At 44.4% G+C, this 49193-nt stretch carries 43 protein-coding genes; 16 read left to right on the top strand and 27 right to left on the bottom strand.

The features are described from left to right. Positions 1 to 169: 169 nt before the first annotated feature. Together GVO62_RS03775 and GVO62_RS03780 are read left to right on the top strand one after the other, a co-directional pair. Positions 170 to 724 carry a PH domain-containing protein gene (locus GVO62_RS03775; protein ID WP_159117832.1) on the top strand — a complete coding sequence of 185 codons (555 nt, stop codon included), beginning with the start codon at positions 170 to 172 and terminating at the stop codon, positions 722 to 724. After that, a complete protein-coding gene (locus GVO62_RS03780; protein WP_159117801.1) occupies positions 724 to 2427 on the top strand; it encodes a PH domain-containing protein in 1704 nt (567 codons plus the stop codon). The genes GVO62_RS03775 and GVO62_RS03780 overlap by 1 nt, the downstream gene beginning before the upstream one ends. 104 nt (positions 2428 to 2531) lie before the next feature. Here the strand turns inward: GVO62_RS03780 and GVO62_RS03785 are convergent, their stop codons facing one another. Continuing rightward, positions 2532 to 3740 carry an AGE family epimerase/isomerase gene (locus GVO62_RS03785; RefSeq protein ID WP_159117802.1) on the bottom strand — a complete coding sequence of 403 codons (1209 nt, stop codon included), beginning with the start codon at positions 3738 to 3740 and terminating at the stop codon, positions 2532 to 2534. Between the two features lie 12 nt (positions 3741 to 3752). Continuing rightward, complete coding sequence (locus GVO62_RS03790; protein ID WP_159117803.1) at positions 3753 to 5054, bottom strand: MGH1-like glycoside hydrolase domain-containing protein; 1302 nt, start codon at positions 5052 to 5054, stop codon at positions 3753 to 3755. 194 nt (positions 5055 to 5248) lie between these two features. Here GVO62_RS03790 and GVO62_RS03795 point away from each other — a divergent pair, with 194 nt between their 5' ends. The 4 genes from GVO62_RS03795 to GVO62_RS03810 all read left to right on the top strand — a co-directional run bounded on the left by GVO62_RS03795 (position 5249) and on the right by GVO62_RS03810 (position 11830). Continuing rightward, on the top strand, positions 5249 to 7699 hold the full coding sequence (locus GVO62_RS03795; RefSeq protein WP_159117804.1) for a TonB-dependent receptor: 2451 nt from the start codon (positions 5249 to 5251) through the stop codon (positions 7697 to 7699). Positions 7700 to 7783: 84 nt separating this feature from the next. After that, positions 7784 to 9355, top strand: a complete 1572-nt coding sequence (locus GVO62_RS03800) for a sodium:solute symporter (RefSeq protein WP_159117805.1) — start codon at positions 7784 to 7786, stop codon at positions 9353 to 9355. A gap of 30 nt (positions 9356 to 9385) precedes the next feature. Next, positions 9386 to 10618, top strand: coding sequence for a glycerate kinase type-2 family protein (locus GVO62_RS03805; protein WP_159117806.1), 1233 nt, complete (start codon positions 9386 to 9388; stop codon positions 10616 to 10618). A gap of 69 nt (positions 10619 to 10687) precedes the next feature. Continuing rightward, positions 10688 to 11830 carry an ROK family transcriptional regulator gene (locus GVO62_RS03810; RefSeq protein ID WP_159117833.1) on the top strand — a complete coding sequence of 381 codons (1143 nt, stop codon included), beginning with the start codon at positions 10688 to 10690 and terminating at the stop codon, positions 11828 to 11830. A 6-nt stretch (positions 11831 to 11836) separates the two neighbouring features. Here the strand turns inward: GVO62_RS03810 and GVO62_RS03815 are convergent, their stop codons facing one another. The 6 genes from GVO62_RS03815 to GVO62_RS03840 all read right to left on the bottom strand — a co-directional run bounded on the left by GVO62_RS03815 (position 11837) and on the right by GVO62_RS03840 (position 20165). Continuing rightward, positions 11837 to 13096, bottom strand: a complete 1260-nt coding sequence (locus GVO62_RS03815) for a diguanylate cyclase (protein WP_159117807.1) — start codon at positions 13094 to 13096, stop codon at positions 11837 to 11839. A 119-nt stretch (positions 13097 to 13215) separates the two neighbouring features. Further along, on the bottom strand, positions 13216 to 14397 hold the full coding sequence (gene prpF / locus GVO62_RS03820) for a 2-methylaconitate cis-trans isomerase PrpF (RefSeq protein ID WP_159117808.1): 1182 nt from the start codon (positions 14395 to 14397) through the stop codon (positions 13216 to 13218). 165 nt (positions 14398 to 14562) lie between these two features. Then, the gene (gene acnD / locus GVO62_RS03825; RefSeq protein WP_159117809.1) at positions 14563 to 17154 is read right to left on the bottom strand and encodes a Fe/S-dependent 2-methylisocitrate dehydratase AcnD; all 2592 of its coding nucleotides are present in this window, start codon (positions 17152 to 17154) and stop codon (positions 14563 to 14565) included. 12 nt (positions 17155 to 17166) lie between these two features. Next, entirely contained in the window at positions 17167 to 18291 is a 1125-nt protein-coding gene (gene prpC, locus GVO62_RS03830; protein ID WP_159117810.1) for a bifunctional 2-methylcitrate synthase/citrate synthase, read from the bottom strand. A 270-nt stretch (positions 18292 to 18561) separates the two neighbouring features. Then, positions 18562 to 19437, bottom strand: coding sequence for a methylisocitrate lyase (gene prpB / locus GVO62_RS03835; RefSeq protein ID WP_159117811.1), 876 nt, complete (start codon positions 19435 to 19437; stop codon positions 18562 to 18564). A 65-nt stretch (positions 19438 to 19502) separates the two neighbouring features. Further along, on the bottom strand, positions 19503 to 20165 hold the full coding sequence (locus GVO62_RS03840; protein WP_105929505.1) for a GntR family transcriptional regulator: 663 nt from the start codon (positions 20163 to 20165) through the stop codon (positions 19503 to 19505). 749 nt (positions 20166 to 20914) lie between these two features. Here GVO62_RS03840 and GVO62_RS03845 point away from each other — a divergent pair. The 3 genes from GVO62_RS03845 (at position 20915) to GVO62_RS03855 (ending at position 23957) form a co-directional block, all read left to right on the top strand. Further along, positions 20915 to 23179 (top strand): TonB-dependent receptor, encoded by a 2265-nt coding sequence (locus GVO62_RS03845; protein WP_159117812.1) that lies wholly within the window; start codon positions 20915 to 20917, stop codon positions 23177 to 23179. A 126-nt stretch (positions 23180 to 23305) separates the two neighbouring features. Next, on the top strand, positions 23306 to 23581 hold the full coding sequence (locus tag GVO62_RS03850; RefSeq protein ID WP_159117813.1) for a hypothetical protein: 276 nt from the start codon (positions 23306 to 23308) through the stop codon (positions 23579 to 23581). Between the two features lie 43 nt (positions 23582 to 23624). After that, on the top strand, positions 23625 to 23957 hold the full coding sequence (locus GVO62_RS03855; RefSeq protein WP_120961884.1) for a hypothetical protein: 333 nt from the start codon (positions 23625 to 23627) through the stop codon (positions 23955 to 23957). A gap of 21 nt (positions 23958 to 23978) precedes the next feature. Here GVO62_RS03855 and GVO62_RS03860 read toward each other — a convergent pair whose 3' ends face one another. The 9 genes from GVO62_RS03860 to GVO62_RS03900 form a co-directional block, all read right to left on the bottom strand. After that, positions 23979 to 24596 (bottom strand): response regulator transcription factor, encoded by a 618-nt coding sequence (locus GVO62_RS03860; RefSeq protein ID WP_159117814.1) that lies wholly within the window; start codon positions 24594 to 24596, stop codon positions 23979 to 23981. Next, positions 24593 to 25831 carry a sensor histidine kinase gene (locus tag GVO62_RS03865; protein ID WP_159117815.1) on the bottom strand — a complete coding sequence of 413 codons (1239 nt, stop codon included), beginning with the start codon at positions 25829 to 25831 and terminating at the stop codon, positions 24593 to 24595. The genes GVO62_RS03860 and GVO62_RS03865 overlap by 4 nt, the downstream gene beginning before the upstream one ends. Before the next feature lie 16 nt (positions 25832 to 25847). Continuing rightward, on the bottom strand, positions 25848 to 26177 hold the full coding sequence (locus GVO62_RS03870; protein ID WP_105929510.1) for a DMT family transporter: 330 nt from the start codon (positions 26175 to 26177) through the stop codon (positions 25848 to 25850). A 57-nt stretch (positions 26178 to 26234) separates the two neighbouring features. Next, positions 26235 to 26858 carry a DUF7010 family protein gene (locus GVO62_RS03875; RefSeq protein WP_159117816.1) on the bottom strand — a complete coding sequence of 208 codons (624 nt, stop codon included), beginning with the start codon at positions 26856 to 26858 and terminating at the stop codon, positions 26235 to 26237. Between the two features lie 189 nt (positions 26859 to 27047). Beyond that, a complete protein-coding gene (locus tag GVO62_RS03880) occupies positions 27048 to 28412 on the bottom strand; it encodes an MFS transporter (RefSeq protein ID WP_159117817.1) in 1365 nt (454 codons plus the stop codon). Between the two features lie 40 nt (positions 28413 to 28452). Then, the gene (locus GVO62_RS03885) at positions 28453 to 29088 is read right to left on the bottom strand and encodes a BON domain-containing protein (RefSeq protein ID WP_236547057.1); all 636 of its coding nucleotides are present in this window, start codon (positions 29086 to 29088) and stop codon (positions 28453 to 28455) included. Further along, complete coding sequence (locus tag GVO62_RS03890) at positions 29051 to 29647, bottom strand: phosphoheptose isomerase (protein WP_105929513.1); 597 nt, start codon at positions 29645 to 29647, stop codon at positions 29051 to 29053. The genes GVO62_RS03885 and GVO62_RS03890 overlap by 38 nt, the downstream gene beginning before the upstream one ends. 133 nt (positions 29648 to 29780) lie before the next feature. Then, positions 29781 to 30122, bottom strand: coding sequence for a YraN family protein (locus GVO62_RS03895; protein ID WP_159117818.1), 342 nt, complete (start codon positions 30120 to 30122; stop codon positions 29781 to 29783). A gap of 5 nt (positions 30123 to 30127) precedes the next feature. Further along, positions 30128 to 32128 (bottom strand): penicillin-binding protein activator, encoded by a 2001-nt coding sequence (locus tag GVO62_RS03900; RefSeq protein ID WP_159117819.1) that lies wholly within the window; start codon positions 32126 to 32128, stop codon positions 30128 to 30130. A gap of 141 nt (positions 32129 to 32269) precedes the next feature. On the opposite strand from GVO62_RS03900, the gene rsmI reads away from it, so the two are divergent. Both rsmI and GVO62_RS03910 read left to right on the top strand, forming a co-directional pair. Continuing rightward, on the top strand, positions 32270 to 33106 hold the full coding sequence (rsmI, locus tag GVO62_RS03905) for a 16S rRNA (cytidine(1402)-2'-O)-methyltransferase (RefSeq protein WP_159117820.1): 837 nt from the start codon (positions 32270 to 32272) through the stop codon (positions 33104 to 33106). Between the two features lie 124 nt (positions 33107 to 33230). Next, a complete protein-coding gene (locus tag GVO62_RS03910) occupies positions 33231 to 33494 on the top strand; it encodes a hypothetical protein (protein WP_159117821.1) in 264 nt (87 codons plus the stop codon). Positions 33495 to 33571: 77 nt separating this feature from the next. Here the strand turns inward: GVO62_RS03910 and GVO62_RS19325 are convergent, their stop codons facing one another. The 5 genes from GVO62_RS19325 to GVO62_RS03935 form a co-directional block, all read right to left on the bottom strand. Beyond that, positions 33572 to 34927, bottom strand: a complete 1356-nt coding sequence (locus GVO62_RS19325; RefSeq protein WP_201282642.1) for a CsgG/HfaB family protein — start codon at positions 34925 to 34927, stop codon at positions 33572 to 33574. 253 nt (positions 34928 to 35180) lie between these two features. Then, positions 35181 to 36311 (bottom strand): carboxynorspermidine decarboxylase, encoded by a 1131-nt coding sequence (nspC, locus tag GVO62_RS03920; RefSeq protein WP_159117822.1) that lies wholly within the window; start codon positions 36309 to 36311, stop codon positions 35181 to 35183. Between the two features lie 153 nt (positions 36312 to 36464). Beyond that, positions 36465 to 37667: a saccharopine dehydrogenase family protein gene (locus GVO62_RS03925; RefSeq protein WP_159117823.1), complete on the bottom strand. Its 1203-nt coding sequence runs from the start codon at positions 37665 to 37667 to the stop codon at positions 36465 to 36467. 283 nt (positions 37668 to 37950) lie between these two features. Further along, a complete protein-coding gene (locus tag GVO62_RS03930; protein ID WP_159117824.1) occupies positions 37951 to 38361 on the bottom strand; it encodes a hypothetical protein in 411 nt (136 codons plus the stop codon). Between the two features lie 169 nt (positions 38362 to 38530). Beyond that, entirely contained in the window at positions 38531 to 39547 is a 1017-nt protein-coding gene (locus tag GVO62_RS03935) for an AraC family transcriptional regulator (protein ID WP_236547058.1), read from the bottom strand. A 100-nt stretch (positions 39548 to 39647) separates the two neighbouring features. On the opposite strand from GVO62_RS03935, the gene GVO62_RS03940 reads away from it, so the two are divergent. The 3 genes from GVO62_RS03940 (at position 39648) to add (ending at position 42189) form a co-directional block, all read left to right on the top strand. Further along, a complete protein-coding gene (locus tag GVO62_RS03940) occupies positions 39648 to 40076 on the top strand; it encodes an SRPBCC family protein (RefSeq protein WP_159117825.1) in 429 nt (142 codons plus the stop codon). Further along, on the top strand, positions 40063 to 40884 hold the full coding sequence (locus tag GVO62_RS03945) for a sterol desaturase family protein (protein WP_159117826.1): 822 nt from the start codon (positions 40063 to 40065) through the stop codon (positions 40882 to 40884). The genes GVO62_RS03940 and GVO62_RS03945 overlap by 14 nt, the downstream gene beginning before the upstream one ends. A gap of 291 nt (positions 40885 to 41175) precedes the next feature. Continuing rightward, positions 41176 to 42189, top strand: coding sequence for an adenosine deaminase (gene add / locus GVO62_RS03950; RefSeq protein WP_159117827.1), 1014 nt, complete (start codon positions 41176 to 41178; stop codon positions 42187 to 42189). Between the two features lie 69 nt (positions 42190 to 42258). On the opposite strand, the gene GVO62_RS03955 is transcribed toward add, so the two are convergent. Together GVO62_RS03955 and GVO62_RS03960 are read right to left on the bottom strand one after the other, a co-directional pair. After that, positions 42259 to 42504 (bottom strand): DUF4282 domain-containing protein, encoded by a 246-nt coding sequence (locus GVO62_RS03955; RefSeq protein ID WP_159117828.1) that lies wholly within the window; start codon positions 42502 to 42504, stop codon positions 42259 to 42261. A 172-nt stretch (positions 42505 to 42676) separates the two neighbouring features. Beyond that, complete coding sequence (locus GVO62_RS03960; protein ID WP_159117829.1) at positions 42677 to 43675, bottom strand: 1-aminocyclopropane-1-carboxylate deaminase/D-cysteine desulfhydrase; 999 nt, start codon at positions 43673 to 43675, stop codon at positions 42677 to 42679. Positions 43676 to 43840: 165 nt separating this feature from the next. On the opposite strand from GVO62_RS03960, the gene GVO62_RS03965 reads away from it, so the two are divergent. Continuing rightward, positions 43841 to 44344, top strand: coding sequence for a chalcone isomerase family protein (locus GVO62_RS03965; protein ID WP_159117830.1), 504 nt, complete (start codon positions 43841 to 43843; stop codon positions 44342 to 44344). 60 nt (positions 44345 to 44404) lie between these two features. Then, on the top strand, positions 44405 to 44962 hold the full coding sequence (locus GVO62_RS03970; protein ID WP_105929524.1) for a DUF3833 domain-containing protein: 558 nt from the start codon (positions 44405 to 44407) through the stop codon (positions 44960 to 44962). Between the two features lie 60 nt (positions 44963 to 45022). Here the strand turns inward: GVO62_RS03970 and GVO62_RS03975 are convergent, their stop codons facing one another. From GVO62_RS03975 to aceK, 3 genes are all read right to left on the bottom strand, one after another. Beyond that, positions 45023 to 46426 (bottom strand): HAMP domain-containing sensor histidine kinase, encoded by a 1404-nt coding sequence (locus GVO62_RS03975; protein WP_159117831.1) that lies wholly within the window; start codon positions 46424 to 46426, stop codon positions 45023 to 45025. Then, a complete protein-coding gene (locus GVO62_RS03980; protein ID WP_105929526.1) occupies positions 46423 to 47103 on the bottom strand; it encodes a response regulator transcription factor in 681 nt (226 codons plus the stop codon). Before GVO62_RS03980 ends, GVO62_RS03975 begins: the two co-directional genes overlap by 4 nt. A 221-nt stretch (positions 47104 to 47324) precedes the next feature. After that, positions 47325 to 49058 (bottom strand): bifunctional isocitrate dehydrogenase kinase/phosphatase, encoded by a 1734-nt coding sequence (aceK, locus tag GVO62_RS03985; protein ID WP_105929527.1) that lies wholly within the window; start codon positions 49056 to 49058, stop codon positions 47325 to 47327. Between the last annotated feature and the right edge of the window lie 135 nt (positions 49059 to 49193).

Consider the following 49193-nt stretch of genomic DNA (forward strand, 5'->3'; position numbering starts at 1 on the left):
ATTAATGGTATTACACATTATCAATGTAAAAAGAGGGCTTGCCCTCTTTTTTATTGCTTAGCTAAGAGATAAACGTTGCTCCAAGGCTTAAGGTTTTCTAGATGTTTAGTAGCGTTGAGTAAACCCGTAAACCGAACGGGCTAATTTAGAGGTAAAAGGAATTTTCGTGATGACGACTGACACGCCACAAGAAACCGTGTTTTCCAACAATCAGCTTAGCGTTGATGAAATACCGTCTTTTAAAACTCTTGCTTTAGTACCTATATCCAGAAAGTATCGCGCGCTAAATATCTTCTCAATTGGGTTAATAGCCTTTGCGTTGACGGGGACTATCACAGGGTTGAGGTTCCAGCGTTTTTGGTCGCTACCAGACAATCTACTTCTAGCTTACCCGTACGTTGTTGCAGTAATAGTTGCAATTGGTGGCGTGTGGGCGTTGTACCACTTTTTTGCCGACGTTCGCATATTTTACGCAATACGAGAACAAGACATAAGCAAGCAGTCAGGGCTCATTTTTAGAAAACTTTCTTGCCAACCTATATTGCGTGTTCAACACGTGGAGGTAAATCGTGGGCCGCTAGACAGATGGGCCGGCCTTGCTTCACTTCAAGTTTTTTCTGCTGGTGGCGAAATGTACACGTTTGAAATTCCAGGGCTAAGCCTGTCGCGCGCAGAGCAGTTGCGTGAATTTATTCTGGCGCATAAAGATATAGGTGCTCGCTAATGGCAGCGTCTGGGTCTTCTGAAAACCAAACTATAAACATTATGCGGTCACAAGAGCCAAACGATGATGTTTCTCTATCCCTACAAAACGACGGTGAAGGGAACGGTGAAGATAAGCCTGAAGTCGAGACTGGCGGCGACTGGCAACGGCTTGCTGTTATTTCAATTTTGTATTTTACCATTCGCAATTTTACCAATATGGCGCAAGGGCTTATTTACGCCGTTCCCGCATTAGCCATTTCGTTCAACATTTGGGATAACCTTTTTTCTCCTCAAGTGCTTATTGGCGCCGGAGTCTTATTTTTGTCCACGAGTGGCAGTGGTGTAATCAGCTACTTGATGTACAAATTTCGCGTGCACAACCAGCACGTTGAAATTCATCATGGTGTATTCCAACGCCGTTATACCAACCTGCCATTGTGGCGCATTCAAAATGTTAAGATAGAAAGGCCGTTTTACTATCGTCCTTTCGGCTACGCACTCGTGGTGCTTGATACAGCCGGGAGCGGTAAGGAAGAAGCCAAAATAGTGGCGGTACCTGAAAGTTACGCGGAAGCCCTAAAAAAACAGGTGCTGTATGAAAAAGTGCAGCACATCGGGGATGACGTTACTGGCAAATCTGATGAGGAAATGGGAGATAAGGATTCTAGTACACAACACTCCGCAAAAATCGATACTGCAGCTGCCAGCGCCCTTACAAATGAAGAAGTGCTTAACCGCCGTTCGGTTAAAGATATTATTATTCATGGTATTACTAACAATCGCGTTTGGATCATACTGGGTGCCGCAGCGCCTTTTTATGACGACGTATTTGGCGTGGTTTCAGAATGGTTAGCAAACAAGGGGTTACAGCTTAACCAAATCGTAGGCGAACAGACGGTGGCATGGTGGCAGTTTGGACTGTATGCCTTTGTCGTGTTAATGATGATTATGGCGTTGGTGGCGCTGCTTAGTGTTGGGGGCGCGCTTTTCACCTTCTACGGCTATACGCTTTCAAGAACAGGAGACCGGTATATACGTCGCAGTGGTTTGCTTAACAAGCTTGAAGTTAGTATGCGAGCATCGCGTATACAGATGATCACGGCAAAGCAAGACTGGTTAGATAAAGTGTTGAAGCGGGTAAATTTGTATTTCGAGCAAAACTCAACCGCTGGGCAGCAAATGCAAGAGCTTATGTCGCCGAATAAGCTCATTGTGCCATCAGTAACTGAAGATGAAGCTTTTGCACTTAGCCAGGAAGTAATGCCTGGCTGTGATTTGCGTGGACAGCATTATCAAACGATAAGTCGGCGCTTCATTCGATTTTGGCTGCTAGCAGCTTGGACTACTCCACTTCTCGGCATTTTCGTCGTTGGTGCAGTAACATCTCACTTAGACATTATGATTGGCGCAGTCTCTACTTTTATCATAGTGGCCCTTTTACTGACACTTAGATGGTGGCGGTGGGGAATAGCCTACGATAACAAGTACGTTTACATAAGACGGGGGCGAGTAGGCGTAGACTATCAATGCTTCGAGCCCTACAAAGCGCAGCAAGTGATCGTAAAGCAGAGCATATTTATGAAAAAAAGAAAGCTTGCCACTATTAAGTTTGTGCTGGCCTCAGGAGCGGTGACGGTGCCCTTCCTACCTGAAAAGTACGTGAACAAGCTTGCTGACAGCGTGTTGTTTGAGGTGGAGGCGACAAGAAAGTCTTGGATGTAATTGAGCTGGAATTAGTCAAACTCACTTTAATTACTGAGTAAAAAGCGCCGCCTTTTTAAAAGCTAGCACCTTTTACTCATTACGTATGATTTTTGTTTAAAGCTTTATTTTTGGTAAAACTTTAGTGCATCTAGCACGTCATAGCAGGCGCCCATTGTATGATAATCCGTTTTTCCAACTGGGCTTTTAGTCTCTTCTAGCTTTTCATTGTTAGCCGATAAAATCCTGAACCAAGCGCCATACTTGTGGTCGACCATGTGCCTCCAAGAGTAATCCCAAACCCGGTTGTACCACTGCCAATATTTTTCGTTACCCGTTTCCAGCGCCAATCGGGCGGCACATGCAAAAGATTCAGCTTGTACCCAAAAGTATTTTTCATCATCACAAATACTATTGTCGGGAGCAAAACCGTAGTATAAACCACCATTTGTTTCGTCCCAGCTCAACTCAATTACGGAATCGAATAGCGAGCAGGCGCGTTCAACTAACCAATCTTGTGGTTCATATTGGTGAATTTGTAACAATAGCTTTGCCCACTCAGTATGATGACCGGGCTGAAAACCCCAAGGACGAAAAAGGTTTTTAGGATCATCTTTGTTGTAATCCCAATCTACTTCCCATGTCTTCGTATAGTGTTCCCAAATTCGACCATCAGCTTTGTTTGCTTGACGAATGGTGATATTTCTAGCTAACTCTATAGCGCGCTGGAGAAAAGGAGCGTAGCGTGTTGCTTCGTAAGCCGCAATCAGCGCCTCGCAGCTATGCATGTTTGCATTCTGCCCACGATAATCACTGCATTGTGAAAAGTCAGCATTAAATTCGTCGTTGTATAATCCGAATTCGCTATCCCAAAAGTGCGTTTCCATAAGAGAAAACGTATCGTGAATATACTGCTCTGCCTCTTTTACCCCAGCGCGAAGTGCCCAGCTATAGGCTAAAATTACGAAGGCTAAACCGTAGCAGTGGTTAGTTGCATCAGTAACCGTGCTTTCGGTTCCATCCACAGACAGTGTCCAAGCGTAGCCCTTAGTATCTTTCTGCAAATGATATTCACGTAAAAATTCAATGCCAGACTCGACACGCTCCTTATAACGTGTATCACCATAAGCTATATGAGCTCTCGCATAGTTAAAAACAAAACGTGTAGAGCTCACTAAGTGACGAGTTTGTTTGTCATACACACTGCCGTCATCCATAAAGTTCTGATAGAAGCCGCCTGATAGAGCATCTACATTAGGCTCGTAGAAAGCCAGTATACTTTTTATATGTGTATCTAAGAATTTATTGGATGAAAAATCTGGTTGAGAAAGCATTCGAAGATCCCCTTAACCTTTTTCTGTGGTGTTTGGCAAAAGCCAGTAAAGCGCCATGGCTGCAGTCCAAGAGAAATCGGCTCCGCCACTTCGCGCGCCAGTTTCTGCATGGAATGATTCGTTAAACCCACTTGTATAAATACAAGCACGACTACCTTCTGTGATTCGCTGCGCTTGTTGCGTGAAACCATACTCTTCCAAGCCTAACACTATCATCCAATTTATATGAATCCAGATAGGCCCACGCCAATAGCGCTGAGGCTCGTAGTTAGGGTCTTCGGGGTGGGTCGATGAAATGGCGTATTCGCTATGATTAAGCCACTTATCTAACTCATCAATTAGCAAGTCAGTTTGATGCTCGCCAACGAGACCTGCGAAAAACGGTAATAGTCCGGCAGATGTACGAGCTTTACACATTGAATTGCTTCGGGTGTCAAAACTATGAAACATATTAGTTTCGGCGCACCAAAGCTTGTTAATTACGCCTTCAGTCAGGTTGAGTCTTTTCTCAAGGTAAGCTGTTTGTTCGTTACTTACACCAACTTTTTCGCATATTGCCAGCAAATCTTTCGTGGCGCGGTGCAGAATTGAAATAATGCTCACATCGTTTACACGATACGGACAATCTTGATAAATCAATGTATCGTCGAAATTCATCTTGCGGAAAAAGTCGACAAGATACAAAAAGCGATCATACTCCTTTTTGTGTGGACGTTCGGAGGCATCGATGTGATTTATGTCACGACGCGTATATTCCCAATCTACACATGGAACAGCTTCTAGTGCTGCATCCCAAGCAGGGCTATTATCCATGCCTGATTCCCACGGATGATAACTTACTACTAAACCTGTATTTTCAGGATCTCTCTGCTTATACCACCATAAGTGGTAATCGATGAGCTGGGGAACGATAGTCTCTATCTGAGACTCAGCAAGAGCACGATCTTTCGTCTCCTCAAACAAAATCTTGATAACGGAAGCTAGCACGGGAGGCTGAGTAATAGACGTACTATCCGGTGAATTCTGTACGCCCCAAATATCAGGACCAGGGAAGTAAGTATCTGAATGCTTGTGGAAAACAACATGGGGCACCATTCCTGACTTCCATTGCGCGCTGAGCAATGACGTAGTTTCTTCCCAAGCTCTAGGCTCATCAAAAGGAAGCCAACCTAAAGCCACGATGGCTGAATCCCAGTTCCACTGAAATGGATACAGTCCGTGCGTAGGCACCGTATAGCCACCAAGATCGTTTTTAATTAGCGTTGCTTTCGCTTCTTCAATGAGATGCGCATCACGGTTTTCTATATTCATCATTAATGTTTACCCAATATGAGTTTTAGATTTAGCAATTATTACACAAAAATTTAAAAATAAAACCCATTTTGGGTTGAAAGTGATAAATTTGTGTTTTATTGTAAATGGGAAGTTAATCGCGAGGTGTTGTGTTCGGCAGTGTGTGAAGCCCTACTAAGACACTCAACATAATTAAAAACGGTTGGAGATACACAGTGAATAAACTACTTCTTGCGACGACTATTTCGTCGCTATTAGCTGGCAATGCAATCGCCCAAGACGCTGAAAAAAATGATGGTGCTCAAGGCGACAAAGCTAAAAAAGAGTATGAACAAATCGTTGTTACGGGCACCAGTCGTGCTCGTTTGGTAGCGGAAACGCCGCAGTCGACTACATCCATGGGCGCGCAGGAAGTAGCGAAACTCTCAATGAGTAGCCAAGCCGATGTTCTTCGTTATGTACCGGGTATAAAGGTAGAAGGCGGTGGTGGTGAAGTCGCTACTAACTTGCAAGTTAGAGGCTTACCGTCATCAGGTCAGTTCCAATTTACTCCATTACTGTATGATGGTTCACCCACTTTGAGTGCGTTTGGTCTTAACTCATCTGCATACGATGTGTACTTTAGGAACGATTTAGGTATTGAGCGTGTAGAATTTGTTCGCGGTGGTGTATCTAACCTATTTGGTCAAGGCTCTGTCGCTGGGGTTATTAACTACCTTTCTAAGAAGGGAACTGAACTTTCAGAAAGCACAGTGCAGCTGGAGTTATCTGATAACAATCGCAAGCGTTTAGATTTTGCGACAAGCGGGCCTTTGAACGAAAAAGGTATGTATTACGCTATGTCTGGTTTTTATCGTTATGATGAAGGCCCAATTGACACTGGACTGCCTACTGAAGGCTACCAAGTTCGCGGTAACATTCACAAAGAATTTGATGACGGGAGCGGTTACTTCACTATCTATGGCCAAGCCATTAACGATGAAGTGCAATTCTTTCTCCCTCTGCCACTCGACGCTCAAAGCCGAGAGCGTGTTGCTGGCAATGACGGGCGAGAAGTAGAATCAACCCAGACTTTCTACGCATCAGGTTTATCTTATGACACTGCAGATGGACGCTATCGCACTCCGATTGAAGAGGGCGTCGCAACAAGAGGTGGCTCGGTGTCTATGGAATTCTCGAAAGATTTGGGTAATGACTATAGCGTACTTGCGCGTGCGAAATATGCAAGTTACGACCACCAGTTCAATTTATTCCTTGATGGAGACGGCATCATTAATGTGCCGGAAACGCAAAGTGAATATTTAGCAAACCGTGGGCTTGATGAGCTAGGTAGTGCAGCATTTACTTATGCGGGAACAGACATTGCGCTACCCGAAGGTGACCTATTATTTGCAAACCGTATTCTAGATAGAGATAGACCCGCTACAGACTTCTCATCTGAGCTGAATATTGTTAAATATCTCGATATTGGTGACTTCTCCCATAGCATTACGGTAGGTACCTTTTTCTCAAGTGCTGAGGCAGAAGACAACAATGTAATTACTCGATATCTTGGTGAGTTTAACAACCAAGCTCGTTTGGTCGATTTATCGATTACCGATCCAGACAATAATAGCGTAATAGTCAGTCAAAATGGCGTCACCGGCCCTGGTATTAGTTTCTCCGATACGACTATTTCTGCACGCAGAAATGCCTTCTATATTGCTGACCAAATGCAAAGTGATGATTGGATCATTGATATTGGTCTGCGCTGGGAAGAAATAGACGGCACGATTACACGAGAAGGTAATCAAACGGTTGTCGTTAATGACGATCCTATGCTCTATCAAGACTTACAGGTGAATGTAACGGGTAACGGTGCTTTAACTCACGGTAACGTAGATAACTCGGAACTTGCTTATTCAATAGCTGCGCTCTACAAACTGGCCGATAATTTCAACGTTTATGCTAACTATTCACGAGGGTTTTTCTTCCCTGAACTTCGCGGCGTTGCGTTTAATCCTAACGGTCAACCAGGACGTTACGAAAGTGAAATAGTGAAGCAAGCTGAGGTAGGTGCCAAATTCTTCTTAGATGATTTTGTGGGAACGGTAGCGTTGTTCAAAACCGATCTCGAAGACAGACGTTCTGTTGACTTCGTGAACGACGAAAACGGCGTAGCAATTGAAGTCCCTGTTTTTCAGTCTACAGAAGCTTATGGTGTTGAAATCGTTGGTAGTTACAACATTACCGATGACTTAATCTTCGATGCTAACTTTACCTTTACTGATCATGAATTTACCGAATACGATTCAGATCCTTCTGTGATTGGTAACGAGTTAAGAAGAAAACCGAACGTAATGTTTAACTCTGCCTTGCGTTATACGCTAGATGACTGGGATATCTCTTTCTACCACAATTACCACGGTAAAAACTTTACTAACGACGCTAATTCTGTTGAGTTAGATGACTTCCACGTATTCCGTTTAGATACGGGCTATACATGGGAACTCGGACAGAATGAGCGACTTCGTGCAAGTATCGCTGTCTGGAATCTATTCGATTCAGATGGTATTACTGAAGGGTCTCCTCGTCTAGGTAATAGCCAAACGGCAGGTGAATCTTACTTCGTAGGTCGCCCTATATTACCGCGCCGTGTGTCTTTGCGTTTGCGTTATGATTTCTAGTCGACGTTGACACTCCCCCTCGCTGATGGCTCTTAGCGGAGCTATCAGCTTTTTATTTCGCGACTTGAATAATAAGAACAGCATATGAATTTTTTAGATTATATTGTAGTGATAGGTTACCTTGCCGCTTTGCTGTATATGGGGTTCGCCTTAAGACAGCAAGAAGACAAGGGTGATTATTTTCTTGGTGGCAGAACGTTAGGCTGGAAGCCGCTAACACTTTCCGTAATGGCCACACAGCTCTCTGCAATTAGCTTTATTTCTGCTCCGGCTTTTGTTGGACTGCGGGATGGCGGCGGTATGATTTGGCTGTCTTATGAACTGGGTATTCCTATTGCTATGATCCTGCTACTAGGTACTATCCTTCCGTCTCTATACAAGTCGGGCGTAGTCAGCATATATGACTACCTAGAGCAAAGATTTGGACGTTTAACTCGCGTTCTAATAAGCATTGTTTTCCAATTTAGCCGTGCGTTTGCAACGGGTATCATGATTTATGCAGTGTCGATTATTCTGCAAGGCACTATGGGCATTGAAGCTTGGCAGGCCGTGGTGCTTACCGGCATTATTACTGTGCTTTATTCGCTTCAAGGCGGTATGAAAGCGGTAGTTTATGCCGACGCCATACAAATGGTAATAATTGTGCTGGGCACCATAGCGTGTATAGCCATCGGTCTTCATGCACTTGGCGGTTTTGACGCACTGGTAGAGCAGGCTCCTAAAGAGCGGCTAACCGCAATAGATTTTTCTTCTTTGGGTTTTAGTGGCGATGGATTTGGTTTCTTGCCAATGCTGTTTGGTGGGATTGTTCTTTACGCGTCCTATTATGGCTGTGATCAAACACAAGCTCAGCGTGCGTTATCGGCAAGAGACGAGAATGACCTTCGGAAAATGATTGTCGCCAACGGAATTATTCGTTTTCCTATAACATTGCTGTATTGTTTTTCTGGGTTAATTGTTGGCACACTTGCGCTTACCAACACTGACTTTTTCAGTAAAATCCCTGCTGATAACCCAGACTGGTTGATGCCGACCTTTATCCTAAATTACCTTCCGCATGGGTTAATAGGGCTTTTGATTGTGGCTATCTTATCTGCCGCTATGTCTTCGTTAAGCTCAGCTATCAATTCACTATCGGCGGTGACCGTTGAAGACTATTGCCGCATAACCGATACAGAACTTGAGCAAAAAAGTTATCTTCGCGTGGCTAAAATCACTGGTTTAATATGGGGTGGCGTTACGCTTGTTCTTTCTCTTTTTGCAGGAAATATTGCACCAACAATAATTGAAGCTATCAACAAAGTTGGCTCTGTATTTTACGGGCCTATACTCGCGCTCTTTTTACTTGCCGTAGCAAGTAAAACGCTGAGCGGACGACACGTTAATTTGGGGCTCATTGCAGGCGTTGGAACAAACATCATTATTTGGCTATTCGTTCCAGACATTTTTTGGTTCTGGTGGAATGTCATCGGCTTTGTTGTCACCTGCGTGGTTTCAATAGTAGCGCGCAGTGTATGGCCTTCATCAGTATCTTCAAATGATACTAAAAAGCTTGTTTTTCACTCGATTCTAACCAAGAGCGACATTTTCATATTGCTAGGCTTTTTTATCGTCATGCTAAGCGTATGTTTACTTCTCCCTTCACTATTTTCATAAGGGTCCTGCGGACCCTTTTAGAGGTTTCAAATGATTAAAACATTCCTTTTATCTTTGTATGAAGAAGCGGTGAGAGTTAGCAAACCTAAACACTGTTTGCCAAAGTACTTCGCTTCGTTTGATAAGAATCAGCGAGTATGTATTCTGGGGGCGGGTAAAGCGGCAGCAGATATGGCCGTTGAGGCCTATAACTACTTCGGCGATAACGCTTACGGTTTGGTGGTGACACGTTACGGCTACGAAAATACAGAGCCTACAGGCAATATCGAGGTTCGCCTTGCTGCACATCCAGTCCCTGATGAAAATAGTGTAGAAGGGGCTAAAGCGTTATTGTCTTTGGCATCTAAGGTAGCCCCTTCAGAAAATGCTATTTTCCTTATATCCGGCGGCGGGTCGTCACTCGCTTGTGCTCTGCCAGAGGGTATTTCACTGGATGAGAAACTTGCACTGCACAAATTCTTATTGCGAAGTGGTGCAAGCATTGAGGAAATGAATACAGTTAGAAAACACGTTTCTGTTATCAAGGGGGGAAGACTTGCCGCTGCGTCGAGAGGGATAAATACAAGCTTAGTTATTTCAGATGTTGTGGGTGACGACCCAGCTTTTATTGCCTCAGGACTAACGGTTCAAGATACTACAAAGCCTGAAGATGCAATCGCTATTCTCGATAGGTATGGATTTAGTGAAGCGTCTTCTATTCGTGACCACTTAAATCAAGCTTTGCCGCTTCCGAAGGTCTCAGGTGACTACACATTGGTGGCTAATGCGCAAAGTGCAATTGATGCCGCTGTTAAAAAAGCGAAGGCGGCTGGTTGGGATACCGAGATTATTAGTTATACAGAAAGAGGAGAGGCGCAAACAGTCGCTAAACGGCATGCAGAAATCGCGCTTGAATATAAGAAAAAAGGTAAGCCAATTCTACTTTTTTCAGGCGGAGAACTTACGGTGACCCTAGGTGATTCTGAAGGTGAAGGCGGGCCGAACCAAGAGTATCTCATGGCTCTTGCACACGCACTCGACGGAGAGCCAGGAATTAGTGCCCTAGCAGCCGATACAGATGGAGTTGATGGCAGCAAAGATGTGGCAGGCGCCTTTATTGACGAAGGTACACTTGCGAAGGCATTTAATAAGGGGCTTGATGTAAACGTATTATTAAATGAGCACAATAGCTTTGGCTTTTTTGATGCTCTTGACGCGCATATAGAGATTGGGCCAACACGAACAAACGTGAATGATTTCAGAGTGATTTCTATTTCAACGTAGTGGGAACTCAGCGTAAGTTACGTATAATAGGTACAGCTTAATTCGAATATGTTGAAAGTGAAATCTATGCTGACATCGGCGAGAAACAATCAATTGCTGCGTGGTAATTTCGAGCTTGGCAAAGGCGAAAAGTTGCTTCAAGACAATCCCAAAGCTATCGTCAAAGAGGTGTTTTGGACTCACGGCATAACACAAAGAGCAATATCTGCCGCCACAAAAATACCCCAGCAGACCGTTTCTCGTTTGGTGATTACACTTATTGAAGATGGTCTTATCAGAGGCGTCGGTGAATCGGGGAAAGCCTCCACAGGACTAGAGCCAAACCCCGAGTATGCTTATAGCTATGGCTTGTCGATATTGCTTGATGCTATATCCATTGCTTTGATGAACTTTAAAGGTGAAGTGGTTGCAACCCGGCACGTAGAATTAGACGATATGGGAATTGCTTCGGTACTATCAAAAGCCGTGTCTGAAGTTGAAGCAATGTCAGCAGAACATAGTATCGATAATGACCGTATACTCGGTATTGGCGTAGGCATTTCAGGCTTCTTCAGCTCAAATGATGGCAAAATGAATACGCACCATGCAATTGAAGAATGGGCTGATATCAATATTGCAGATACTGTGGCAGATGCATTTAATTTACCCACTTGGGTAGTAAATGATGGGACGGGAGCCGCCGCTGGTGAGGGGATCGCAGGGGTAGGGCGGAAGTATAAAAACTTTGTGTACTTCTTCGTATCAAGTGCATTTGGCGGGGGGTTGATCAATAACGGTGACATGATTCGGGGAACCCATGGCAATGCCGGGGAGCTGGGCGATATGCTACCTGCTAAACTGTATAGCCACCCAAACCTGAAGTTGCTTGAGCGTATATTGTTAAAGCACGGTGTTGAGGTACCATCAATGTATCGCTTAAATGAAGTGTTTGATCCTGAGTGGCCTGGGGTTGATGAATGGATCTATAAGGTGCAAGACTCATTCGATTTAGTCGCAACGGCAAGTTCAGCATTGCTTGATAGCCAAGCCATTATCATCGGCGGTCACATACCGACTAAATTGGCGCAAAAAGTCATTCCAAGGATTGACGTATATGCACAGTTTAGACGTGGTGCTAAGCGTCCGATGCCCGAAATCGTTTGCGCTGGAGTAACCGATTGCCCGGTTGCAGTGGGAGCAGCAACACTGCCTATAAGAGACTGGTATTTGTAATTTAATCTATGCTTGTAAAGACACTTTTTGCTTTCTATCTCTAAGAATTATCTGATCTTTACCTGCATGCTTCGCTTCGTATAATCGAGCGTCAGCAACTTCTAATTGAGACTCCAAGGAGTCGTGCTCTTCGGCACACACACCGATACTGCACGTCACGTTGAATTTATGGTGAGTAAATCTGGTGGTGCGCACAGTGTCCATAAATGTAGCGAGCGCTGAAAGATAAACTTTTGGTGGTCTTACTGAAACTACAGTGAATTCTTCACCACCGTAGCGGACTATCAGGTCGTCTGGAAAATAGTCTTTTAGAAGTGCGGCGAATTCCTGTAATAATACGTCGCCGGTTTTATGACCGTAAGTATCGTTCACGCCTTTAAAGTTATCGGCATCTATCATCGACACTATGACATTTGATCTGGTTCCTTTATTTTCGAACAACTCTTCGGCTTTTTCATAAAGAAAACGGCGGTTATAGACCTTAGTAAGTGGATCTAAATTAGCTGAGTCACGAATAGTTTGAATCATTTCCTGCGATTCAAGGTTCTGCATTATGCGGCAATAGAATTCTTCGTGATAAAAGGGCTTTGAGAGAAAGTCATTCGCGCCGCTTTTAATAAATTTAGAAGTAAGCACGCTATCGCCAGTGGCAGAAAGCCCGATAAAAACGAGATCTTGCATTCTCTTTTCGTGGCGTATCGCCTTAACCAATTCATAGCCGTCCATGTTAGGCATACGATGATCAGCAATCACCATTTTAATGTCGCGATGATTATCAAGCTCATCGAGCGCTTCCACACCATCGCTTGCTTCGTGAACTTGAAACCTGAATTTGCGAAGCAAGGAGCAGATATGGTTCCGGCTCGTCATAGAGTCCTCAACAACAAGTACCTTTGTGTTTAGGTTTTTTCTTAAGCGATCAACCAGCTTAGATACCTGTAGGTAAGAATAGCGAGACTCTTTCGTAATATAGTCTAGCACGCCCTGATCGAGCAGTTGCGAACGAGTAAATTCATCGAAGTTACCGGTCAGTACGATTGTTGGAACGTTATGAGAAAGTGCTAATTCGACGCTTTCGCCACGGGGGGCGTCGGGAAGATTTAAATCAACAATAGCGGCCAAGTATTCGGTGCCGCTCTCAAGAGCCCCTTTGGCCTCAGCTAAATCTTCACAGAGATCACATGTAAAATGAGGATTTTCTTCAATAAGTTTATTGACGATCTTACGGACAGTCACGCTGTCTTCTACTACAAGCACTTTATACATGTGAACTTCTCTTGATAACTACTCGTTTATAGTAATCAACAATTACTAAAAAAGCCCTCTTGAAGAGGGCCTTTCATACGAATGTCTATATTGAGACTTTTCGATGCCGGCTAATGCTCTTAGCTCTGTTCGACAGGAACGCGCACGTTTCCTTCCATAAGCACCCTTGCACTTCGGCTCATTACTGCTTGGTTGATATGCCACTTGTCGTCTTCAAATGACGCTTTCGCACCAACGCGTAGCGTGCCAGAGGGGTGCCCAAAGGTCACTGAATCTCTGTCTTCTCCGCCAGCTGCTAGGTTCACCAGAGTACCTGGAATTGCCGCAGCCGCAGCGATAGCTACGGCTGCCGTACCCATCATTGCGTGGTGAAGTTTACCCATTGATAACGCGCGAACTAGCACATCAATATCAGAGCCTAAAATGTCTTTTCCGCTTGATGCCTTATATCTTCTAGGAGGTGCAACAAACGCAACTTTAGGCGTGTGTTGTCTGTTTGCGGCTTCGCCTACATCTTTAATTAGACCCATTTGAACAGCGCCGTGTGCACGAATGGCTTCGAATTTAGACAGGGCCCCTGCATCGTTGTTGATGTCGTCCTGTAATTCTGTGCCCGTGTAGCCAATATCTTCAGCGTTAATGAAAATAGTTGGAATACCCGCGTTTATCATGGTCGCTTGAAGTGAACCAACACCAGGTACTTCAAGTGTGTCGACCAATCGCCCTGTGGGGAAGATAGCACCCTCACCGTCCGCTGGGTCAACAAATGCTACTTCTACTTCTGCTGCAGGAAAGGTAACCCCGTCTAGCTCAAAATCACCGGTCTCCTGCACTTCGCCATTAGTGATGGGCACCTTGGCAATAATCGCCTTATTGATATTGGCTTGCCAAATATTGACAATCGCAATGCCGTTTTCGGGGATTCTATCCTTGTCGACAAGGCCATTGCTGATTGCAAACGCGCCAACGGCGGCTGTTAAATTACCGCAGTTACCGCTCCAGTCCACAAATGGCTTGTCTATGGCAACTTGCCCAAATAGATAGTCGACATCGTAACCTTCACGTTCACTTTTGCTTAAAATAACGGTTTTGCTGGTGCTTGATGTAGCACCACCCATACCGTCAGTTTGTTTACCGTATGGATCAGGGCTTCCGATAACACGCAGAAGCAGGGCATCGCGCGCAGGTCCCGGCTTTTGCGCTGCTTCTGGCAAATCGGTTAAATTGAAAAACACACCTTTACTGGTACCTCCACGCATGTAGGTAGCCGGTACTCGAAGTTGTGGCGCATACTTTGTCATGTTTTTTCCTTCCCAAAAAATAGTAAACCCTGTCAACAGAAGTTAGCTGATTTAGGAAGTACTGAGTTGGGTGCGGGACCCTCAATTCGCATGGATGCGAATTGGGAGCCTACATGGATGTATTCACGGCGTGTCCTGCAACCGGCTCAGTTCTTCCCAGCTGAATCAGCTAGCTTCCGCTTCTAAGAAGTCTTTGGCGAAGCGTTGTAGTACCCCGCCTGCGCTGTAAATAGAGACTTCTTCACCTGTATCTAAGCGACAGGTTACGGGCACTTCTAGCTGCTCGCCGTTTTGACGGTTTACTACTAGCGTCAATGTTGCGCCTGGTGAAGGTTCGCCGCTTACGTCGTAGGTTTCCGTGCCGTCTAGCTCTAGCGTCTTACGTGTCGTGCCAGGCTTAAACTCAAGCGGTAGCACGCCCATACCAATGAGATTAGTACGGTGAATACGCTCAAAGCCTTCAGCTACAATCACTTCAACGCCTGCAAGACGCACGCCTTTAGCTGCCCAGTCCCGTGATGAACCCTGACCGTAGTCGGCGCCTGCAACAATAATCAGAGGCTGTTTACGGTTCATGTAGGTTTCGATGGCTTCCCACATGCGGACTATTTGGCCTTCTGGCTCAACGCGGGCCAGTGAACCTTGCTTCACTTCACCGTTTTCCAGCACCATCTCGTTGAACACTTTCGGGTTCGCAAGAGTAGCGCGCTGGGCGGTTAAGTGATCCCCACGGTGGGTGGCATACGAGTTGAAGTCTTCTTCGGGTAGCCCCATTTTTGCCAAGTATTCACCCGCGGCACTGCTTGCCATAATGGCGTTCGAAGGTGATAAATGGTCTGTGGTGATGTTGTCACCTAAAATGGCTAACGGACGCATACCCTTCATGGTGCGCTCGGCATCCATTGCACCTTCCCAATAGGGTGGGCGGCGAATGTAGGTGCTCATTTCACGCCAGTCGTAAAGTGGGTTAATGTCTTTTCCATAGTCAACGCTCAAGTCGAACATTGGCTCGTATACTTTTCTGAAGTGTTCGGGCTTCACCGACTTAGCAACAATAGCGTCAATCTCTTCATCGCTTGGCCAAATGTCTTTAAGCGTTACCGGGTTGCCGTCTTTATCAGTACCTAGTACATCTTTTTCAATGTCAAAGCGAATGGTACCGGCAATAGCGTATGCTACAACCAGCGGTGGCGATGCCAAGAAGGCTTGCTTAGCATAGGGGTGAATGCGACCGTCAAAGTTACGATTGCCCGATAATACCGCCGTGGCGTATAAATCACGGTCAATAATCTCTTGTTGAATTTTAGGGTCTAGCGCGCCGCTCATACCGTTACAAGTAGTACACGCAAAGGCAACTACGCCAAAGCCTAAATCTTCTAACTCGCTCATTAAGTTGGCTTCTTCAAGGTACAGCTTAACGGCTTTAGAACCTGGCGCTAGTGAACTTTTCACCCATGGCTTGCGGGTCAAACCGCGCGCGTTTGCATTTCTGGCAAGTAAGCCTGCTGCAATCACGTTTCGCGGGTTAGAGGTATTAGTACAGCTGGTGATAGCTGCGATAATCACCGCGCCATCAGGCATTTTGCCTTCTTCTTCAGTCCATTTAGCTGCGATACCGCGACTTTCTAAGTCGCTTGTGGGTAAGCGTGCATGCGGGTTAGACGGCCCGGCCATGTTTCTGCCTACGGCAGACAAATCAAACGTAAGAACTCTTTCGTACTCGGCAGTTTCTAAGTCATCAGCCCAAAGCCCAGTGTGTTTAGCGTATTTCTCAACAAGCGCAATTTGCTTTTCTTCACGCCCAGTTAAGCGCAAGTAATCAATAGTTTGCTGGTCAATGTAGAACATGGCTGCAGTGGCACCGTATTCCGGTGTCATGTTCGAAATGGTAGCACGGTCGCCGAGCGTTAAGTGCGATGCACCCTCACCATAGAATTCCAAGTACGCCGATACAACGCGCTCTTTACGCAAGAATTCGGTAAGCGCTAGAACAATGTCTGTAGCCGTTATGCCTGGCTGTGGTTTGCCGGTCAGTTCAACGCCTACAATATCGGGCAAACGCATGTAAGATGCGCGACCAAGCATAACACTTTCAGCTTCAAGTCCGCCAACACCAACTGCAATAACGCCAAGTGCATCAACATGTGGTGTGTGGCTGTCAGTGCCCACTAGTGTATCAGGGAAGGCGACGCCGTCACGAGCTTGAATAACCGGCGACATACGCTCCAAGTTGATTTGATGCATTATGCCGTTACCTGGAGGGATAACGTCTACGTTTTTGAACGCGGTTTTAGTCCAGTTAATAAAGTGGAAACGGTCGTCGTTACGTCTGTCTTCAATCGCACGGTTTTTCTCGAACGCGTCTTTTTCAAAACCAGCGTGCTCAACAGCTAATGAGTGATCAACAATCAACTGCGTTGGAACAACTGGGTTCACTTTCGCCGGGTCACCGCCTTTTGCTGCGATAGCATCGCGAAGGCCTGCTAAGTCTACAAGGGCTGTTTGCCCCAAAATGTCGTGACAGACCACGCGAGCAGGAAACCACGGAAAGTCTAAGTCGCGCTTGCGATAAATAAGCTGTTTAAGCGAGTCGGTTAACATGTCAGGGGCGCATTTGCGCACTAAGTTTTCAGCCAGTACACGCGACGTGTAAGGCAGCTTGGCATAGGCACCTGGCTCAATAGCATCTACCGCTTCACGGGTATCGAAAAAATCGATACCCGCGTTAGGAAGCGGTTTACGGTAATCAATATTCATAAAATCTTAACCTTACGCGCGTTCGCTGATAGCAGGCACTGGGCGAAGCTCTTCACCTGTGTACTCGGCAGATGGACGAATAATACGGTTGTCAGCGCGCTGTTCCATTACATGCGCGGCCCAACCTGTAAGACGAGACATTACGAAGATTGGCGTGAATAGCGGTGTAGGAATGCCCATAAAGTTATACGCAGAGGCATGGAAGAAATCGGCATTACAGAAAAGCTTCTTCTCGCGCCACATGACTTCTTCACAGCGAACAGAGACAGGGTAAAGCACGTCGTCGCCCACATCGGCAGCCAGTTTTTCTGACCATTGCTTGATGATTTCGTTACGTGGGTCAGAATCAGAGTAGATAGCGTGGCCAAAGCCCATGATCTTCTCTTTGCGCTCAAGCATGCCCATCATTTTCTCTTCAGCGTCGTCGGCAGAGGTAAAGCCTTCTATCATTTCCATTGCGGCTTCGTTTGCACCGCCGTGAAGTGGGCCACGCAGTGAACCGATAGCACCGGTCACGCAAGAATGCATATCAGATAGCGTTGAAGCACACACTCGTGCTGTAAATGTAGACGCGTTAAACTCGTGCTCGGCATACAGAATTAGCGATACATGCATAACTTGTTCATGCAGTTCACGTGGCTTTTCGCCATGAAGCATATGCAGGAAGTGACCGCCAATTGAATCGTCATCGGTTTCAACATCAACGCGCACGCCGTCGTGCGAGAAGCGATACCAGTAACAAATAATGCTAGGGAAACATGCCAACATACGGTCTGTCACATCTTGCTGTTGCTCGAAGCTGGTTTCCATTTCAAGGTTACCTAGCATTGAACAGCCTGTACGAAGTACGTCCATTGGGTGGGCATTTTTTGGAATGCGCTCTAGCACTTCTTTCAGTGCTGTTGGAAGGCCGCGCATGCCGCGAAGTTTTGTTTTATAAGCGTCCAGTTCAGACTGGTTAGGTAGCTTGCCCTTAAGAATAAGGTACGCCACTTCTTCAAACTGGCAGTTTTGCGCTAAGTCTTTTACGTCGTAACCACGATAGGTTAAACCAGAACCTGATTTACCTACGGTTGATAATGCTGTTTTACCTGCAACTTGGCCGCGTAAACCCGCGCCACTTAACTGTTTAGCCATCTTGTTGTCTCCGGTCTTGTATAATATGTAAGGTACTTTTGAAAAATATTTCTGATTAAAACGGTTAAAACTCAACTTAAACTGGGTGCGAGGCAGCGAAATAGCGGGGGCGGTGCACAGGGCGTCACCCCTTTGAGGCATGGATGCCGAAACGGAGCCCCCATGGATGGGTTCACGGCGTGGTAACGCCCTGTGTACTGCCCCTGTTCCAAGGAGCTTCACCCCTGCATCCTCGTACCCGCCAACTTCAAGCTGCAATCGTTTATTAATTTAGTTTTTGCTTTCTGCGAATAGGGCATCTAGCTTTTGCTCGTATTCGTGGTAGCCAAGGTAATCGTATAGCTCCATGCGTGTTTGCATGGTGTCGACAACGGCTTTTTGGTCGCCGTATTCAAGTATAGATTTATACACCATTTCTGCTGCTTTATTCATAGCGCGGAATGCACTTAGTGGGTACAGCACCATGTCGGCACCCCATTCGCCCAGTTCTTCTTTATTCCAAAGCTCGGTTTTGCCAAATTCTGTGATATTGGCTAGGATCGGAACGTCTAGTGCTTCTGCAAATGCGCGGTAGTGCTCTTCAGTTTGCACTGCTTCTGCGAATATGCCATCTGCCCCTGCTGCAACATAGGCTTTAGCACGTTCAATGGCTTTCTCTAAGCCTTCTTGAGCAAATGCGTCAGTACGGGCCATGATGAAAAAATCTGGATCTGTTCTGGCATCTACCGCGGCTTTAATACGGTCTACCATTTCAGCAGTGCTCACAATTTCTTTATTAGGGCGATGGCCACAACGTTTTTGTGCCACCTGATCTTCCATGTGAACGGCCGCAGCTCCCGCTTTTTCCATATCACGAATGGTTTTGGCAATGTTAAATGCACCGCCCCAGCCGGTATCAATATCGACTAAAAGCGGTAGATCACAGGCACTGGTAATACGCTGAACATCTGCAATTACGTCATTAAGCGAGGTCATGCCTAAGTCTGGCAAGCCGTAGGATGCATTGGCTACGCCGCCGCCTGATAAATAAATGGCTTGGTGACCAATAGCTTTTGCCATCATGGCGGAATAGGCATTGATAGTACCTACAATTTGTAGGGGTTTGTTCTGCTCAAGGGCGGTTCTAAATTTCTTTCCTGCACTCATGATAATCACTCGCTTATTTGAAAGTAGGGTAGAGGTGAATAAGATTTGAAGAAGCGTTGGTAGAATTAACCATGATTCAACTTCTTCTCAATATTGTTTTTTGAATAAAGAATATGGCGGCGCATAAGCATTTCTGCTAGTTCCTCGTCGCGGTTCGCAATGGCGTTAACAATGTGTCTATGCTCGTCAAACGCAGTGCTCACACGGGGCCCTGCCATACCTAACTGCACGCGATACATGCGTACAAGGTGATACAAACCGTCAATAAGTACGCTAATTAAATGTTCGTTTTTGCTGCCAGTTACAATTCTGTAGTGAAAGTCTACATCGCCGGCCTCTTGATAATAGCTGTGGCTGTCTTTGACTTTGTCGAAGTGGCTGTCTAGCAGTGCCTGCATGTTTGCAATTTCATCATCGCTCATGTAGCGGGCAGCTAAACGGGCCGCCATGCCTTCTAACGCTTCGCGCACCTGATAAAGTTGAATGAGTCCTTCGGGTGAGAGTGCTACAACGCGAGCGCCAACATTGGCTTTGCGCTCTACAAGGTGGCAGGTGGCTAAGCGGTTAATTGCCTCGCGAATAACCGCACGACTGACCTCGTACTTTGTCGACAATTCCATTTCACTCAGCTTGCTGCCTGCGGGAATAACGCCCTCTACTATGTCCTTTCTCAGTTGAAAGAACGTGCGGTCAGCGTTGGTTATGGCTTGTTCGCTTTTTGATAGCACAATACATAGTCTTTTTTTGAGGTAATGTCGACAATATATGTCTTATTCAGTCTTTATTCAAGTGTAATTGGTGCATATTGTCGACAAAGGGGTGAGATATTAGTCGTACGTTGGCGGTGAAAAGTCCCGGTATTTTTCATCAGTACTAAGGATATGAGTGATGGATTCATGAAAAAAGTGCTGGGTACTGAAATTGTTTTTACCTGTAAAAGGATAAAGAATTGTTTTTAAAGCGCGCTAACTTTCAATAGCAGTAATGCGTGGTTAGATTTTGTCCAACTGGTCAAGCTTTCAACATTGGTTTTTTTACACCATTTTTTAGTGGTTAGACCTGTTAAGTATTTGAATATATTTAGATTTTAATCCTATTATCTGAACTTGAAAGTCAGTGCGATACCTAACCAATTAGTCTAATATTGAAGTCTTGATTTAGTAAAAGTGTAATATTTCACTTTGCAAGATCGCAAAGTGACGGTAACATGTCGTTCCAGTCTTCAAGCCTAAATTCTTCTACTGAGTTTTAAGGGACTGGAAAAGTATTCACTACTTTTGAAGCAGAGTTTTATTGAAAGTAAGTTTGTAATGTTTTATTACGACTTACTTTTTTATTGCCTGTAATCCGGTATTAGCACAAGGTTATGTGCGCCTCTTAATTCAGTGAGTTTAGCCTTTCAAAGTTCCAAAGAAGAACTTGAAGCAGCCTATAACAACAAATTTATACCTAACACTCACGCAAAAGGGGTTACACCATGAAAACCAATACTGACGTGTCTAAGACACTCGCCAGTAAGCTTTCACCTGTCGCACTAGCAGTAGCGATGACCGTTCCAGCTCTTTCAAACATTGCCGTTGCTCAAGAAGCTGAAGCAACAGAAGAACAAAAGTTTGAAGCCATTACCGTTACCGCAACAAAACGCCCTCAAGTCATTTATGAAGTTCCTATCGCAATCAGTGCTTTTGACGGCGACAAGCTAGCAGCACAAGGCATTACAGATCTAACAGACGTAGGTAAGTTTGTACCAAACCTTAACGTTACTGGTTTCTCTGCGGGCCACACGTCTTCTGTAAACCCTTTTATTCGTGGTATCGGTCTTCAAGATCACCTTATTACTACAGATCCTGGCGTAAGTGTCTACGTTGACGGCGTCTATCTGGGTCGTCAAGTTGGTCAAAACTGGAGCTTAAACAACATCCAGCGTATCGAGGTGCTTCGTGGCCCTCAGGGTACACTATATGGTCGTAACTCAATTGGTGGTGCTATCAACATCATTACAAAAGAGCCAGATCAAGGTGATGTAACTAAAGTAAATACCGAGTTTGGTACTCGCGGCCGCGTTAAAGCCGACATCTTTGTTAACCATGGCTTAACTGAAACTGTTGCGTTCAACATGAATCTAGCGTTTAACAAACGCGATGGCCTAGGTGAGTTTATTAATGTACCTAACGCTGAATACGATGTGGGTGAAACTGAAGATATTTCAGGTCGTGTATCACTTAAGTGGGAACCGTCTGACGACTTCCGCATGGTACTAACCGCAGATGCAAACAACGGTGACGGCGGCCTACGTCCTTACACTGTGCTAATTGACGAAGTGGGCTCTGCGCGCTATTTCGGTGGTGGCAACGGCTTAGGTGTTGAGTTGCGTAACACAGATGTTACACCTGAAGGTGCTGACATTTATGATAATGCTACAGGTACTGAAGCGGTAACTGGCGTATCGAACGAAGCCCGCGGTCTTTCACTGACTACCGAGTGGGATATCAACGAAGATTACACCGCAAAGGTGGTAGCTAGCCAACGTACATCTAAGTACAAAGCGGGTCTTGATGATGACGGTACCGTTTTTTCATTAGATCAGTTCCCTGAGCGCGGTGAAGCTGACCAAACCTCTATTGAACTTCAGCTTAACGGCTACATCAACGAGTACACTGACTTTGTTGCTGGTCTTTACTATTTCAATGAAGAAGGTAGCAACCGCCAAGGCGACGACTCTAACTTCGACGGCGGTCCAAACTTACTTGAGCTAGACCAAGAAACCACATCTAAAGCGGTATATGTAAATGTGCGTCGCGACCTAACTGATGAGCTAAGCGTGTCAGGTGGTATTCGATACACCGAGGATGAAAAAGAAGCGTCTGCTAACGTATTTTCAGCACTTGGTACAATCTTCGACTCAAACGAATGGGATGAAGTTACTTGGGAGCTTGCTACCAACTATACGTTTGAAAACGGCATGACAGGTTACGCAACTATTCAGTCTGGCTACCAGTCGGGCCAGTTTCCAGCACGTCCTTACTGCCTAATCGGCCAGTTCTTCGGTGCGGGTGGCTTCGATGATATCGAAGGCGCGCAAGCTGCCGTACGTGCCAATAACTGCTTCACAGCGTCAGACAACATTACTGCAACTAATTATGAAGTAGGTATTAAAGGTCGTGTAAACGACTACTTTGACATCAGTGTTGCTGTATTTAACACTGAGTTTGAAGATCTGCCTTACCAAGTAAGTCGCGTAAGCGAAGGCGGTTTCGACACAGCCAACCTTGTTGTTGAACAAACATCACGCGGTATTGAAGCTGATGCAACGTTCAACTATGGCAACTTCAGCATGATGACCAGCATTGGTTACATGGATGTTGATGTGGAAGAGCAAGACGGGTTTAATCCGGTAGCACCACTGACTCCAGACCTTACGCTAGCAATTGGTCCACAATACACCTTCGAACTTGATGGTGGCGATTCAATTCGCGTGCGTGCTGACTACTCTTACCGTTCAGAAATGTACGGTGAGCCAACATCTGCGCCAGAGCGTATGACAGAGCTTGACAGCCGTGCGTTAGTTAACTTTGATATCGCGTATACGCCAGCGAATGAAGCGTACACAGTCGCACTTTACGGTCGCAACATTTTCGATGAGCGTTACGACAATGCGCGCTTGAATACAGGTGACTATATCCTGCAAATTTTAAGCAACGACGCGAGTGAGTTTGGCGTTAGATTCTCAACTGAATTCTAATAGCTACAACGAGTTATGATTACAAAGCCAGTCTTCAGACTGGCTTTTTTTTGCTTATTTTTTCTTGTTTTATCTTCATTATTGGCATAGTTTTAAAACTGTTCTAGCAATGTCCGACGATTATCTATGAAAACAAGCGCGCTTTACGGCATTACTTTACTCGCAGTATCTATGCTTGTATTTGGCTGCACTTATACTGTGTATCTACCTGACGATGTAGAAAATCACGCTAACAAAAACGATGGAGTAGCGACTGCTAAGCCAGAGTTTGGCAATCAGTGCCGTTATAGTGGTAACGGTGAATATGGGGTATGCCCAACGGCAAATGGTGAAATGGTTGGAACTGCGTGTTCGTGTCCTTCACCATCAGGGCAAATTATGGGAACGGTGTCTAGATACTAGGCCCTTATCGCAGCTAGACCTTAAAATCATATGGAGTTGAGGTGTGGGATTGTTTACCAATTTTAAAAAATCGCGGTTGGAAAAAAAGTTTAAGAAAAATGAATGGGTGGTTATACAGCCCATTTCGTTCGCTCAGTTTGAACAGCTTATAGTCGACCATGTTGATAGCGGCTGGGAAATTGAAGATGACTATGAAAGACTGGCAGAAAATACGTCAAAGTGGCAATGCGAATTACGCAAAGGAACCAGTATTCTTACCTGCATTTGGACAGCTAACCACCAAGGTATTGTATATGGACCTGAACGGGTACTTACCGGACTATCTGAAAAGCTAAAAGTCTCCACATCTAAAACTATCACGACACCTTGGTTTTAAGTTAGCATTTTTGGCCAGCAATTAGAGCCAGCCTTTTTGTTTCGCTATGCGAGCAGCGTCTACCCGGTTTGTGGCGTCTAGCTTAGATATCGCTTCTGACAAGTAGTTTCTTACGGTTCCTTCAGATAAAAACAGCGACCGCGCTATATCTTGAGTTTTCAGCCCTTCTGATGCCAGCTTAAGCGCCGACATTTCTTTTTTTGATAGCGGGTTGTTGTCATCTAATGCCATTATCGCAAGCTCGGTGGAAATTACCTTTTCTCCGGCAGATACGTCATGAATTGCCTTTATTAAATAGTCGCTATCCGATTCTTTTAAAATAAACCCTTTTACCCCTAAACTTAACGCCCGCTTGATATAACCTGGTTTTGAAAATGTGGTCATAAGGACCATCTTGGTACTGAGGCTTTCATTGGCGAGATGAGCCGCTAAATCTAGTCCAGATACCAGCGGCATTTCTATATCGCTCAAAATGATATCGGGCGCAGGGTGTTCATTTAAATAATTAATCGCTTCTTGTCCATTGCTGCACTTACCGACAACAGTTAGATCGTCTTCTAATGACAAGAGCATGGCTATGGCATCGCGAACCAAAGACTGATCTTCAACGATCAAAATAGTAGTGACTTTTGAATTCATAGCGCAGCCTTCATAGACGAACTTTGATCAACGTTGAGTTGAAGAATGACAATGGGGTGGGGGGTAAAGGAAATGTCCACATTGGCATGGATAGATGCGGCGCGCTCTCTAATTCCCATTAGACCGTTCCCTTCTTTTATCGACTCACTGCTCTTAACAATTCCATGGTCTTTATAAGTCATCTTCACGGTCTGTTCGTAAACTTCAACACTGAATGACACCGTGTTTCCCGTTGAGTAGCGCAGTGTATTTGTCGTAAGTTCCTTGATAATAAGTGCGAGCTGACTTTCTTGTTTTGTACTTAAACGTGCGTCTTCTCTGTCTTCAATATTGGTAATAACGGTAAAGCCATTTTCTTCCAAAAGCGCCTTATCTTTCGCTATTTCATCACAAAGCGAAAGCTGCTTAATATCTGATACTGCTTGGCGAATATCGCTCAACAAAGACTGAGAAAGCTGGGCTAATGCTTTCACTTCACGATGAGCCTCTTCGATTTTGTCTTTACTTATCAGTTTATCGGCCAGCTGCGCCTTTAAAGAAATGGAGCTAAGAGCGTGTCCTGCTACATCGTGTAAATCTCGACCTATACGCTCACGTTCGGCTATCGCGGATAATACCCTAAGGGCTTCCGCCTGCTGGCTTTCTTTTAAGCCGTGAAGCGTTTCTTTTCGCTCCATAACGCCAAAGCCAAATAGAACGATGCTGTTCAACAAGGAGGCAAGAAGGAGGAAACCAGCACCGTCAAATACGGAAAAGTTTAATGATGTAAGTAGTACCATCATGGTGCTGATGGTAAGTATGCCTGTTCTCAGCGAGTTATAGTACCCGACGATGAAAGCAATAAAACCTACAATTGTTGCAGCTCCTGGATTTTGGAAGCTGCAAGCCACTGATAATAAAAACATCAGCAGCAAAAAGCTCGGCAGTGTTTTAGCGGGTTGTTTTATAGCTCTAATGTAAAGAGTGACGAAGCAAATATATCCTGCTGATTGAAATATCCATGTTTCAACAGGTAGTGGGCGTGAAATAATCAGTGGGACAAAGAAAAACAGCGAAAAAAATAAACTGCCGTGCGACCAGCGTTTTTTGCGTCCATTTCCCAAAAGCGGCATGACCGGCACCATATCGTTCTTGTCTACATGGCTTATAGATTCCCCCATTTTCGCAGTGCCATCACCTACATGAGCGGTAGGCACTGCGCTGGTGTTATTTATTATGTGGTTTTGGCTGCGCATTGCGAGTATTTCGTCCTTACTGAAATACAACGGCTGACTTGCTAGTGATAAGCAAGGTGCCCGAGATAATTAACATAATACCTAGCACGGCATAAATGTCGAAAGTTTGTTTCCAAAATACCACCGAAGCAGCGGTGATAAGTGCGATACCCATACCTGACCAGATCGCATAGGCAACGCCAATCCCCATGTTTTTTAAGACCATGGCAAACAGCATTCCGGACACAGTATAGAAAAATATAGCGCCGTAGCCGAACGCCCACTTTTCCCAGCCGTTAGACATTTTAAGTAGCATGGTAGCGGTAACTTCCGTAACGATAGCAATGGCTAAAAATAAGTAAGTCATGATGAATTCCTTTTGGTTGTTTTGTTGTAGAGCGTATTCTATTGCGGTAAATCGTGCTTAAATTGGTATCTGAGCGTTTGCTCTTTTCTTCACATTGCAGGTTTGAAAGCGACGTTCGAGTGCAATTAAAGAGACGATATAAACTGAAACTATGACCGCAGATATGGCTTCGACACGAGCATCCGGGAACAGATACCAAGCGCCAACAATGCCAAAGGTTCTTGCGATAGTGTGGAAATAACCTACCCAGTGTTCAATAGCCCAAGATAGTGGCATCCACATGAGTCCAGCTAAAATTCCTATGCTAAGAGAAACCGTTGTATGGTCTATCGCCGCAACCGGAAGTGCGATGGCGAACACCAAAAGGCTCATTAGCATGCCAACGAAAAAAAGGCGATCGAAGCTATTTGATGTGGCCTTTTTAGCAAAAAATCGCTCGCCGGTGAGGTATGACAGTCCAGCACCTAAGTAAAAAATAGCGCCAGTACCGATATACAGCATCCACGTGATTGTTAATTCTGACACAAAGGGAGCGCTCGCGCCTAATGTTGCCCAAACAATAGTACCGGCCAGTGGCATTGCGATGAACCGGTTCTGTTTAAAGCTTTCGCGTTGCTGTTCAAGCGTTGGCTGAGTTCTTTTTAAGCTGATAGCTGTGCGAGATGACGATACCTGTTCCATTTCTTTCTTACCTTTCTTGGTTATTTCGATAGGTCAAGTATGCGTGAGTGTTGTGCTTTGGGTTAGTCACAAAAATCATCAATAGTATGTGACATTTGTCACCAAATGCTTAGAACAGGCTAATTGAAAAAGGTCGACTGGCGAGAGTAATTAAATGCTTAGTTTAAGTTACTACGAGTACTTTAAAGATTATTGCGTTTGCTGCTTTTTCTTTGTTTTGCGTTTATTTAATACTGATACACCGTCTTCTTTTGAAAGTAGGAGGCTGTCGTAAATACTGACAAGCGCTATCGCTCCCATAAACAGCATAGCGATAGAAAATGTTTGCAAGTTAGGTGTATCAGGGCTTTGTTCTAATATAAGCGCTGCAACAGCGATGGCAAGGGCTGAAAGCGTGATGCCTAAGCCTCGATTCATTTGCATTAGAATCGCGCCCAGCGTGTTCGCGTCTCGCATTTTAGTGGGCGGTACGTCTGCAAAGGCAATGGTGTTTAGCAGCGTTAAGTGCATTGAGCGAGTCACACCGTTTACAAAAAGTATTGTTGCTATCATTAATGAAGAAGTGCTGTGGTTAATGAAAGCAAAAGCGAAAAAGCCAAGCGCGATAAGCACGCCATTCACTACTAGCACACGTTTAAACCCAAATGTGTTCATTATCCACGTTGTCGCAGGCTTAATCGCCAAATTCCCTGCAAAAAGCCACAGTAATAAAGAGCCAGCCTCTACGGGTGTGTAACCCAATCCAAGCTGCAGCATTAGCGGCACAAGAAACGGGGCGCTGCCTAGTGCTACACGCACAACAGACCCGCCATAAACAGAAAGCCTGAACGTTTTGTGCTGCATCGCATCGAATGAAAATAGCGGGCTTTTGGCTGTTTTTACGTGCCTTATGGCAAACATCATAAGCACTATACCCATGGTAATAACGGCAAGTGACTGGACTAGTTTGTCGCTGGTACTGGCTAGGAATTCAATGCCTGCCATAAACAAGGCGAATCCGACCCCAGTAAGAAGAAAACCCTTCACGTCGAATTTACCCACATCGCCTTTGGTATTCCTAAGCAAATACAGAGACGCCACAATGGCAATAGCGCCCAGTGGGATATTCATGTAGAAAATCCACTGCCAGCTAAAGTGTGTTGCTATATAACCACCAAGTACGGGGCCGAGCAGTGGAGCACTCAGCGCAGGCCATGTAATTATAGCCACGGTTTTTACCAGTTTTTCTTTTGGCAGATCACGCAGCACAACAAGGCGACCAACAGGGACCATCATGGCGCCGCCCAACCCCTGAAGAATTCGCGATAGCGTAAACTCTAATAAGGTTGTGCTTAGCCCACAAAGTACAGAAGCCAATGTGAAAATAGCAATAGCCGCGATAAAGATAGTACGAGCGCCGAATTTATCTGCAACATAACCACTCAGCGGAATGAAAAGAGTGACGGCGACCAGGTAGGCTGACACGCCAATAGAAAGGTGGGCTGCCGGTACATTAAAGTCGGCAGCAATTACGGGGAGCGCCGTAGTAATAACGGTAGCATCTAAAATTTCCATAAAGAGCGCCCCTGCAACCAAAAGGGCAGTGGCTAACTCTCTATTGAACAATTTCAAAGGCTCTAACGACGCGAGCAACACCTGTAATATTACGCGCAATATCAACTGCTGCGGTAGCTTCCAGATTATTCAAGCGGCCCATGAGAAAGACCTCGGAATCTTGAACAACTACTTTAACCTGTAATGCAGGGACACGCTCATCGGCAACGATTTTAGTCCGCACTTTTGAGGCCAGCCAGATATCGTTAGCCTGCGTTCCTGCACCAATAGGTTCGCCAATACGAATTTGGTTGTGTATCTTTTTAATGTAGCTGACTTCTTGTGCTCGTTGAACGGCCTCGTCTACCAGGCCCTGATTGGGCGCTTGACCCGTCAGCAACGCCACGCCGTTGTAAACATCAACTTGAAGGTTGGCTTGGTCTTTTAGAGCGTCGCTTTTTGACCATTGGTACGACACAGCCGCGTCGGCATTTTGATCGTCTAGCTGTGTACCCACAGTTCGTCTGTCATTAGCCACTTTTGCCGCCATCGCGCCCGCGGCACCCACCGCTACGACACAGCCTTGCAGGCTCAGAACCAAAGCAAAAACAGTTCCCAGTAATCCTAAATATTTAGCGCTTTTAATCATAGTGCTGTGTTTACTCATCACCATGGTCAGCAGGGAATAAGCTATCATCAATACATTCACATAAATTGTGAATGACTAATAAATGCACCTCTTGAATGCGCGCAGTGCGGTTCGACGGTACGCGAATTTCTACGTCGTGCTCACTTAAAAAGCCCGCCATTTCGCCACCGTCTTTACCTGTTAACGCAACAATGGTCATATCACGAGAAAGTGCGGCTTCCATTGCTGCAATAACGTTGCGTGAATTGCCGCTTGTAGATATTGCTAAAAGAATGTCACCCGGCTGACCGAGTGCGCGAACTTGCTTCGCAAAAATTTCATCGTAGCTATAGTCGTTTGCAATCGAGGTAAGTGTAGAAGTATCTGTACTCAACGCTATGGCCGGAAGGCTCGGACGGTCGCGCTCGTAGCGGTTCAGCATTTCAGAAGAGAAGTGCTGTGCGTCTCCAGCAGAACCGCCGTTTCCGCAACTCAGTACTTTATTTCCACGAATAAGCGCTTCAACCATCATATTGGCCGCTTTTTCGATAGACTCAGGCAGTATTTCTGAAGCTGCAATTTTGGTTTGAATGCTTTCTGTAAAGTTCGCTTTAATTTGTTCAATCATACTTCTAATCTCTTTTTAAAAAGACGGGGAGTTACGGATATGAAAAAAATTACGGTAATTTGAGTAACAACGTACACCTAAATACACCGAAATCGTATGCTTTGCTCTTTTAACAATGCGCAAAGAAATATCTCTAGCCTACGTTTTTCAACCATTGAAGGTTATGCCCGTCTATGGCGATAACGTCAATCCGTAGGGGAGTAGACGTTGAGTTAAGACCATTATCTAACAAATAGAACTCAAACGCAGCCTGAATTCTCTGTAGTTTTTTAGCAGTAACAAATTCCAGCGCACTGCCGAACTGGTTTCTTTTTCGGTATTTAACCTCAACACATACAATGGTGTTTCCATCTTGCATCACAAGGTCAAGCTCCCCCCGTCTGGTGTAATAATTTCGACACCTAAGCTCAAGGCCTTGTTCTATCAAATATTTACAGGCCTTATCCTCTCCTGCATTCCCTTGCAGTTTTGACATAGTATTTACTCCGAAAGCATTCTTACTTTTTCGTTGCGTATAATGGCTTGCGGCTGTTTGCGTACAACTTCACCTCGTTGGTTTAACGATAAATTGCCCGTCAGTCCGTCGTGAGAAAGGTATTTCAGCGTATTAAGCATACCTAATTGAGGTAAAAGCTGATAGGCATCAAAGCCAAACGCGAATAATCGCTTCTGCATGGTGTTTTGGTTTTCCCATGCTTGTTGCACCTCTTGTTCTAAAGGTTGCCATTTATGTGACGGCATCAACCATGGCATGTCTATAAAGTGAACGTTTTGCAAATCACGCCATTGGTTTTTACCACTGTCGTAATCCATTGAGCGAGAGGTGGCATAAACGGGCACCTGCTTGCCATCGAAAGGATTTAGGCTCGCTTCAATAATAGGATTAAGCAATTCCGTGTCTTGTGGTGAAGAGAACGCAACGATTGCATCAATATCCCGTCTACTGCGGGGCATGTTGTACACTTCATCGTTGGTCATATACTCGATTTGGTTGATACGTTCGTTACTTTGCGCAACGTCCAACGCTTGAGTGATGCCCTCGCGAAGCGAATTGCTGTCGTTGAACGTGACCGACGTAATATTTGCGCGCTGTTTGTTTTCTGCGCTGTTAAGTGCTTTCCAGTGGGTTTTGAACGTGTCGTCCATTCGTTGATAAAGACTGTTTTGTGCCGCAATTACAATAGGCGCTCTATAGCCTTTCTTAAAAATGAGTTCGGCAAGCTGCTTCGCCTCATCTTCTGGGGCAAGACCATAATAATTCAGGGAAACAGGTAAATCTAACGCTCCGATTTCATCTTGTGTCTTTGGCTCTGCCAAGTCCACATTACTCGCTTTATTTTCAACGTCTGCTCGTTGAGTGGCAATGGAATAGGGCGTAGATTGACCAAGAGAACTGTCTGGCAACTCTTCGGGACGGTTAAGAGCCAATACATTTATCCCAATGGGTAAATTAGGTATTAGGCTTTCGATGGTTTCCTTTAACAAAGGGCCTATAATAAATTTAGTGTCGCCAATCTCGGTAATCAATTCCTGGCTGTCTACGCCGTTGGTATCAATAAATCGCAAGCGCGGTAAAAGGTGTTCATCTTGGCGCTTTTCCACATCGGTATAGTACGCCGCGATAATGCCGTCTTTTACTACTTGCCCGGAACGCGCCAACCTTCCAGAAAGCGGCAGCAGCACCGCAATATCATTAGCTGCCGCGTCGGTGAGCTTAGAGGCTTTAACAACGTCTCCCGGCAACGCGTTTTCAAGTACGTGACCGCGATACACCTGCGTGAACTGCTTTAAATTATTGGCAAGTTTAATGGGTGATGACGCGTATTGTTCGGTGAGTTCTCGCAATGTAAGAAATGGAGCTAGTGCTGGATACTCGTCTCCAATAGCATTTAGCGATTCTTTCGGCAAAGAAGTAATCCATTTCCATACTTGTTCTACTTTTTGCTCGTCTGACAAACGCGTTTTTAATACGCTATTTGCCGCTGCCGCAAGGTTACCTTGCTGAGAGTAAAGCTTTGTTTGAAGTTCCGCTTTTTGGTAGGCCGTTTCGTCAGTTTCGATTACGTTGTCAAGCATGGCCAGCAATTCTTCTGGGGCTGCACCGGGCAAATCTGTATAAGCTTTAGTTATTAGCAACGAATAATAAGACTGGTTTGCACTTGAAATGCCGCCTTCTTTAACTTCAAAGAGAACTTGTTGTGCGTGCACCGGCTGTTGGTTTTGGATGTATAAGTCAGCAGCTTGGAGCAACAAGGTATCGCGCTGATTTTTGTCACGTGTACGGGCCCACACTCTTTTAGCTTCAAGTAGCTTATGTTCTGGCGTTACATTATCGTCAACTTGTGTAGTTTCAATAGGTGAAGGCTTCACTTCCACAGGTTTAGATTGAGATTTAGGCGTGCTTCCACAGCCTGCTAGCAACAGAACAGAAGCAACGGCTGACAGCGTAAACATTTTTCCAGCTTGTCCGATATGACGCACAGTTTCATTCCTTTTACATCGTGATAGGTCAAGTTTATCTTAACCACTGTGAAAATCTACGCTTGCCAGCATAATCTGGACTAATGGCGTGTTACACTTATCGCATTATCTTTATACCTAACGAAAGACTACACCACTGCTATGACAGACACCGCAACCCTATATATTGTTCCAACGCCTATCGGTAATTTAGATGACATAAGCGCCAGAGCCATTCGCATTCTTAGTGAGGTTAACTGGATTGCGGCTGAAGACACCCGCCATAGTGCCCGTCTTTTACAGCACTTTAGCATTGGTACTAAAACACTTTCGCTACATGAGCACAATGAAGATAAGCGAACGGCAATGCTTTGTGAGCGGTTGAAAGGCGGAGAGTCGGTAGCGCTAATTAGTGATGCCGGTACGCCGCTTATCAGTGATCCCGGCTTTGTGTTAGTACGCAAATGCCGAGAGCAGGGCATTCCTGTTAGTGCGTTACCTGGCCCATGTGCTGCCATAACGGCGTTAAGCGCTTCGGGGCTTCCTACCGACAAATTCATGTTCGAAGGTTTCTTACCAGTTAAGACACAAGCGAGAGAAGGTGTGCTGTCTTCTCTTTTAGACAGAACTTTCACCACTGTTTACTACGAGGCTCCACGCCGAATTTTAGACACGGTTACCGATATCCAGCGCGTACTGGGAGAGCGTCAAATAGTTGTAGCAAAGGAGCTTACTAAAGCCTTTGAAACTTACGTGAGTGGTAGCGCACAGAATGTGCTTGATTATTTAAATGCTGAGCCCGCCCATCAAAAAGGTGAGTTTGTCGTCATGATCGGCCCCGCTCAAATAAGTGAGCAGGCCATTCCAAGTGAAGCGATGTCGCTGTTAAACACGCTTTGTGAGCATATGCCGCTGAAAAAGGCCGCGGCGGTGGTCGCCACTCACTATGACTTGAAAAAGAATGCGCTTTATCAAGCCGGACTTGATGCAAAAGCGTAATTATCTATGCTGACTGGTATTAGTCTCCAGCAAGATTGATCTTAAGCGTATCTGTTTAATACAAAGTAATAGATTCAATATTTGCCCTAAGTGCTCGAAGGGCAAAATGCTAAAGGAGGCGCAGATGACTAAGACACTAAAGATCACCATGTCGGAAGGCAAATGGTTGGTAGATATATTCTCTCAAACGAATGACTCTGGCGTTTACGATTTAATCCATCCAAATGATGTGACAGAAGTCTCATTGAACGAAGGTGAGATGTACGGCTTTCGCTACAGTTTGCAGGGGAAGCCTGACACAACCTTTAAAATAGAATTAGGTGATGACGTCCTAGCTGAAGGAGACATTGACAAATCTGAAGCTGCTTCGGGTAGTGGTGTGGTATAGCTATAACGTGTTACTACTCTCAAAAGTATTGAGAGCCGAAGCCGCAATTTGAGGCTTCGGGTTCAATGTTCTAATAGCTAAATACCCTCTGGGAACAAGCTTTCTTTTGTTACTACCTGTATGCTTTCAATAACTTGACGCACTTCGTCGTCAAGTTTTTCATTTCGAAGCGCTAATGTTCGGTTTCGCTCAAACAGTTCAGTGTGGCTTTCCAACCTTTTTCCCATCTTTCTCCATGCTTGAACTCTGGCTTCATAAGGCCATGCTTCAAGTTCAATGCGATGAGAGTCTAGCTGAGTTAGAAGCATGGTAGCGGCTGCCGCCATAGACATTCCGCCTGGCCAGTTAGGGTTATTATTCTCGGGGTCGAAAGAGACGAACGCAGTCATTAATGGGCCATAGTTTTTCAGCCAGTCATAGTACCTATTAAAGGCTTTTTCATCGTATTCATCGACGTCAAAATTGTAAGACCTGCGGTCTGAAACGGTGACCCTAGAAGGGGTGTTGTCGACATAGACGGCAGTAGTTGTTGTTGAGGTAGTTATCGCTGGTGCGTCGGTGGCATCAGGCATTGGGTCATCGGCTCCGCCCACGGTTAATCTTCCACCTTTGCCTAGGCCTCCTTCCACTTCTTGGGCTTTATATGAACGAAGCGCCAGAACCATTTGGTTGTAAGAGTCTGCAAATGCGGTTACCAACATTTTTCCTTCAGGCGTTTTAGAGAAGCCTCCAGCGCCTCCTGCTGCGGGGCCCGCGAACATACCGCCAAATAAACTAAAGTCATGATTAGCTGCGCTACCGGTTGATGATGAAACTTGCACGCCGGAACGATTATCGATGAGCAGTAAAGAGGTGGCCGCTTCATTCTTACTAAAACCTCCCCCGACAATAGAACCTAATGTGCCAAAAAGGGCACCGGCTATGGCTTTACCGCCTTGTGTTTTTTCAGCAAACAGAACCGATGGGCTTAGCGTATAATCAGCTGCTACCATTTGTCCGCCGCCTATATTAGAGCCCGCTCGAAGTTGCCCTGTTTGCATAAGCTGGCGTTCAGTATTCATTGCGTTCATTGCACGGCCGCGCTCCACAATCACAAAGCAGCTAGACTGTTGGATCATAAGCCTGATAACAGGAATAGTACTGCCGAGCTTTGGATAGGTCCTGCGATACTCTGACCACCAGGGTAAGCTGGTGTCTTCAAACACACTCAAAGTGCCAAGTGTTTCGTCACAGCTTTCTAGCTGTGCATTATTGTTCGAAGCACTAGCACCACCGGCACCACCACTTACCGCGCCAGAACTGCCTCCTCCCATCGATGGTGTGGTAGACATACAAGCCGTGGTTAAAAACACCGCGCTGAGCGCAGAGATGATGGGTTTGGCAAATGTGTGTACTTGATCGGTACAGTTTGAGCCTAGATTATTCTTCTTCACAATCAATTCCTCTGATAAAGATAAGATATAACCGAGACAGGCAATTTTTGATGACTTGGTACAACACCTGAATTCGGTGCTGAACAAAAGACGGCGGAGGTTTTAGACTCACCCTAGATAAGGCTAGTAGGTCGAAATTCCCTTTTGACTACTCAACAATGTCAAAATAGCATTTGCGAAGATGGGGAACAAGCAAATTGATCAAATATTGATCAATTTGCTTTTATATATACTTTAATATAAGACTCTAATCCTAAGACAAACGGCCTTTAAAGTCTTCGTAGCTGAATTCACGCACTAATTCGAAGGCACCACTTGAACGCAAAATGCCAATAGCAGGGTGCTCTACGCCGTTGAAGAACGTAGTTTTCACCATGGTGTAGTGCATCATATCTTCAAATTGTAATCTATCACCAGCCTTGAGCTTAACGTCGAATGAATAAGTATCAATAACGTCACCAGCAAGACACGAATTGCCCCCTAGCTTCACGTTATGTGCTTTTTCATCTGGCATACCTGCACCTAAAATGGCAGGGCGGTAAGGCATTTCCAAAACGTCCGGCATGTGAGCGGTAGCCGAGATATCTAAAATGGCAATATCACCTTCATTTTCGACCATATCAACCACTTCACAAATGAGCGGGCCAGTTTGCCACGCAACGGCCGAACCTGGCTCAAGGATAACATCTAAATGAGGGTAGCGAGCCTTGAAGTCTTTTAAGGTTTTGATGAGATGCTCAACATCATAACCTTCACGGGTCATTAGATGCCCGCCGCCTAAATTTAGCCACTTCAACTGGCCTAACCATTTACCAAAGCGTTTCTCTATGGCTCCAAGGGTACGTGCCGTGGCAAAAGAGTCGCATTCACAAAGGTTGTGGCAGTGAAAACCTTCAATGCCCGATAAGTCCACGCCTTCAAGTTCACTCGCACGAATACCTAAACGTGAGCCCGGCGCTGCAGGGTCGTACAATGGCGTGTCTGCTTCCTGATGTTCAGGGTTGATACGAAGGCCTAAAGACACATTTGCTAGTGCGTCTTTATGCGTATTCCACTGAGACAAGCTATTAAAAGACAGGTGATTAACCAAGCCCGCTAGTTCTTTTGCGTCATTGGCTTTGTACGCTGGAGAATAAGCATGAACCTCTTTACCCATTTCAGCCGCGAGTTTTGCTTCCCAAACCGAACTTGCCGTCGCGCCGTGCAAATACTGTTTGATAATGTCAAAGCAAGACCACATCGAAAAGCCTTTAAGCGCAAGAATAATTCGCGCGCCAGACTCGTCTTGAACTCGTTTCATTAGCTCAAGGTTTCGTATTAGTTTTGCTTCTTCCAATACATAGCAAGGAGAAGGAATATCAGTGCGTTGGGTTAAATCAGCCAATGGGGTAGAGCTCCAAAAATATAACTGCTTCTAAGATCCGAGAAAGTCCTACTGTATTACACATGTACTCATAGCTCAAAGTTAAGATGAGTAGGGAGAATAACCGAGGCTTCAATTAAAAAAGGCGCTTAGAAAAAGCGCCCACATGTTTAATTACTTCGTGAAAGGGCTACTTTCACATTCAAGTACGTGCCATGGAAGACCGTGCTCGTTAAGCATGTCCATGAATGGATCTGGATCGAATTGTTCCATATTCCATACACCTGCTTCTTTCCACGTGCCGTTAAGCATAAGCGCCGCACCGATCATAGCCGGAACACCTGTGGTGTAAGATACCGCTTGGGCGCCTACTTCTTCGTTACATTTAGCGTGGTCACAGTTGTTGTAGATAAAGATAGTTTTTTCTTTGCCATCTTTAATACCTGTGATGTAGGTACCAATGCACGTCATACCGCTGTAACCTTCGGCTAGTGAGCCAGGATTAGGTAGCACTGCCTTTAAGAACTCTAGTGGTACAATCTTCTGACCTTGGAAATCAACTGGCTCAATGCTAGTCATACCAATACCCTCAAGTACACGCAGGTGGTTTAGGTAAGCATCACCGAAAGTCATCCAGAAGCGCGCGCGCTTAAGGGTTGGGAAGTGCTTAACAATAGATTCCAACTCTTCGTGAAACATCAGATAAGACGCACGAACACCAATGTTTTGGTAGTCTAGGTCTTCACGTACACTAAGAGGGTCGGTTTCTTTCCACTCGCCGTCTTCCCAGAAACGTCCGCGCTGAGTAATTTCACGAATGTTGATTTCAGGGTTAAAGTTGGTCGCGAAAGCTTGACCATGATCGCCACCATTACAGTCAACGATATCAAGGTAGTGAATTTCGTCGAAGTAATGCTTCGCCGCGTATGCCGTGTAAACGTTAGTAACGCCAGGATCGAAACCACTGCCAAGCAGAGCCATGATGCCCGCGTCTTTGAACTTATCTTGGTAAGCCCACTGCCACGAGTATTCGAATTTTGCTTCGTCTTTTGGCTCGTAGTTAGCAGTGTCTAGGTAATCAGTGTTAGTTGCAAGACATGCATCCATGATTGGAAGGTCTTGGTATGGTAACGCTAGGTTGATTACTAGGTCTGGTTTTACTTCGTTGATAAGCGCTTCGACTTCTTTTGCGTTATCTGCATCAACAGCGAAAACACCTTTAACGCGATCTGCACCAACTTCTTGCTGTAGCGCTTCACACTTAGATACCGTGCGGCTTGCTAAATAAATTTCGTCGAAATGTTGCGGTAAACGTGCACATTTTTTCACAGTTACCGACGCAACACCGCCAGCACCAATAATTAAAACGCGAGACATAATAACTAATCCCTAATTTTGCTAATGAATTTTGGGCTGAATGCTAGCAGACCAACCGGATTTGGCAAGCAAAGACAGCCCATGACAGTACAAAAAATTTTAATCGTAACAAACAATATGAAGGGTAGTAGGCAGCGAAAGAAAACTCCCTTTTAAATCAGAATTTTCACTTCGCCACCTCTTCCTATGTATTGTATTACATAAAAATGTTTCACCGATGTGAAGCCTTGTATAGGCTTACACAAGGCAGCCCGTAAAAACAATGCGAATTAAAGTCGCTTTTTTAACGTGTAACGGCATCGATAGGTGGTGATATAACGACTTTACCGTCTACCTTGTAGTAAGGATAGAGAATAAGACGTTCTTCATGGTCGGGTGTGGCGGTTGCAATTGCAATGGCATCTAGCGTTTTGCTATTTTGTGTGTTTACGGTCGCGGCATAGACCAAAACGCTGTAACTGTCCGTATCCGTGGTCGTATCAATAATTCGCCACTGCAACTGTTCAATGAGTTGAGATTCGCGCTTTTTACCCCGGTCCTCATCATTGAAAATACAGCCAATTCGACCCTTCTCATAAATGGCCGCAAAAGGATAAAATACATCACAAACGGGTAACATATACTCACATAACTGCAGTGACTTAGAAACCAGAATGCTCAACGGCGTTGGCAATGAAACTGGACGGTCGATCATAGCTTATCTCCTGTGAGTTAGCGTTGCTAGACACGCGTTAATACCTACGCTTTCAACGTCACAATAGTTTAATAATCGGCAAAGAGACAGAAAAATTAATGTGTGAGAGGTAGGTTAATTTTCACTAGTGAACCCTTTCCAGCATTGTCTTCCCGTTTAACAGGTTGCGTCATTCTTTAGCGATTAGATGCTTTTTATATTTCATCGGCGTGGTCGAAAACCACTTTTTGAAGGCATGAGTAAAGGAAGATTGCTCGTTAAAGCCAAGCAAGTCTGCGGTGTCGGCAATCGTGTGGTTTATTAATAGTTTATCCACGCGTGCTTTTCGCTCATCATTCAATATTTGCTGAAAACTTGTTCCACTGAGCTTAAGTTTCCTCTGCAGGGTCCTGGAACTGATAAAAAGTGCATTGGCAATACGCAGCTGATCGCAGTTTTTAAGTGTTGGATTAGCCTTCAAAAGTGCAATTGCTTTGTGTTTTATTTCTTCATGCTTATTTTTTATAAATTGGGAAGCAGCGCTTTTGCTTTGACTCAGGAGTTCCTTTTCGGTTACTTCTACAAGCGCATTAAACATCGCTTTGTTCTCGCTTGTAAAAGGGACGTGGAGTAGGTGTCTAGGGAAAATAATAGAGTTGGAATCAGCATTACCCGTCACCTTACAGCCAAACCATTCCTGCAGTATTTCTTGCTCTGATTTGTCCAGTGAGAAAGTGAAGGTTATCGCAGTAAGTTTGCAGGATGGGCCTAAAATTTTGTATACCGTTGCAACCCAAGCCGTGGTATTGCGCAGCACCATCTGTTTGCAGTCGATACATCGCGGCGTCCATTGTATGCGCGTGTCATCAATCTCATAAAGCACGGTCGTAGTGCCGATATCTGCCACTAATGCATCGAAGCGCGTTAATGCTTGAATGGCTTGTTCGAGGTTCTCGCAACTTTCAACTAAGTACCCCAGCACACCATAATCTTTGGCCTGAATATGTTTACCTAGTGCGAAACCGAACAAGGGATCACCGGTTAATTCTGCCCCTTTGTTGAGTGAACTTATGTAATCTTCCATCAACACCCTGCTGCAAGTTAAAGGATCAGGGCGCAGGGGAACGGGTATCTCTTTGTCGTCAATTCCTAGACTAATCAAGAAACTCACAACGCTTTGTTGATAGGCTGACGATACAGATGGCATCTTGTTTGTCGCAAAATAACAAAAATACTGACGTATTAACGCAAGATAGGTCGCAAATGTCAAATTATGCTATTCATTGTTTATACAAGGTAAGTAAGACATGGTTAACGTTTTTTATCAGAAAAATATCGCAACAACGCCGCGGGTAATTCGCGATACCTTACTTGACCATCAAAATCTAAGCGACTTTTTCAATGCGTCGTTCAAGATTATTCAGCCGGAAGATGATAATGAAGTTGGCGGTGGCAAAGGCTGTGTAAGGGCGGTAACTATTATAGGCGTATGCTTTAAAGAGCAAATTGTTCACGCAGACGACCAATATATTGAATATACCGTAGTTGGTGATTTTCCCGTTAAACAACATACTGGGGTGATAACGTTTACGGCCCATGAAAACCATACTCAAGTTTCTTATCGCATTACTTGCCGTGCACCTTGGTATTTACCCGCTTGGTTGCTGGAACGCCTGTTACAAAACGATGTTGAGCAGTGTTTGAATAAGTTAGGAGCCCGTTTTGATCCCTGTTGAACTTATACTACTTGGTTTAAGCCCAATTTTTCTTCTTTGTGTTTTAATTGAATACAAAAAAGCACGGCAGTTTTATAACGTTAAAGACAGCGTGAACAATGCTCTTTTAGCCTTGCTTCACCAAGGAACCGATGCATTAGTGCTGCTTCTTCTCATGCCTGCGCTCATTTGGCTTCACCAATATTCGCTGTTTGAGATTGAGCTTACTGCTATTTCTCTCGTAGCCGGTTTTGTACTTCAGGATTTTTTGTATTATTGGTTTCATCGCGCTTCACACAATATTCACTGGTTTTGGCTGGCACACGTGGTACATCACAGCTCTACAAAAATGAATTTCACTACGGCCTTTCGACAAAGCATTTTATATCCATTCGTGGGCATGTGGTTGTTCTGGGTACCAATGATTGTAGTGGGGTTCTCACCAAGCCTGGTATTTGCAATTGTGGCAATAAACTTGGCCTATCAATTCTTTGTTCATACGCAAACCGTTGGAAACTTGGGCTGGGTTGAATATGTGTTTAATACGCCTACTCATCACCGTATTCATCACGCGACAAACAAGCCTTACATCGATAAAAATTACGGTGGTGTGCTAATTATCTGGGATAGATTATTCGCTACCTATGCTGAAGAAGATAAAACAATAACGATAAAATACGGCATTGTAGGCAAATTGCCCAGGGATAACCCTCTTAGTGCTAATTTCAGTCAAATAGGCGTGCTGCGTGAACAGCTTCGACAGGCAAATGGAGTAAAAGCAAAGCTAAAGAGACTGTTTGGCTATCCTGTTGAAGATTTACTCCGATGAAACTCGAGAGTCTAAACTATGCTTTGCTATCGCCTTCAAACTGCACGGTTTTACTCGCAGTAATGCACCAAAGTAAAGCACTTCGTTGAAGTAGACTAAAAATAATGCAGATGTGTCATTTGAATAAACTTTCTATCTACAACGATTTGCAATACAAGCAACAGGCCTACACAAACACTTGCTCTTCCCCGGGCGCAATTTTTGCAGTTTATCTTCTTCATGGGTTACAAAACGATGCCTGCCATGTTTTTGCACTAAACAAAAAGGGCGCAAAGTTGCTAGAGGATTTTAATGAAAGAGTTTATAGAAAGTATGCCGAAAGCTGAGCTTCATGTTCATATTGAAGGTACGTTGGAGCCAGAACTAAGTTTTGCTTTGGCACAGAAAAATAAAGTTGCACTAAAAGCCAAAACACCAGAAGAAATGATAAATGCGTATGACTTTTATGACTTACCTTCTTTCCTTGATATTTACTATGCAGGAATGAGTGTGCTCATAGAGGAGGAAGACTTTTACCAACTCACCATGGCATACCTCAAAAAAGCTGCAGAACAAAATATCGTATATTCAGAACTTTTTTTTGACCCCCAGGCCCATACAATTCGAGGTGTGAGTTTCGATACAGTTATTAATGGGATAACCAAAGCGCAAAAAGATGCTCAGACTAAATTGGGTGTAGAAAGTCAACTTATCCTTTGTTTTTTGCGAGATATGTCGGCTGAATCAGCAATGAAACACCTCGATATGGCTAAGCCACATCTTGATAAGCTAATAGGAGTTGGGCTTGATTCTGACGAAAGAAATAACCCGCCATTAAAGTTTGCAGACGTATTTTCAAAAGCTCGAAGTTGGGGACTTAAACTAACAATGCACTGTGATGTCAATCAAGATAATACTCTAGAACACATACGTCAGGTTATAGAGGATATTAAGGTCGACAGGATTGATCATGGTGTAAATATTCTCGAATCTGATGTTTTGTGCGAGCTTGCAAGGTCAAGAGGTTTAGGACTAACTGTCTGTCCCGTTTCAAACAAGTTTGTAGTTCAATCACTTACCTCTAGTGAATTGAAACAAATGCTACGAAAAGGGTTGCTGGCTAGTATCAACTCGGACGATCCCTCTTATTTCAGGGCCTACTTGAACGAAAATTTAATTGCTTTGCAAGACGAAGGGCAATTCAGTAAAGAGGAGTTAGTCACACTCGTAGAAAATAGCTTTAAAACCAGCTGGCTCCCCGAGAAGCGCAAATTGGAATATTTAGATACACTAACGCGCTATACAGAAAATAACGCTGTCGCGTAAATCCGCGTTTCGGTATTACCGTTTTATCAATGAAGGTGCTGATTAGATCAGCACCTCTTCAATACTGAACTACTCTTTGCTAGCAATTTTCTGAAGATTGCTATGAATTTTAAACAGTACGATAAGTAGTTCGCACCAAATTCTTGCACCAATACAACCAGATACAATAATAAATAAGCCGTATATAAAGCTCGCGTCATACCCGACAAACATCGTTGTTACGCCACTTACCACTGATCCTAAAAGCAAAAGCCAATAAACAAAAGTGATTATTTTAGGGGTGAGCATTGAGTCAAAAAAGAAAATATCTTTCATAATCATTCCTTGATGAAGTTTGCAGGTAGCAAGCGCTAATTTTTATGCCGCATCCTGCGACAAACTTCTTGTTGTTATAGTTGTTAAGTAATCATAAGAGTTGTGAGCGAGCCCACAAAGCTAGTTGTAACATTGAAATGAAGTTAACGCAACGCTATGTTATTAAAAGGCTTTATCTTGCACCCTGCAAACCGCCTGTGTGCAAGATAACAATCTGTGAACCGTTTTTGAACTTACCTTTAGCCAGCATATCTTTAACCGCCCAGAAAGCTTTTCCCGAATATACGGGCTCTATTTCAAAAGGCATTGTTTTATTAAAATCATCGCAAAATGCCACAAGTTCAGGTGGTGCTTTAGCATATCCGCCCCAGTGGTAATTATGGTCAATATGCCAGATCTGCTGAGCAGTCTGAGTAAGCGTTTTTGAAGCGTTTTGTTTCGTTTCGATTTCACCGACACTTTCACACTTAAGCGAGTCAGGCAGGAACTGTTCTACCAATTCTTCCAGGTATCCTTCACCTTTGAGTACGCCTATTCCTATAGCCTCGCGAACAGGAGTGAGCATATCTTGACCTGCTCTAGGAGTGTGTTTATCTAATTTATCTAGCGCTACAATAATTCCAGCTAATGTGGCACCGCTAGCCACTGGCGCGACCATAACATCAAATTCAAAGTCGATTTCATCCATCATGTCTTGAAGACCTGCAAGTGCGCGAGCCTGACTTCCTCCTTCTGGAATAATGAGGGCGTCAGTATATTTGGTGTGAAGTTCATTTAGATATTCGCACTCATTCCGTCTTTGGTAAGTTTTTCTATCGACGTATTCGATTGTTGTTTCCCACTGAATGAGATCTTCAATCATTGGCGAAGGATTAGCAGAATAATTTCCACGAATAATGGCAGTAAAAGGAATGCCAAGTTTAAAACAGATAAAGCCCAGAGCGTGAAGATGATTAGAAAAGCCACCGCCGAAACTTATGATTGTTTTGGGTAATGGATGCGTTAGCGAATGGCTTAATTTTCGCCACTTGTTACCTGAAATTATCGGGTGTATCGCGTCGTCTCTCTTTACATAAAGCGATACGTTTTCCGCACCTTCCCAATCGGGAGAAAAAGATATCAAAGGAGAGGGAAGGTTAAGGGACGTTTTGAAAGCGTTAAGCGATAGCACGTTAAGAACCTGGTCTTATTTGATCAAATGCATGTTGGCGAGAGTATAACCAGATATAAACGCAATAAAAAACCTGTAATTTTTATTACGCTGATATAGAGCATTCCTATGGTAACAAGAACAATTCACGTTTTTCTCTTATCCCTTTTGGTGGGAGCAATGTTTATGTCGAACAAGACATTCGCACAAGATGAAAATTCACAAAACGCAAGCGCTGATCGTATAGAAGAGTATGTACCTAAAGCGAAACTTGTGGGTAAAGGCATGTTTTCCTATTACTTTTGGGATGTTTATACTGGCGAATTATTTGCCCCTGAGGGCACATACAACAATGCGCCACCATTTGCTTTGCGCTTAACTTATCAAAGAGACCTCGAAGGGAAAAAAATTGCTGAACGTTCTATTGATGAAATGAAGAAGCAAGGGGACGTGTCTTCAGATAACGCTCAAAAATGGCTGGCTTTGATGGAAGACATTTTTCCTGATGTCAGTGAAGGAGACGTTATTACCGGCATCGCAACTGAAGATGGCAAAAGTATTTTCTATGTGAATGGCGAAATGTCTGACGAAATTCAAGATTCCACTTTTACTCAGCGGTTCTTTGATATCTGGTTGAGTGAGAAAACTTCAGAGCCAAAGTTTAGAAAAAAGTTGCTCGGCAAGGGGTAAGAAGGGCAGAACTCTTTATCAAACCCATACATTTTAACTGATTACGTAGGACATTATTCGATGATAAAAAGTGCGTGTAAACTCGTTTTAGGCCTTAGCCTCGCTACATTGAGTGTTGCTGGACTATCAGGCTGCTCCGTCTCTGTAGAGGGGGAAGACTATCAGTCAGTGACGCCAGCGTTTAATATCGAACAGTTTTTTGACGGCAATGTGAAAGCTTGGGGTATTGTTCAAAATCGCTCTGGAGAAGTCGTACAGAGGTTTGTCGTTAACATTGATGGGTCTATTGACGGGGAAACGCTTACGTTGGATGAAACGTTTGATTATGGCGTGGGCGATGGGCCCGAATCTCGGACTTGGAAAATAGTAAAGCAAAGTGATAATACCTTTATCGGTAATGCGGGAGATATTGATGGCCCTGCAAAAGGTACTAGCTATGGTAACGCATTCAATTTCCATTACCAGATGGATTTGCCAGTAGATGATACAACCTATTCAGTAACGTTTGATGATTGGTTTTGGGCGTTTGATGATAGCACCATGATGAACCGTTCATACATTCGCAAGTTCGGCCTAGTCATGGCTGAAGTAACTATATTTATGCAAAAGCAGCCATAAGGCTGCTTCAATCTTTGGTCTTAACAAATTACTTTTATCGCTATTTATTTCAATGTGTTTCTATTTGGGAAAGCAAAACACCACGCCCAATCCATGCCCTTTCATTAAAGGGTCGTGTACGAACCACGTTTGTCCGTCGTGTAGCTTTACTATCGCGGAAACGAGAGATAAACCCAACCCGTTCCCTTTACTGGTTCTACTACCATCGGCCCGATAAAAACGACGCTCTAAATTTAATATCTCGTGTTCACCCACGCCTATGCCTGCATCATTTACTGCAATAACAATGTGTTTGTCCGTAGTTGTTAGCTGAACAGTAACAATACTATCTTCGTTTGAATATTTAATAGCGTTATCTAATACATTGGCTACAGCTTGAAAGAGCAAGTTGGGGTCGGCGAGCATAGTCACGTTTTCAAGCTGACTGGACAGCTGAATATTGCGTTCTTCAGCAAGAGGGTGGTAAAGATCAACCACGTCCTCGACGATAGCTCGGGCATCTGTGCTGCAGAAGCCTTCTTTTTTATTCGTGGTCTCAAGACCACTTATGCGTAAAAGGCTGTTAAACATATTAAGTAAGTTGTCAGCTTCTTGGGTTGTTTCACTGCGAAGCTCGTCGTCTTCAATTTTTTCTAGCGTGTTGCGAAGTCTTGACAGTGGCGTTCGCAAATCATGAGCAATGCTATCTGTAACCGACTTGATGTTATTTACTGAACTTTCAATAGTATCGAGCATCTGATTGAAAACGAATGAAAGGCTGCTTAAATCATCCCAGTTACTGTCTATCTCTAAGCGCTCTTCAAGACTACCGGTTTTGATAATTTTGTCGGCGGTCTGTGACATGCGGTTAATTCTATTTACGACATAAACGGCGATAGCAAAACTGAGGATACTCAATGTGCAAAGTAAAACCACAATAATCCAGCTAAACGTTTTGCCAAACCATTGTGCGCTGTATAAATCGTCGATACCACGCCCAACGTAAAGTTCGTACTCACCTAAGTTTGTCTCTCTCATTAGCGCTTGATGAAGTATTTTACGAGAATCACTGTTTTGGCGAGTAATAACGATTTCAGCAGTATCAAAACTCGCCCCTTTGTGGCGTTCTAGCACCAGCGGAACGGAAGACAAATTACCTGCCACAATCTGATTTTCTTTACTTAACGCAATGAACGAACGCAAATTATTGAAAACGCCCCCCTGGGAACTGGAGATGGACGCGTTTGGGGAGAGACTATCTGACCTGATGGAGGCGATTACCGCTTCTATACCAAGTTTCTCGTGAAGTGTGATTAATGCGTTCGTTTTGGCGTTAACCGCAGCGTTGGATTCAGAAATAAACAAATCACTGCTGGTTAAGCGCCAAAAATAAACGATAAGAACAATAGCAATGCAGGCTAGGGTAGTGAGCAAAACGCCTACGCGAAAACTTGAGCTACGCGTAAAGTCGCGGATCGCTATCATGCAAGCTCGTCCGCTATGCGGTACCCTGTGCCTCTTACTGTTTCAATTAACGGAACGTTGAACGCTTTATCTACTTTTTGACGTAAACGGCTTATGTGCACGTCGATTACGTTGGTTTGCGGATCGAAATGATAATTCCAAACCTGCTCTAGCAACATGCTGCGCGTTACCACTTTGCCCTTGTGGCGAAGCAAGCATTCAAGCAACTGAAACTCTTTAGACTGTAAATCGATTTCTTGGTCGCCACGAAGCACCTTGCGGTTGACTAAATCAAGCGTTAAATCACCTACTTTTATAAGGGTTTTGTCTTCGCTCTCTTTATTTCGACCGGCTAGCCCTTCGACACGAGCGAGAAGCTCTTCAAAGGCAAACGGTTTTGTCAGGTAATCGTTGGCGCCTGTGCGAAGGCCCCGAACTTTATCTTCAACTTGGCTCTTTGCGCTGAGTAACAAGACTGGAGTGGTATTTCCTTCCTCACGAAGTTTCTCTAACACTGAAAAACCGTCGAGTTCAGGTAGCATCACGTCTAATATTACGGCGTCTAATTCACTTTGCGACGCTTCGCGGTAGCCAGATGTTCCATCACCCACGGTAATACATTCATGCCCTTCGCCCAATAGTCCATTAGCAATGTGCGAGGCAACTTTAGGATCATCTTCTACAAGTAGCACTTTCATTATTACGCTTCTTTTGGTTATCAACATTCACACGCTTGTTTGGCGTTGCTATTACCTCGATACCTCAAGTTTTAACAGCAAGCGAGTTCAAGCAGTCGAAAAGCATTAACGCTTTATATTTCTTTTACGAACATGGAGCAATGAAACGATCACTTTTAAGCTTTTATGCATATAGCGTGTTTTTGAGACGTTAGTTTCACCTTTGAGAGGAGCGCAATTTTTTACTCTCCTCTGTCAAACCGCATAGTCGCGCTGTAGGGTGTAAAGTGTTGTACATCACCCCGTGCACATTTCTCCTGTACGCCGTGCCAATACTCGGGCGTCATCAAATCACCGTGAAGCGATTTCAAAATATCTTTAAACTTACGTTTTCCTACAATGAAATGTTCAAATTGCTCAGGAAACACATCGTTAGGCGCTACCGATAACGTGTCGATTGCATAAGGATCATCAGATTTTGGCAGCGCTCTAAAGTTACGCTCGTTCATTAAACAAATTTCATCATAGTCATAAAAGATGACCCGTCCGTGGCGAGTAATACCAAAATTTTTGTGAAGCATGTCTCCAGGAAAAATGTTAGCCATTGCTATCTGCTTAATACATAACCCCAATTCATCGAGAGCACGCGTGATTTTTTCTTCATCAGTTTCTTCTTGCAGATACAAATTAAGCGGGGTCATTTTTCGCTCTATGTACATGTGCTTGATAATCAACTCTGTTTCAGTAAATTCTAAACTCGATGCACAGGTTTCTTTAAGTTCGTCGATGAGTTCAGGCTCTATCCTGTCTAAAGGAAATCTAAAGTTTACGTATTCGTGAGTATCTGCCATTCGGCCCACGCGGTCAGACATCTTAACCAACTTGTAGCATTCTTTGACGTGATCGCGGGTAATTTTTTTACTTTCTGCAAACTCGTCTTTAATAATCTTGAACACCACACCGTAAGAGGGCAGATGGAATACCATCATGACTAAACCGCGAATACCGGGAGCAGCTTCAAATTTATCGTCAGACTCATCCATGTGCTGTAAAAAGTTTCGATAAAAAACCGTTTTGCCGTGTTTGTAATGACCCATGGCCATATAAAGTTCGAAATGTTTCTTGTTCGGCAAAAGCTCTTGAAGAAAGGCCGCCACCTCGGCAGGGTTTTGGGTATCTGCCATAAAGTAACTGCGAGCGAAACCGAAAATAACGCTTAAATCTTTTCGGTCAGTAAGCAACGCGTCGACAAACATATGAGGCTCATTGTATCTTCGCATGGCGATGACAAACGGCAGCGTCTCATCAGGCATGCAAATTCGGCCAATCAAGTAAGCGGCTTTACCACGAAAGAAGGTAGGCTTTAAAATTTCAACTGCCTGAACGCTGGCTAACTGTTCTTTGTTCAACCTTGCTCGAAGCGCCTTCTCAAGATGCTGCAAATCCCGCTCGAAGTTTTCAAACGGAATGTTGTATCGATAGATCTTAAAAATCGACTCATACATCTCGCGAACCGTTGTTGTGGTGTCAAAGCTATTGATGACTTTGTCTCTGTCTTGCCCTGGCAGAAAGCAGCGGCTTGGCAGTACAAACATCATGTCGTTGTCAATTTTTCGATGTTTGAACAAACGGCCTATTACCGAGTTATAAAAGGTTTCGGCAAGCTCAAACTGAGGGTGACCTTCTAGCTGCAAAGCGAATACTTTCTTAAGTTCCTGCCAAAAAGCATCGTCTTTTTGATGTACTTGCGTTAGGTGATATATTTCGGCCACTGCGTCAGAAAGGCTTTGTTCATAAATAGTGATACGCTCTTTTGAGGCAAGCTGCGTCTCTTTCCAGTTGCCCTTCTCAAACCTTTCTTGAGCGCCACGTGTAATCCGAGTAAACCATCGATAGCTCTTATCGAAATGAGACAAAATCTGATAGGCAACTTTTTTAACTAACTGCTTGTCATCATTAGAGGCTAACTCGTGCATTGGCGTATTTCCTTGTTTTGTAGCGTACTAGATCTATCATAAATCTCTTCTGTTTCAGAGAAAACTTTGGTTTATAACCAGAATAAGTCGAGCATTATTAGAGGCTTTTTATATTTCATACCAATCCGCATAGAT

The sequence above is a fragment of the Alteromonas sp. KUL150 genome (assembly GCF_009811475.1).
GTDB classification, from domain to species: domain Bacteria; phylum Pseudomonadota; class Gammaproteobacteria; order Enterobacterales; family Alteromonadaceae; genus Alteromonas; species Alteromonas gracilis.

Excerpts from the sequence above, each read along its gene's own strand:
- GVO62_RS03775 (WP_159117832.1), top strand. The coding sequence starts at position 170 with ATGACGACTGACACGCCACAAGAAACCGTGTTTTCCAACAATCAGCTT.
- GVO62_RS03780 (WP_159117801.1), top strand. The coding sequence starts at position 724 with ATGGCAGCGTCTGGGTCTTCTGAAAACCAAACTATAAACATTATGCGG.
- GVO62_RS03785 (WP_159117802.1), bottom strand. The coding sequence starts at position 3,740 with ATGCTTTCTCAACCAGATTTTTCATCCAATAAATTCTTAGATACACAT.
- GVO62_RS03790 (WP_159117803.1), bottom strand. The coding sequence starts at position 5,054 with ATGATGAATATAGAAAACCGTGATGCGCATCTCATTGAAGAAGCGAAA.
- GVO62_RS03800 (WP_159117805.1), top strand. The coding sequence starts at position 7,784 with ATGAATTTTTTAGATTATATTGTAGTGATAGGTTACCTTGCCGCTTTG.
- GVO62_RS03805 (WP_159117806.1), top strand. The coding sequence starts at position 9,386 with ATGATTAAAACATTCCTTTTATCTTTGTATGAAGAAGCGGTGAGAGTT.
- GVO62_RS03815 (WP_159117807.1), bottom strand. The coding sequence starts at position 13,096 with ATGTATAAAGTGCTTGTAGTAGAAGACAGCGTGACTGTCCGTAAGATC.
- prpF (WP_159117808.1), bottom strand. The coding sequence starts at position 14,397 with ATGACAAAGTATGCGCCACAACTTCGAGTACCGGCTACCTACATGCGT.
- acnD (WP_159117809.1), bottom strand. The coding sequence starts at position 17,154 with ATGAATATTGATTACCGTAAACCGCTTCCTAACGCGGGTATCGATTTT.
- prpC (WP_159117810.1), bottom strand. The coding sequence starts at position 18,291 with ATGGCTAAACAGTTAAGTGGCGCGGGTTTACGCGGCCAAGTTGCAGGT.
- prpB (WP_159117811.1), bottom strand. The coding sequence starts at position 19,437 with ATGAGTGCAGGAAAGAAATTTAGAACCGCCCTTGAGCAGAACAAACCC.
- GVO62_RS03845 (WP_159117812.1), top strand. The coding sequence starts at position 20,915 with ATGAAAACCAATACTGACGTGTCTAAGACACTCGCCAGTAAGCTTTCA.
- GVO62_RS03850 (WP_159117813.1), top strand. The coding sequence starts at position 23,306 with ATGAAAACAAGCGCGCTTTACGGCATTACTTTACTCGCAGTATCTATG.
- GVO62_RS03860 (WP_159117814.1), bottom strand. The coding sequence starts at position 24,596 with ATGAATTCAAAAGTCACTACTATTTTGATCGTTGAAGATCAGTCTTTG.
- GVO62_RS03865 (WP_159117815.1), bottom strand. The coding sequence starts at position 25,831 with ATGCGCAGCCAAAACCACATAATAAATAACACCAGCGCAGTGCCTACC.
- GVO62_RS03870 (WP_105929510.1), bottom strand. The coding sequence starts at position 26,177 with ATGACTTACTTATTTTTAGCCATTGCTATCGTTACGGAAGTTACCGCT.
- GVO62_RS03875 (WP_159117816.1), bottom strand. The coding sequence starts at position 26,858 with ATGGAACAGGTATCGTCATCTCGCACAGCTATCAGCTTAAAAAGAACT.
- GVO62_RS03880 (WP_159117817.1), bottom strand. The coding sequence starts at position 28,412 with ATGGAAATTTTAGATGCTACCGTTATTACTACGGCGCTCCCCGTAATT.
- GVO62_RS03885 (WP_236547057.1), bottom strand. The coding sequence starts at position 29,088 with ATGATAGCTTATTCCCTGCTGACCATGGTGATGAGTAAACACAGCACT.
- GVO62_RS03890 (WP_105929513.1), bottom strand. The coding sequence starts at position 29,647 with ATGATTGAACAAATTAAAGCGAACTTTACAGAAAGCATTCAAACCAAA.
- GVO62_RS03895 (WP_159117818.1), bottom strand. The coding sequence starts at position 30,122 with ATGTCAAAACTGCAAGGGAATGCAGGAGAGGATAAGGCCTGTAAATAT.
- rsmI (WP_159117820.1), top strand. The coding sequence starts at position 32,270 with ATGACAGACACCGCAACCCTATATATTGTTCCAACGCCTATCGGTAAT.
- GVO62_RS03910 (WP_159117821.1), top strand. The coding sequence starts at position 33,231 with ATGACTAAGACACTAAAGATCACCATGTCGGAAGGCAAATGGTTGGTA.
- GVO62_RS03925 (WP_159117823.1), bottom strand. The coding sequence starts at position 37,667 with ATGTCTCGCGTTTTAATTATTGGTGCTGGCGGTGTTGCGTCGGTAACT.
- GVO62_RS03930 (WP_159117824.1), bottom strand. The coding sequence starts at position 38,361 with ATGATCGACCGTCCAGTTTCATTGCCAACGCCGTTGAGCATTCTGGTT.
- GVO62_RS03935 (WP_236547058.1), bottom strand. The coding sequence starts at position 39,547 with ATGCCATCTGTATCGTCAGCCTATCAACAAAGCGTTGTGAGTTTCTTG.
- GVO62_RS03940 (WP_159117825.1), top strand. The coding sequence starts at position 39,648 with ATGGTTAACGTTTTTTATCAGAAAAATATCGCAACAACGCCGCGGGTA.
- add (WP_159117827.1), top strand. The coding sequence starts at position 41,176 with ATGAAAGAGTTTATAGAAAGTATGCCGAAAGCTGAGCTTCATGTTCAT.
- GVO62_RS03955 (WP_159117828.1), bottom strand. The coding sequence starts at position 42,504 with ATGAAAGATATTTTCTTTTTTGACTCAATGCTCACCCCTAAAATAATC.
- GVO62_RS03965 (WP_159117830.1), top strand. The coding sequence starts at position 43,841 with ATGTCGAACAAGACATTCGCACAAGATGAAAATTCACAAAACGCAAGC.
- GVO62_RS03970 (WP_105929524.1), top strand. The coding sequence starts at position 44,405 with ATGATAAAAAGTGCGTGTAAACTCGTTTTAGGCCTTAGCCTCGCTACA.
- GVO62_RS03975 (WP_159117831.1), bottom strand. The coding sequence starts at position 46,426 with ATGATAGCGATCCGCGACTTTACGCGTAGCTCAAGTTTTCGCGTAGGC.
- GVO62_RS03980 (WP_105929526.1), bottom strand. The coding sequence starts at position 47,103 with ATGAAAGTGCTACTTGTAGAAGATGATCCTAAAGTTGCCTCGCACATT.
- aceK (WP_105929527.1), bottom strand. The coding sequence starts at position 49,058 with ATGCACGAGTTAGCCTCTAATGATGACAAGCAGTTAGTTAAAAAAGTT.